This is a genomic window from Thiolinea disciformis DSM 14473, from assembly GCF_000371925.1.
Taxonomy (GTDB): Bacteria; Pseudomonadota; Gammaproteobacteria; order Thiotrichales; family Thiotrichaceae; genus Thiolinea; species Thiolinea disciformis.
The window spans coordinates 1-57,671 of record NZ_AQVE01000015.1 but is presented as its reverse complement, the minus strand read 5'-3'; the positions used below and the strand labels follow the sequence as shown (position 1 = coordinate 57,671).

The window sequence follows — 57,671 nt, the reverse complement described above, 5'->3', positions numbered from 1 at the left end:
TATTATGTGATGGTGATACGCCTTTGATTTTCGCTTACTCATTATTACCAGAAGCCGCTCTACACGGACGCTATGCTGAATTACGCGAATTAGGGAGCCGTCCTTTAGGGCATTGGCTATTCACTGAACCGGTTTTAAAACGCCATACAGTAGAAATTGCTGCTTTAGCAACACAAGAGAAATTATTTGATCAAGTGCGAGAAATAACTACGCTACCTACATTATTATGGGGAAGAAAGGCTTTATTCAGTGGCGCAGCTAAACCCTTACTGGTGAGTGAGTTTTTTCTACCTGCGTTGCAATTTAGAACCGAGTAAATGTTATGGATCAGGAAGAATATCAATTACGCACAGGTCTTATCCAACAAGCACGCTGGATGAATGCCAATGGTTTAAATCAAGGTACTTCCGGCAATATTTCGGTACGCTATCATGATAGCCTAATCATTACTCCATCAGCTCGTGCTTATGAAACCCTAGAACCTGAGCACTTAGCTAAAATCCATTTACAGCAAGGTTATGGCTCATGGCAAGGGTCATTTAAGCCTTCGAGCGAATGGCGTATTCACTTGGATATTTTAAAGAGCCGACCAGAAATTAATGCCGTCGTACACACTCACGCTAGTTTTGCGACTGCTTTATCCATGACACGCCGCCCTATTCCCCCGATTCACTACATGATTGCTCTATTCGGTGGGAAGGATATTCGCTGTGCCGATTATGCGACTTTTGGCACAGCGCAATTATCACAACTGGCGCTGGAAGCTTTACACGATCGTTTAGGATGCTTATTGGCCAATCATGGCATGATTGCTTTAGGCACAAGTTTGCCCAAAGCCATGTGGCTGGCTCAGGAATTGGAAACCTTAGCCAAACAGTATCTCTATGCCCTGCAATTTGGTGAACCAATCTTGCTTACTGATAGCGAAATCGAGGCAGCACGACAACAATTCTCAGGCTATGGCTTGCAAGAGTAAAAGCTCATGCCTTTACAGTGACAAGAGGCTCTTTTCCCTCTTGTGCTAGCTGCCAATTTTTTGAATCATCTTTGCGCTCACCGAATACTTTATAGACAACAACATAAAATATAGCTGTCAGAATTATAAAACCAACTAATGCTACTAATGGTTCTGGTGCCACAGTGACAAACATGGACGGAGACTCAATCGCTGATTTATCATAGTTTATAAAAACAAATAAGAATAGATTATTAGCTGAATGTGCACCCATTGCCAACTCAAGACCATTATCTCTTAGTGTTATTAAAGCAAAAATAAATCCCATAGTGAAATAAGTTAACGGCATGAGAATAAAATTAATCTTAACCTCGGGATTTTTTAAATGAAGAGCCATAAACAGTATCCCAGATGCTATTGCAACGATCAGTTTATTTTTGATTAATACCCCTACTCCTTGCAAAAGATAGCCTCGAAAAAGCAGCTCCTCAACAGAGGCTTGCAAGGGTGTCAATACTAGAACAAAAGGCAAGAACATTAGAAATGCTGATAGATTTAAATTGAACTTAAAATCAGTAGGATTAAATAAATAACTCCCAATACTCATAATAAGCATTAATGCAAAATAAACCCCTAAACCCTGAAAATAACGCCTCCAATTAATCCTCTTACTAGCGGTGATGAGAGTAACGAATTGCCTACAATGGAGAAACTTAACTACTAAATAAATTCCACCTAACATGCCTATGAACATACAACTAATCGCAATATAGCTCACTAAGGGGCTGATACCTTCGAAACGCGCTGTTGCTTCAATAAAGTTAGTATTGGGATCATTATCTGCCATTAAATGTATAGCTAAGGCAATGACGGGAATCCCACCGACTACCTGCCACATCACTCCAATAATCAAAATCCCTAATACATAGCGCCACCAATCGTTTTTACCTAACTTGGCTAGTTCCAGATGGTTCATGAATTGACGTTCCTGAAGTGGAAAATCGTTGAAGTATAGATGAGTCAGCCTGAAGCAAGACAATTCTGTAGATAATTGGCTAGAACATTAAAATATTTATGGAACGATCTCCCGCATTCCCGACTCATACACTAAACTAAGCTCATAGTAGCATGATAACACTATGAAGTTTTGCGAGAACTTTATACGCCCGTCCCGCCCAGAGAATAACGAACATGAGAGCTAAACCTTTTACCCAATGGTTATGGCCGGTATTGTTAAGTGTCAGTTTATTGACGGCTTGCCAATCCGACGACACCAGCACCGCCAAAGCCCAAGCCGCAGCAACGGCTGCCCCTAACCCTGCAGAAACTGCTAAAGTGATCGATCAATCGCGGCAATTATCCGAGATTCTCAGTCAACGCCCGAAAAGCATTACGGGGCGTAATGAGCCTTTGCTGCTTACGTTTCGTCAGCCTATTATTGAAGCCGCGCAACTCGGCAGCTCGGCAGATGCTTATATTAGCCTCAATCCTGCCGTCAAGGGCAAAGCCAGCTTCGACGCTTTAAGTAGCATTCGTTTCACGCCTGATGCACCACTCGCTTCCGCACAAGTTTATACCCTCACGCTCAAGCCCAAAGGGCTGTTGAATTTACCAAGCGATTTACAGCCGATTGATTTTGCTTTTAAAACACCCAGCTTAGAGTTAGATGTGCAAACGAAAGGCTTAGCACCGATGCCGAATGTGGCCAATCAAATGCAATTAGAAGGCGCGGTCTATACCTCCGATTTTGCACCGAATGAGCTAGTGGAAAAGTCTTTACAAGCACAAGTCCAAAATAAAACCCTAGCCGTGGTTTGGGATCATAATCCTAATGGTACAGAACATCGCTTCACGGTAGTCGGTATTCCACGGGAAACGTTTGCGACGGATTTAATGGTGAAATGGGACGGCAAGGCACTGAATGCGCAAGGCAAAACCGTTGCGGGCGAAAAAGTGGTCAAAGTCCCCAGCCAAAAAACCTTTAGCCTCACGCGTGTGCAAACCGAGCAAACTGAAACCGATGGCAAACCTCGCATCGCCATCACTTTTTCAGATGTATTAAGTCCTAGCCAAGATTTGAGTGGACTGGTTCAATTTGGCAGTGACAAGATTCGCACGCAGATCGAAGGCAACCGTTTATTAGTTTACCCCAGCGCAGATTTAGAACCGGGCGAATATAAACTGATTATTCAGGCGGGTATCCAAGCCTCTGAGATGGCCTTGGGCAAATTAACCGAGCGCTTTGAGCAAACGGTATCCTTAGAAGGGGCAAAGCCACAGGTACGTTTTGTCGGACGGGGTAGTTTATTACCTGACAATCAAACCTTGGAAATTCCGATTGAAACCCAAGCCGTGAATGCGGTGCAAATTAGTGCTTTTGAGATTTATCCGGAAAACATTCCGCAATTTTTACAAGTAAATGCACTGAATGATTCGAGTGAAACCCAGCGGGTGGGGCGTTATTTATGGCGCAAAACGATTCCTATTAGTAGCGCCAATCCCAATCAATGGAATCGTTTTACGTTAGATGCGACCCAACTGCTCAAAACAAAACCGGGGACTTTATACCGTTTAGAAATGGCGGTCGACCGTCGTCATTCGACTTATAAATGCCCCGCCGGAACCCCAGTACCGAGCACAAGCGATAAGCCGCTGGATAATTATGATCAGAATGAAGGGGGTAATGCGAGCGGCTGGGATGGTATTTCGGATTATTATGCTAATGCTTCTGAGGATGGTTCAAGCTATAGCTGGGAAGAACGCGGCAATCCCTGCCATGACAGCTATTACTATTACAATAGTGAAAAAGTCACTAGCGGCCATAATTTTATGGCGAGCAATTTGGGCTTAATGGCTAAACAAGAAGCGGATGGCACTTTACATATTATTTCCACCGATTTACGTTCCGCCACGCCAGCAAGCGGTGTGAACTTTGAGGTTCGCAATTATCAAGGCCGCAGTTTAGCGATAGGCACCAGTGATGCACAAGGCTTCGCTACATTACCCCTGACTGCAACGCCTTTCTTATTAGTCGCTAAACAAGGTGAAGATACTGGCTATTTAAAATTGAATGCCAATACTACCCTAGCAACCAGCCAATTTGATGTCGGCGGTGAGAGCTTGCAAAAAGGCGTGAAAGGCTATTTGTATGGTGAACGGGGCGTTTGGCGTCCGGGCGATGATATTTTTCTGACCTTTGTGCTGCAAGATCGTCTGAAAAGCTTACCACAGGCTCATCCTGTGACTGTGCAATTGATCGATCCTATGGGCAAGGTTAAGCAAGTTATCACTAATAAAGCCCCTGTTGGCCCGTTTTATACTTTTAAGCTACGTACTAACGAACACGATCAAACCGGCAATTGGCTAGTCAAAGCACGCTTAGGGGGAAGTACATTTGATAAAACACTCAAAATTGAAACGGTGCGCCCGAATCGTTTGAAAGTGGAACTGAATTATCCCACTGAAGTGCTGTATGGTTATAAAGACTTGCCACCTGCCACTTTATTTTCACAATGGTTACATGGCGGCACAGCCAGTAACTTGAAAGCTGATGTCAGTGTACGTTTACGCGAAAAGACGACCGAATTTAAACGCTATACCGATTACAGCTTTGACGATCCGACGCGCCGTTTAGACAGTGAAGACCAGCAATTAGTGGAAGGCCGTTTGGATGAAACAGGCAAATTAGAATTCAGCAAAAACTTCCAACCCAAGCAAGCGGCACCAGGGATGTTGAGTGCATGGTTTACGAGTCGCGTCCATGAAGAAGGTGGCGGCTTCAGTATTGCTAAACAGACGATGGATTATCACCCCTTCCAACATTATGTAGGCATCAAACTGCCAAAGGGTGACGCTGAGCGCAATATGTTGCTCACCGATCAGGATCACACGGTGGATATTGCGACGATTGATGCAGAGGGAAATGATGTCGCCTTATCTCAAATCCAAGTCACGCTGTATAAAATTGAGTGGAAATGGTGGTGGGATAAAACCGCTGACTCTTTAGCAGAATATGCGGATGCTAGCCACAGCAGCAAATTACAACAATCTATTATTAGTACCACCAATGGCCGTGGCACTTGGAAGTTCCAAATTAAATATCCCGACTGGGGACGTTATTTAATTCGGGCGTGCGATATGCAAGGTCAGCACTGCACCGGCAAAACCTTATATGTCGATTGGCCGGGCTGGGCGGGTCGTGCGCAAGAAGACAGTAGTGGTGCCGCGGCGATGTTACGTTTTGCGAGTGATAAAGCCACTTACCAAGTTGGTGAAACCGCACAAATTCAATTGCCGGAAGCAGATGCTGGTCGCGCCTTATTAACTGTCGAAAATAGCAGTCGCATTTTAGAACAGCGTTGGATTGAATTTGATGGTAAACGCGCCCAAGTGCCAGTGTCTATTACTGCTGACATGGCGCCGAATGCATATGTGAGCATCAGTTTATTACAGCCTCACAAAGATAAGAAAAATGACCGTCCGATTCGTTTGTACGGCATTATTCCTTTGACCGTCGAAAATCCGACCATGACCTTGCAGCCGGTCTTAAATCTGCCGGATGAATGGAAGCCTGAAAGTACCCAAACCTTTAGTGTAAGCGAACAATCGGGCAAAGCCATGAGTTATACTTTAGCCGTAGTCGATGAGGGCTTATTAGGTTTGACCCGTTTTGAAACACCTGATCTCAAAAAAGCTTTATTCCGCAAAGAAGCACTGGGCATTAAAACCTGGGATTTATTCGATGATGTGATTGGAGCTTATGGCGGCCAACTTGAACGCTTATTAGCATTGGGTGGGGGTGATGAAGCACAGATTGATGATGCCGCAGCCAAGCCCAAACGCTTCCCGCCCGTGGTACGCTTCTTGGGCGCTTTCCAATTAGCAGCCGGTGAAACCAAGCAACATACGGTCGATTTGCCTTCTTATTTAGGCTCAGTACGTGTCATGCTGATTGCAGCCCAAGATACCGCTTATGGTAAGGCGGAAAAATCAGTGTTTGTACGCCAACCTTTAATGATGTTGTCCTCGTTGCCTCGTACGTTAAAAATCAATGAAACCGTGAATGTCCCACTCACGGTATTTGCTGGAACATCTGAGGTTAAGGATGTGCAACTAAGCGCTGAGGTGGATAAAGCCTTTACTGGCAAGGTCGCGCCTGTCAGCGTGAACTTTGCGGGCCCTGGTGAAAAAGTAGCAACTATTCAACTCAAAGCAGGTGCTGTCCCTGCGCAAGGCAAATTAAAATTCACTGCTACCAGTGGTGCTTTCACGAGTAGCCATGAAGTGAATATTGATATTCAAGCGCCTAACTTGCCTAGCTCACGCAGTACACAAGCTGTGATTGAGCCAAAAGCGAACTGGAACCATACCCTAAAGCCACATGGTTTGGCGGGTAGTAATCAGAGCGTCTTAGAAGTCTCTGCCCTGCCTGGTATGAACCTTGAGCGCCATATGGATTATTTGGTGCAATACCCGCACGGTTGCTTGGAGCAAACCACTTCAGCCGCTTTCCCACAATTATTCTTATCGCCTTTATTGAAGCTGGACGAAAATCGTCAAAAAGCAGTAGAAAAGCATATTAAAGCAGCGATTCTGAAGCTGAATGACTACCAAGCTGCGAGTGGTAATTTGATGTATTGGCCGGGTTCGAATGAAGCACACGATTGGGCTAGCATTTATGCAGGTCATTTCCTCGTGGAAGCTCAAAAGCTCGGTTATAACGTGCCGATGGGGTTATTAACGGGTTGGTTGAATTATCAAATCAATCAGGCGCAACAATGGACCGCTGGAAGCTCGGGTGACACCTCAGCTGTTCAAGCCTATCGTTTGTATGTGTTGGCGGCGGCTGGCAAGCCTCAGATGGGGGCAATGAATCGTTTACGCGAATCTGGCAAAGCGAATGAACAAGCACGCTGGTTATTAGCGGCGGCTTATCGCCAAACAGGTCAGCAAGAAGCGGCGCAACAAATAACTGCCGGTTTAGCGCCCACAACAACGCTTAATCCAACCCCAGACTTAAATTTCAATCACCGTTTGGGGCAACTAGGTTTGCAATTAGAAACCTTGCTGACCTTGGGTAAGTTACAAGATGCCGAATCTTTAGTACAGCAGATTGCCCAAGAGCTGGGTAGCGACAAGGCAGCTAACTTTAATACGCATGATTTGGCATGGGCCTTGATGTCGGTTTCCCATTATCTTAAAGCACAAAATCAGCCGATTCAGGCGCAATTGACTGTGAACCAAGGTTCACCGCTTGCCTTGAATGCGGCGCAAAGCTTATTAAGTCAGCTCTTACCACCTAGCGATACTGCCTTGGCTATCAATGTTCGCAATGATACCGCTCATAAATTGTACGCCACTGTGACTACACGCGGTATTGCAGTGATGGGTAATGAACAAGCAGAAAACCTAGGTTTGGAATTACAAGCTAGCTTGAAAGATAAGACGGATCAAACGCTTTGGGACACACAAACTGCCACAGGTGCACCCTTGGCCTTAAAACAAGGTGATGACTATACCTTGACCGTGAATGTGAAAAATACCAGTGGCTATGACCTACGCCATATTGCCTTAAGTACTCTGCTACCGTCTGGTGTAGAAATTGTGCAAAGTGACACCCCTCAGTCCAAGTCTGAAGCAAAGCCTAATGCTAATGAGGGAGCTGACACTGAAGCAACTAGCACAACGACTGAAGCCTCTAGTGAAGAAAGTGAGGGTGAGAATGCGGCTGAAGGTGAAAGTGAAAATGCTGCGTCAACAGAAACTAGCACAGCTACCACTGAAACGGCCACGGAAAACACTAGCGAAACTGCCAACACCAACGTGACTAATGACTTGAGCAAACCAGCCCAAAAAGCAGGTTTGAGTTATCAAGATGTACGTGATGATCGGGTGTTGAGCTACTTTGATTTGAAAAAGGATGCCACGCAAAGCGTAACGATTAAAGTAAATGCGGCGTTTCTAGGTGAGTTCTACTTCCCTGCGATCAGTGCGGAAGCCATGTATGAACCTAGCAAACGCGCCCGCTCGATGGGAATGCCCTTGAGTATAGTCAAAACGCTTGCAACGCCCACACCTGCTCCAGCACCTGCAACACCGGAAATTGAGTTAACCAACTAAGCACGTCTTGGCTTCAGTCTAGTTTCTGACTAGACTGAAGCTTTTTCTAAGTGAGTAGGTCATGACTCAGATTCTTATTTGTCCGGGCATTTATAATTCTAGTGAACAGCATTGGCAAACCCTGTGGGAACAAGCCCATCCACAGTTTACTCGGGTGCAACAACGGGATTGGGATTATCCCTTATGTCAGGAATGGGTGAGTACGTTAGAGCAGGCGGTTCAACACGCCGGTAGTGATACCATCATTGTTGCGCATAGCCTAGGCTGTTTAAACGTGGTGCATTGGGCAGCACAAACCAAACTCGCGATAAAAGGGGCTTTATTGGTTGCAGTCCCTGACCCTCAAGGGGCTAATTTTCCAAACGATGCCAAAGGCTTCAACCCCTTACCCACTCAGGCCTTTTCTTTTCCAAGTATTATGGTCTATAGCACGAATGATCCTTATAGCACCCCCGAATTCACCCAAACGATGGCAAGCCATTGGGGCTGCCAACATTTAGTAAATCTCGGTGATAAAGGCCATATTAACGCCAGCAGTGGTCTAGGGACTTGGCCTGAAGGCTTGAGCCTATTGGATAAACTCTTAAACACCTGAATGCTTTACACCGTGGCTGCCGCTCGCATGGCTTGACTCGGCGCATAATTTAAGGTCACTACCTGCGGGCAGCGTTGACAAGCTGCCACCGCTTCTTGTTGCCACCAACGACACTGGCTACGAATGGCACAAGGCGCTAATTTTTTGACGACTACTGGCAAGAGTTGAACGACTTTCGATGCTAACTGACAAGAAGATTGTTGCTCATTAAAATGCTGGCATCCAGACTTGGCACAGGGGGCTGCAAAACGAAATACTTCTGTTGGATCAACGCTTCCCGCCATTGCCAAGATATCATTCGTAATGGGCTGTATTTTATCTAAATAGGCAAGCTCCGGCTTTTCCGGAGTTCCCCCCACTACGCCAAATAATACAGCTTCTGCTTCTTTGTGGTTGGCACTGGGACAAACTGTACTTACTTCAGTAGTCATAGCAACCTGCTTATTTGTCAGCCTATGTGTTAATCAGGTAAAACTGTTGTTTCACTAGCGCTTATGGGTGCCTCAGTGGCGACTAAGCCTGCTGTCACTGGGGGTGGTACACTTATTCCGCCTGCAACAATAGGGACTTGTTCAATGGGTTGTTGGGGTGGATTAACAGGTCTGCCACCGGCAATAAGAGGAGTGTTGCTAGGCTGGCCTTCACCATAAATCGAACGGAGCATTGAACTTACCAAGCGACTCATCGGTTGCATACTAAGATTCGTATTGTCTACAGAAAAACTCCTGGCTCTTAATGCGCGCGCTTGAGCTTGCTGAGCAAAACGCTGAATATCCTGAGAACTAATCGAGACCGGTTTAGCTTGAATACTGTTATTCATAGGGGCATGGCTCATTCGATTTATAATTAAGTACTAGATACACTACTATAACTGCTCACTGTCCTGCCGCTGCTGCGCTTTACGATAAAACTAGTCGTTTTGACGATAGAAAGCAAAAATTAGCTTTTACTAGCATCAATATTTTTAATAGACATGCTTTAACTTTAGCCTCTTCAAGAAAATATAGATACCTTATAATAAAATACGGAATTTATTATAGGTTTCAGCCGCTTTAAATTTTGTCAACGTGGGGTGAAATGTTAACCTTGGAATTCGCATGGCTTTATGGACTATGTGCAAAACCCACAGTTATCAGGAGGAGTGCCCCATGCCGGATATTTATATCGTTGCTTATGATGGCAGCGATGCGTCACGACGCACTGCACAGTTTGCTGCCGAACGCGCCAAACTCGCCCATGCCCACCTTCATCTTGTTTATGTCCTAGAGTGGTCACCCTATAGCTTTCTCACTCAAGAAGAGTTAGCCGAACGCCATCAACGTCGTACTCAAGAACTTGAGCGTGCCACGCAGTTTGTATTAACACCGATGGCACAAGAGCTTACCGCTGCGGGTTATACCGTAAGTGCAGAAGTGCGTTATGGTAATGTTGCCAAAACCATTCATGAAATTGCTGGAGAAAAAAACGCCAAAATTATTTATATCGCTAAATCCAATGACTCCGGTTTAGCCAGCCGCCTTTTAGGTAATGTGCCGGGCACTTTAATTCAAATAGCCAATATCCCTGTTGCTGTTGTCCCTTAACTACCGAAAAGGAAAATTTGCATGAAGCCGATCACGCTATTTCAAGCATTACTAACCCTCCTCACGCTAGTACTTTTACCGCTATCCGCCCAAGCCAGTATCGATGAAACCATTAATAACGCGGTGGCGCCGATAGCCAATGCGGTCTCTAGCGTTATTTTCTTTTCCGTTCCGCTAGGCGAAGCACAGCTACCTTTGATTGTGTTATGGCTAATTATTGCCGCTACGATATTCACGATTTACTTTGGTTTTATTCAATTTCGCGTCCCTGCATTAGCGATACGCCTTGTTCGTGGGGTCTATGATGATCCTAAACATGCGGGTGAAGTCAGCCACTTCCAAGCATTAGCAACGGCGGTTTCAGGTACGGTAGGTTTAGGTAATATTGCGGGCGTTGCCGTTGCTATTGCGATCGGTGGTCCAGGTGCGACTTTTTGGATGATTCTAGCCGGTTTATTGGGGATGGCTTCCAAATTCACCGAATGTACTTTAGGGGTCAAATACCGTAATGAATATCCTGATGGCAGCATCTCCGGCGGTCCCATGTATTACCTTTCCAAAGGTTTAGCCCTGCAAAATAAAGCTGCTTTAGGTAAATTCCTCGCCGTCTTTTTTGCCATTTGCTGTATTTTCGGGGCATTCGGTGGCGGCAATATGTTCCAAGCCAACCAAGCCTTTCAACAAGTGGTGGTGGTCACTGGTGGTCAAGCAAGCTTTTTAGCTGACAAAGGTTGGTTATTTGGTCTGGTGTTGGCGGTCTTAACCGGCGCAGTTATTATTGGCGGTATTCAATCGATTGCACGTGTGACTGAGAAATTAGTCCCGTTCATGGCCATTTGGTATTTAGGTACTGGCTTAATTATTATCTTGATGAATATCGACAAATTAGGTTGGGCATTTGGCGAGATCCTCAATGGTGCATTTACTGGTGCTGGTGCAACAGGTGGCATTATTGGTGCCTTGATTCAAGGTTTTAAACGTGCCGCTTTCTCAAACGAAGCCGGTGTTGGTTCTGCCTCTATTGCTCACTCAGCCGTTCGCACCTCAGAACCTGCTACTGAAGGCATTGTTTCTACCCTAGAGCCTTTTATTGATACCGTAGTGATTTGTACCATGACTGCATTAGTGATCATTATCACTGGCTCGCTCAGTAGTGGTGCTGGCTTAACTGGCGTGGAACTGACTTCACATGCTTTCGGTACAGCCTTCTCATGGTTTCCTTACTTATTATCTGTTGCTGTTTTGTTGTTTGCTTTCTCTACCATGATTAGTTGGTCTTATTATGGTTTAAAAGCATGGACTTATTTGCTGGGGGAGGGCAAAACCAAAGAGCTCATTTTCAAACTGATCTTTTTAGTGTTTGTAGTGCTTGGCTCTAGTATGAGTTTAGGCCCTGTGATCGACTTCTCAGATGCCATGATCTTTGCCATGAGTATCGCCAATATTATTGGCTTATATCTACTCATGCCGGTCGTGAAACAAGAAGTTAATCAATACCTCGCCAAAATCAAAACAGGCCAAATTAAGCGCATGAAATAACAGTGCTTCATATAAAAAAGCAGTGGCCCACCACTGCTTTTTATAAAAGCCAAAAGATTATCTCACCGCCACCGGATAAGAACCCAGCACTTGTACCAACTCCACATCTTCACGCAATACAGCCAAGGCCTTCGCGACGGCTTCATCTTCCTCATGCCCTAATACATCAAGGAAAAAGATATATTCCCAATTGGTATTACGTGAGGGGCGTGACTCAATGCGCGTCAGATCGACACCATTTTCTGCCAAAGGCTTCAAAATAGAGAATAAAGAACCCGGGCGATTCGGCGCCGAAATCATCAACGAGGTTTTATCTTTGCCACTGCGCCCTACTTTAGGCTGCCCGATCACGAGAAAGCGCGTGGTATTAGTCGCTTGATCTTCAATATTCTGTTGTACTAATTGCAACCCATAGATGTGAGCTGCTTGTTGGCTACCAATTGCCACCGAATCTTCATCTTCTTTGCACAAGCGTGCCGCTTCGGCATTACTACTGACGGCGATCCGTTGTGCATGTGGTAAATGACGATCCAACCAAGCACGGCATTGCGCCAAGGATTGCTGATGGGAATAAACCTTACTGACCAGTTTCCAGTTCGGATTATTGCTCATCAAGGTCTGATTAATACGCAACAAAATTTCGCCACAGATATGTAAAGACGACTGCATGAACATATCCAAGGTATGCGTAATAATACCTTCGGTGGAGTTTTCAATCGGTACGACACCATAACGTACCCGCTCAGCTTCGACTTCACGGAAAACTTGGGCAATGGACTCTACTGGCAAGGTACCAATTCCACTGCCGAAATGCTTATACGCAGCTTCTTGCGTAAACGTGCCAGCAGGGCCTAAATAAGCTACCCGCATGGATTCTTCCAATGCCAAACACGCCGAAATAATCTCACGGTAAAGGCGCGCTATTTGTTCATTGCGTAGAGGGCCGCGATTATTTTCCTGCATACGCAATAAGATTTGCGCCTCGCGTTCTGGTCGGTAAAACACCGCATTCGGATCTTCCGCCAATTTGGCTTGTGCAACTTCTTCGGCACAACGCGCACGCTCATTTAACAAAGCTAATACTTGATCATCCAGCGCATCAATCCGATCACGCAGTGCTTTTAAATCCATCTGCCCTTCCCCTGTTAGCCGTGTGCTTGTTCAAACTGTTGCATGAAACTGATCAAGGCATCGACGCCCGCCTCTGGCATAGCATTATAAATACTGGCACGCATTCCGCCCACCTGACGATGCCCTTTTAACGTCACTAAGCCCGCTTCCTCCGCCTGTTTTAAAAACACGGCATCCCATTGCGGATCGCGTAAAGTAAACGGAACGTTCATCCACGAACGGTATTGCTTGTCGACTGGATTCGCATAAAAATCGGACTGATCAATCGCTGCGTAAAGCTTTTCCGCTTTGCGCTCATTTAACACCGCCATCGCTTCCAGACCACCTTGCGCTAATAACCACTCAAACACTAAACCGGCAATATACCAAGCATACGTGGGCGGTGTGTTATACATCGAATCATTATCGGCATAGATTTGATAATTGAGAATATTGGGCGTTTTTGGATCGGCTTTGCCCAATAAATCCTCACGCACAATCGCAATCGTCAAACCTGCAGGGCCAATATTCTTCTGCGCTCCTGCATAAATCACCCCAAAGCGCGCTACATCAATCGGACGTGACAAAATATTCGATGACATATCGGCCACCAAGGTCACGTCACCTACCTCGGGAATAGCATCAAACTCTACACCGCGAATCGTTTCATTATCCACATAATGAAAATAGGCCGCATTGGGATTAACTTGCCATGTGGAACGTTCAGGAATCGTGGTGAAATTGCTGGAAATACTCGACGCCACGACATTCACATGGCCATAACGCCGTGCTTCTTCAATGGCACGCACTGACCAATCGCCCGTTTCCATATAGTCGGCTTGCTGCTTGCCTTGCAATAAATTGAGTGGAATCATCGCAAATTGCGCATGTGCACCACCCTGCAAGAATAACACTTTGTAATTATTAGGAATATTGAGCAATTTGCGTAAATCGGCCTCGGCTTTTTCGGCAATCGACATAAATGCTTTACCGCGATGACTCATTTCCATCACCGACACACCCGAACCTTGCCAATCGAGCATTTCAGCTTGGGCTTGTTGCAAAACACTGTGCGGTAAGACGGCAGGTCCGGGGCTAAAGTTATACACCTGTTTCATGGCGACGCGCGTTCCAATTTTGAAAGGCGCTTATATTCCCATATTGCGTGGGGGACTGGCAAACGCTTATCTAGTAAGCGAAATTAAACACCAAGATCTGCCTTCTATACTAAAACGCACTGTCTTCATCGCTATAACTAAATAGCCTAGGTTGAACAAGACTTTAATGGCTTCTAAGCTCAGCCGTTTTACACTACAGCACCCTCACCTGCCCCCGAAAAACAATCTCCCCCTTGGGCGTGGCTCCATTCAGATTATCCATTGGCTCCAAACTGATCGCGAACTCTGCGACCTGTGGCATCATTTTCCATGTCTTCATATCAATAGGCAGGCGCATTTCACCCTCCCGCGCTAAGGTTCCCATCCGCATCGGCGCTTGGGATTTATCTTTGGCAATACACCAGATCGTTGGCAGATAACCCTCAGCACCTGCAAAAGTCTCGCTCGGCATATCCAAGGCTAGTTGCATGGGTTCATATTGCACCATGGCTGTGACCATTTTATCGCTATGTAACGGCGATTTGAGGGTTGCCACATAAGTATGTTGACTGGGCTGAGACATCAATAAACCTGCAAACACCAGCGCCGCCAACGAGGCTAATACGGCTGCTAAAGGCCATGAAAACTTGGCTGTTATGCGCTGCCAAACGGAAGGCTTTGCAGCGTTTTGTTCTGCCTTAATATAACTTTCGATGCGCTGCCATATTTGCGAAGGCACTGGCTCCGGTGGAATAAACTCCCCCAAGGTCGCAAACTGGTGCTGATAAAAATCAGTGACCGTGCGTAGATAAAGGTGTTTAGCCAGCAAACTTTCAAAGCGCAGTCGTGCTCGACCCTGTAACGTACCCAAAGCATAAGACATGGCTAGATATTCAAAAATCTCAGGGTTTTGATAGCGCTTCATTGTAAACACCCCCGTAATTGTTCTAAACCACGTCGAATCCATGCTTTCACTGTTCCAAGCGGTGTAGTAGAAAGCTGCGCTAACTCCTCATGCGTATAGCCATAATAAAACGCTTGCATAATATATTGCCGCTGTTCGGGTTTGAGTAATGCTAGGCAGCGTTGCAACTGTTTTGCCTCATCACTGCACTGATATAACTTGTCAGGACTCAGCTCAGGAGAGGCAAACTCCAGAGTTTCATAATCCAAATCTTGATCAAACAGTTGTTGATCTTTGGCTTGCCGCAAAGCATCCAAGGCCTGATTACGCACCAGTGTCGTCATCCAAGTCATGGCGCTCGCTTTGCTAGCACTAAATTGTGCGGCATGTCGCCAAATTTTAATGAAGCCTTCTTGCAATACTTCTTCTGCCAAATTCGGCTCACGCACGAGGCGCTTACACAAGGCAAATAAACGCGGCGACGCCAGTTCATACAATTGCTGGAAGGCTTTCGTGTCACCTGTTGCGCTGAGTATCAACAATTCACTGAGTCGATCCATGTTATGCCCTTCGTGCGTAATACCTTGAATACGTGATTTCACCTAACTTGGATGCAACCTACCATTGAATCGCCTGAATTTAATTTCTTAAGTTTTTTGCATCCAAAATCAATCTATTGTGCGTATCTCTCATACCAACTGCAAACAGTTGGCGTCTTATCGGAATCGCATCGTTTACCTTCAAGGAGCTGATCATGAATACGCAAAAACCCATTATGGCTGCCGCGTTAGTCGCCTTAGGCATTGTCGCCGCTAGCACTTACTCGAATGCAGCCACCAACAATACTGAAAAATGTTCGGGCGTGGTAAAAGCCGGTATGAATGATTGTGCCGCCAATGGCCATGCTTGTGCGGGTATGGCTAAAACCAATAGTGCTAAAGGTGAGTGGATTACGGTCGCCAAAGGGACTTGCGCAAAATTGACGGGGGGCGTGGTCATCCGCTAAGCCGTGCTAGGTTTAGTGTATGCTGTTTTAACCACGCGATAAAAAGCTGCATCAAACTTGCATCCAAATCCGATTAAATAACGTATAAGCTCTAGCATCCCAGTGATTTGCAACAATGAGTAAGCGTTTAATAATTTTTCACCCACAAGGAGTTCACTGATGAATCTACAAAAATCTATTATGGCCAGCACCTTAATCGCATTAGGTATGGCCGCTAGCAGCATGGCAATGGCAGAAGACAAAAAAGCCGAAGTTGAAATGGAGAAGTGCAGCGGCATCGTCAAAGCGGGAATGAATGATTGTGGCGCGAATGGCCACTCCTGCGCTGGTCAAGCCAAAGAAGATAATGCCAAAGGTGAATGGATTAGCGTTCCCAGAGGCACTTGCGAAAAAATTACCGGCGGTGTGTTAGTAGAAGACAAGAAGTCTTAAAGTCCGCTCTCACGGGATAGTGTAACTGCTATCCCGTTCTAATTCGCTACGCATAGGAGCGCCCATGAAACCCAGCAACCACTTACTCGCTTTATGGATAGGCGATCATTTCTTATTAGAAATACTGCGCACACTGAGCTTATTGAGCTTTCGTTTTTATGTAGCATGGATATTTTTTACCTCTGGCTTAACCAAAATAAAAAGTTGGACCAGTACACTGTATTTATTTAAAGAAGAATACCAAGTACCCCTGTTGTCCAGTGAGTGGGCGGCTTATTTAGGGACAGCGGCTGAATTAATACTACCCCTCTTACTCGCCCTAGGTTTACTCACACGCCTAAGTGCGCTGGCTTTATTTATTTTTAATGTAGTGGCCGTCATTGCCTACCCTTATTTATGGACGATTGAAGGGGCAGGTGGATTTTGGCAACACGTTGTTTGGGGCAGTATGCTTTGGGTCGTGTTCCTATTTGGCCCCGATCGAATTTCCTTGGATGTATTATTGAGTAAGCCTGCATGGCTTAAAAAAATGGCTTAAGGTATGTCTAAAGCACGAATCCAAGCGTGTGGCATTGGCTTACGCGCCCAGCATATCGACCAAATTCTCGCAGAGAAACCAGCGATTCCATGGCTGGAAATTCTCACGGACAATCACCTGATCGCTGGTAGCGTACAGCAAGAGTATGTCATTGAGATTGCCGAATACTATCCACTGACTTTTCATGGTGTAGGCATGTCGCTAGGTTCGGTTGATCCTCTAAACCGCGATTACTTCCAGAAAATTAAAGCGCTAGCGGATCGAATCAATCCCGCTTGGATTTCAGATCATTTATGCTGGAGCTCCGTACAGGGTTTGGTGACTCACGACTTACTACCCCTACCCTACAACGAGGAAACGCTGCAACATCTCGCAAACCGCATTTTGCAAGCGCAGGATTTGCTCGAACGCCCCCTGATGATTGAAAACGTATCCAGTTATTTACAATACCAACACTCAGAGTTGAATGAGTGGGAGTTCTTAAGCGCGCTCACGGACTTAGCGGACTGCAAACTTTTGTTGGATGTGAATAATATTTATGTCAACGCTTACAACCATGACTTTGACGCATTCGAATACTTGCAGGCTATTCCGGTAGCACGCGTACAGGAAATTCATTTAGCCGGTTATGAGGATCGTGGTACGCATTTACTCGATACCCATGGCTATCCCGTGAGTGATCAGGTATGGCAATTATATGAAGCTGCACTTCAGCGTTTTGGCGCCGTACCTACTCTGATTGAATGGGATAACCATGTTCCGCCTTTAGAACGTTTGCTCGCCGAGGCAGCACACGCAAAACAGGTACAGGATCATGTACTTAGCTGAATTGCAAAGCCAGTTTGCCAATGCCTTGTTTGATGAGGATAAAATTTCGGCAACTGCTAAGGTGGTTAAGACGCAGGGCAGTCTAAGCGCAGAACAACGTGTGGGCATTTATCGCCATAGCGTACAAGGCATTTTGAGTGATTATCTTAGCTCGCTGTATCCGGTGACTAAACAATTAGTGGGCACTGATTTTTTTGAGCAAGTTACCGAGCGCTATATCGATCACACGCCCCCTACTAGCCCGCATTTAGCAGATTATGGCGATAGTTTTAGTCAGTATTTACTGACAATTCCCACTTTAGCCGATTGGCCATGGATAGCAGCACTTACAGAACTAGAATGGGCGCGGCAAAGGGCTTGGCATAGCATTAATCAAGCGAATACCGATTTTAGTCAAATTGCGCACTTAAGCGAGCAACAACAAACCATGTTGCGCTTTCAACTACCGCACTCCGCGCATCTATTAAGCTCGCCTTATGCCATTCATGCGATTTGGTTAGCTCATCAAGCAGAAGACCTCCCTGAAAAATGCGCGTTGGAAGCGGTCGAACTGCATAAGCCCTGTACTCTGCTCATTTATCGTAGCGGGCGACGTTTATATCAACAGCCCCTGAATCCCATGGAAGCTATTTTCGTGGAAACCCTTCAAGCACAAAAAACCTTTCCTGAATTAGCCGAGCAATTTCAGGATGACTTACCTACTCTCTTAACCCGAGCATTGGAACAACAGTGGATAGTCAGTTTTAGCGTCTAACAAATACCTTTACTCATTAAGGTTTTTCCCTGCACAAACCAGACTTGCTAGCATATATCCCGTTCCAAACGCTAAACTACTTGAACAAACCCCCTAATTGATCCTTTATCGACACTTATGAATCCCATACTGACTCGAAACACCCTAAAGCACCTACCTCACACCAGCCTTTTCATCATCACTGCTTTAATACTCAGCGCTTGTATCACACAACAGGCGACCAAGAACCCTAATACGGTCGAAGTGTATAAACACCGAGGCTCCAAGCAATGCGAAGGGGGCGGTTTGACACAGCTAGAGGTAGAGCAACAACTCAGCGCCCTCGGTGCAACTATTTATAAGAAGTCTTGTGCGACCGACGGTAAAACTTACCCAGCTTATTGTGGTAATGCGGATGGCAAGATTTATGTATTTACTATTGATAAGTCGGCTGCTGAAAAAGCGCGTGCCCAAGGTTTTGGTCTAAAAAATAATTTAGGATTGACGCCGAATATTGGCTGTACTATTTAAGTCTATTGAAAATGAAAAACCAGAGTTAATCCATAGAGATAACTCTGGTTCTTTTATGCAACTTAGACAGCTAAGCCTTTAGCCATACCAAGGTGCACCGTAACCTAAGCCTGCAATTCTGGATACTTCAGCCGTAATCATACTTAATGTTGTTGGCTGATGCCCCCAGTATGCACCACCACCCCAACCATAATGATTATTGGTTAATACCACAGAATCACCGATAGAGGGTGTACCAGAATAGTCATTGTCATAAACTTTACTGACTTGGTGTGAATTGCCCCAAGAGGTTTGATTAAATGCTGTACTCAAACGACCTTGCATATAAGGTGTTAAAGGTAACTCAGGGCTCATCGGTGGTTGTGTTCTATTTAGGCCCCATGCAGAGGCAGGTGCATATGGTGTAGTTGCATATGGAGAATAAGGCATAACCATAACTAATACTCCTTGTCTATTGTTTTAAACCATGTTTTTAGATGCCTAGCTAAAAACAACCCAAACACAGTTTAACTAAATTGGATTTTTTGTTAGCTGGATGAAGGTTTTTTGGTCAAAATATCCCGACAGATGGTGGCATAAAACTTACTACTTTAGGCTCAATTTCTTTATATATCAAAAACTTATATAATATAAAACATACTAATAAATTCAGCCAGTGATTTAAATTATTCATATTTATAGATATTTATAAATTTATGATTAGCTATCTATAAACATCGCAACAGAGTCTGAGCCAGAAACACTATATAGTAATCTTTATGAACGTAGTACAAGGCACCAATCATGAAGAGCTTCGGGTCCAACGTAGGCATTATTGTCTTAATGCTAAGTTGTAGTTATTGGTTCATTGGGGGAGTTTTTGCCATGGAAAAATCCGCACAACAACAAATAATGAGTGATCCTTATCAATGGTTAGAAGCCATTGAGGATGAAAAAGTCCTAAATTGGGTACGCGAACAAAATAAAGTGACTGAGCAGGCTCTCACTCAAACGCCACATTTTAAGCAGTTAAAAGCCGATTTATTAACAATTTACAACTCAAAAGAACGCATCCCTTTTATTAGCAAACTCGGCACTTTTTACTATAACTTTTGGCAGGACGATGAGCACCCGCAAGGCGTATGGCGGCGCACTAGCCTTGAGGAATACCGCAAGGCTAATCCCAAGTGGGAAACGGTATTAGACTTAGATGCCTTAAGTAAAGCGGAGCAAGTCACTTGGGTATGGGGTGGTAGTGATTGCTTACCACCAGACTATAAACGCTGCTTGATCGATTTGTCTAAAGGTGGTGCAGACGCCACCACGACTCGTGAATTTGATTTGGAACAAAAACGCTTTGTAGACAATGGATTTATACGCCCCGAAGCCAAAGGCTTGCTGGCTTGGAAAGATGCAGACACGGTTTATGTTGCAAGCGATTTCGGAGCCAATAGCCTGACGGAGTCGGGTTATCCACGCGTGGTACGCGAATGGAAGCGTGGCACCCCCATGACAGAAGCCAGCCTCGTTTATGAAGGCTCAAGTAAGGACTTAGGGGTTGGGGCTTATCGGAATCATCAGCCCGACTTTGAGCGTGATATTGTTTATCATAATTTGTCGTTTTATGAAGATGATGTCTATATACGTGAGGCTGATGGCAAACTCGTTAAACTAGACGCACCCAAAGATTCACATAAATATATTCAGCGCTCTTGGTTATTACTACAATTGCGTAGCGCTTATACCTATCAACAACAAAGCTATAGCGTCGGTAGCTTAATCGCCACACCTTTAGCCGATTTCATGGCGGGTAAAGCACACTTTCAAGTGCTGTTTACACCGACTACCCACAGTTCTTTAGAAAATATCACCTTTACTCGGGACTACGTTATTCTAACGGTGTTGGAGGATGTCAAAAATCATTTAAGAGCATTCAAGGCTGAAAACACGCAATGGCAAGAGCAAGACTTTGGTGTTGCACCCAACTTAGGCACAGTAAGCCTTGAGGCAGTTGATCCCGACTATAGCAATGACTATTTTATGACCGTGACCGACTATTTAACGCCTAGCAGTTTATATCAGGGAGCAGTCGGTAAAGCGCCGGAAAAACTAAAACAAACACCTAGTTTTTTTGAAACCAACGATTTAGCCATTAGCCAACACTTCGCCACCTCGAAAGACGGTACGCGTGTGCCCTACTTCCAAATTGCGCCGAAAAATCTAGTGTTGAATGCGACACATCCGACATTGCTGTATGGCTATGGCGGTTTTGAGGTTTCGTTAACCCCTGTTTATGATGCAACGGTCGGTAAAGCATGGCTCAATCAAGGCGGTATTTATGTGGTAGCGAATATTCGGGGTGGCGGTGAATATGGCCCAGCTTGGCACCAAGCCGCTGTGAAAGAAAAACGCTATAAAGCTTATGAAGATTTTGCAGCCATCGCTCAAGACCTAATCGCACGCAAAGTCACCAACCCTAAAAAGCTTGGTATCATTGGTGCTAGCAATGGCGGCCTTTTAATGGGCAATATGCTGATACATTATCCCGAATTATTTGGCGCTATTGTTAGTGAAGTGCCACTACTGGATATGCAACGCTATCCACTGTTATTAGCAGGAGCATCGTGGCTCGATGAATACGGCAATCCTGAAACGGATTGGTCACAACTCCACGCTTATTCCCCTTACCATCATGTCAAAGCTGAGCAAAAATACCCACCATTATTCCTCAAAACCTCCACGCGTGATGATCGTGTTCACCCTGCTCATGCGCGCAAAATGTTCGCCAAAATGAAAGATCAAGGTCATGCGGTTTGGTACTACGAGAATATAGAAGGTGGACATGAAGGTGCAGCAAACAAGGAACAAGCTGCCTTGATGGAAGCCTTGTCTTATGAGTTTTTATACCAGCATTTAATGAGCCAACCCTAAAATATAGTGAATTTTGATTAACAGACTACACATGGTTTTCTGTTAAAAATCAGCTGTGCTAGGTTTCGCACCAAAAGTGATATGTAGCCTATTAATCAAAATTCACTATACAATTGGAGCGAACACTATTAAACGCTAGGCAGCGCTAGGTTAGTAGTTCTGCCACTATGCGTTAACTCAAAGGCAGGCCCCGTGCTAAACGTGGCTTTTTAAAACGTAAGCCCATACTTTGCTTCGTCAATAAATCGCGTAGTGGTGCAATGCGATCTACCACCATTAAACCTAGGGCACGTGCATGGGCTAAGGGCGCAAAATCATTTGAAAACACCCGAACTAGGGTATCGGTATACGTGAGAACTTGGCGATAATCTTTATTGCGTTGGGATTGGTAAGTGTCTAATAAAATAGGATCACCTAAATCCTTAGCTGCTTTATGCTGTTCGGCTATTAATTCTGCCAATAAAGCCACATCCCGCAAAGCAAGATTCAAACCTTGGCCTGCAACAGGATGGAGGGTGTGGGAAGCATTACCGATTAAGACAGCACGTCCCGCCAATTCATGTTCGGATTTAATTAAACTTAAAGGATAAGCGGTGCGCTGCCCTACCCGCAAAAACTTCCCTTGCCGCCAGCCAAAAGCCTCTTGCAACTGCTGCAAAAAATCAGCTTCATTTAAAGCCAAAATCGCATCCGCCGCTGTTTTACGCTGTGTCCAGACCAACGAATAACGACCTTGGGTCATAGGTAATAACGCCAAGGGGCCATTAGGAGTGAAACGCTCGTAAGCTTGATTGAGATGCGGCTGCTCAGTGGTGACATTGGCAATCACTGCACTTTGCTCATAATCACGCTCATGCACCTTAATGCCTAACTTTTCCCGTAAGGCTGAACGACTACCATCGGCAATGACGACTAAACGTGCCGTGATGAATTCACTAGCCGCTTGCCGTTTTATATGCAAACTCACCTGATCCGCTTCTTGAGTGAGATCAATGACTTGGGCAGGAGCGATCAAGTCTAGCGAGCTTTGCGTTAAGGCCTGATGCAAAGCCTGCCCCAAAACACGGCTTTCCACGACATAACCTAAGGCAGGTACTTGTTCTTGGCTGGCGCTCAGGCGGGTTGCTCCTAAATGACCACGATCAGACACATGAATAGTTACAATAGGTTCAACACCCTGCTGGAGTGCGGGCCATAAACCCATGCCTTGGTAAATCAAGCTAGAACCATAGGAAAGTGCAATCGAACGATCATCATAACCGGGCTGGCTAGCTTGAGACCCAAAAGCGAAAGTCTCTACCAACGCGAATTTTAATCCCAAAGGACTTAAGGCCAGTGCCAAACTCGCACCCACCATGCCTCCACCTACAATTACCACATCATAAGGCGTATCCATCGCCAATCCTCTAGCCTGCCATTAAAGCCTCAATATCATGAATCTCTTTCACCACGCCACTGGTGAGAATTTCACAGCCATCGTGAGTCACTAACACGTCATCCTCGATACGAATACCGATATTCCACCATTTGGGGTCAACATTATCCGCAGGCGAGATGTAAAGTCCCGGCTCTACCGTCAACACCATGCCCGTCTCTAAGATGCGCCATTCCCCATTCATTTTATACTCACCCACATCATGCACATCTAAACCAAGCCAATGTCCGGTTTTATGCATATAAAATTGACGATAAGGTGCTTCGCTCGCCTTCTCACCGTCGGCAGGTGGGGGCGGATCTTTCATTAATTCCTCCACACTCCCTTGCAATAAACCTAACGCTACCAAACCTGATGTCAGGGCACGAACGGCTGCCTGATGCGGATCATCCCAAGTATTGCCCGGCTTTACCGCCGCAATGGCAGCCTTTTGCGCATCCAATACCACTTGATATAAAGCACGCTGCTCAGGGCTAAATTTACCACTCACTGGAAAGGTACGGGTAATATCACTGGCATAACCCTGATGTTCCCCTGCTGCATCAATCAAGAGCAAATCACCTGCCTTCAGTGGGCAATTGTTTTCCACATAATGCAAGATACAGCCATTCTCACCAGCACCGACGATAGAATTATAAGCGGGTACCATGCCATCTACGCGGAACTCCCGCACTAACTCCGCCTCAATTTGAAACTCATTCATCTGCGGACGGCAAATCTGCATCGCTTTGGTATGCGCACGGGCTGAAGTTTGAGCCGCATAGCGCATCATCGCGACCTCTTCCGGCGCTTTAAACAGGCGCATATCGTGCAAAATCACATCCAGCATTTTTAGCGTGGTCGGTGCAGGTATACCATTACGTACTTGGCGACGTAATACATTGATCCAGCTCATAACTTGCTGATCTAAGCCTTCATCCGTACCAAGCCGATAATGAATTTCTGAGCGACCACTGATTAAATTGGGTAGACGCTTATCTAATTCACCAATCACAAACGCTTGATCCGCACCATAATCAGCGACTACGCCTTCGACACCTGCACGTCGACCCGTCCACCGTTCCATCGCAGGGTCACGCGGCTGGCAAAATAATATAAACTCACCCTCTTCACGCTCTGGGATAAATACTGCGACCGCTTCTGGCTCATTAAATCCGGTCAAATACCAAAAATCGCTATCTTGGCGAAACGGAAAGTCTGCATCGCGATTGCGAATCAGTACAGCGGCTGACTTAACAATGGCCACGCCTTGCTTACCTAACTTATCCATGAGCACTCTGCGACGTGCTGCGTAAGTTTCTGGCGAAATGCTGGGTATTTGCTTATTCATTCTCATTCACCTTGGCGCGTCCGCGCACGGGTTGTAATTCTTCATTTATCAGTAACACGCCAACGCGTACAAATTCTACCAACTCAATAAAAGCATCTTCAGAGGCATCTTCATCATCGACATCCATCTCGCCCGCTGCCCCAATTTTCACGACATCCTCAACCCACTCCCGAGAGTCTTTAGGCAAATCCTGCAGGGTTTTCAAGCCGGATAAGGCTAAGCCATAAGCAAAACCCTGACACCATTTTTGTAACGCGGCGACTTGTTGCGCTAAGGGTTCATCTTCTTCTGGCAATAACAAATCAAACGCTAAGGCTTCGGTATTCAATTTATAGTGGGCATCAGCAAATACTTGCTCCACTAAATCATAAGCCTCATCATCACCCATTGCTTCCGCCGCTACTTGTTTGATCCATTTATCGAACGCGTAATGGCGATTGACGACTAAGACACCACAGGCTGCACCATGTAATTCAGCGGCAGAAAATTGTGCATCTAGTCGCATTAAAACATCTTCTAGTGTATAAAATTCTGGTAATCCTTGTTCCAAAGTATCCGCCTCCTAGGCTGAAACGTGTATTATGCGTGCAACGGCAAGATTTCGCATCTGCCACCTCCAACCCCCAATGACGTGATTGTGTATGGTTCTACAACAACACATTGATAATCTTGAACAGCGACTCGAACAACTCCTTAGTTTGACGGAAGGTTTGTTTACTGAGAACCGTGATCTACGCCAGCACTTACAACAGGCGCAGGCAGAGTGCACCCGCTTACAGCAAAACAATCAAGCCGCTAGCCAGCAGATAGAAGCGATTATTAACCAATTGAAACAACAATTTTCCGACTTCGACCAAGGCGACTAGACATGGATCAGCAAATTGTGCCGGTTAAAGTGCTCATTCTGAGCAAAGAATATACAGTTGCCTGCCCGAAAGGTCAGGAAAAAGCCTTGCTAGCATCTGCCCAACGCGTTGATGAAGAAATGCGCCGTATTCGCGACACCGGCAAAGTCTTAGGCAACGACCGTATCGCGGTAATGGTAGCGCTGAATTTAGCTAACGAATTATTATTAAAAACACAATCCAGCGCGCTACCAACCCCAAGCCCCATCAACGAAACTGATCCACAAACCCTTGAACGACTTCAAGGCATTCAAGCCAAGCTTGATTCTGCCTTAAAGCGTTTTACCGCAGTAAATACTTAACCAGCGATATAGCGTTGCAGCTCATTGATCATGTAACGCTGTTCTGCCATAACTTCTTTTACCACATCCCCAATGGAAACAATCCCCAGCAATTGCCCCGCACTGTCTACTACGGGCAAATGGCGTACACGCTTATCGGTCATCAATTCCATACAAGCATTAATGTTTTTATCAGGATTAACCGTCGTCAAGGTCGTTGACATGACCTCACTGATGGGGGTGTTGCGCGAGCTTTTTCCCTGCAAAATCACCTTACGTGCATAATCACGCTCGGTAAAAATCCCGCGTAATTGATCTTGCTCTAGCACCAAGACCGCACTGACATTACGCTCCGCCATTAGATTTAAAGCATCCAACACGGTCGCTGTGGTTTGAATCGTTGCTAACGATTGCTGTGCTTCATTGAGAAAGGTTTTAATGGTTTTCATACAGCACTCCTCCGTCATCAATCAGTGAAAGCATCGCCTAAGGCTTGGTACAACTATAGGCAAGTTTGGCTGGCTGTACCATGAAAATATAATAAGAATACATAGTTTCAAATAATGCCTGTATTAAACCGATTAAAGCTACTTCCCAGCGACGTATAAATAGTCTACTATTTTCCCCAAGGACGGATTTCTGGGTGGCTCGAGATGAGATGGATAAATCCTTGAGCCTATTAATTATCCCGGGAGCGACCCTTCAATTCTGTGTGCATGACTGCAAGACAGTAAGCCTTACGAATTGAGACTAGCACCCACTTGAACCTTTGGTTCAAGGTAGAAATTTCACACGACCGCTTGGTACCGTCCCTTTTTATTTTAAATCATTAGCATTAATTTTTAATCTTAATACCCTCCTGCTTTATTCTGGCACATGCTGCAAAATAAATAGCGCCATTTCATTAGCCGCGCCTAGATGTTTTACATACTCAAATCTTACTTGGGGATAATGTAGACTGCGCTCTTTCACTAAAGCGGGCACATCTTCGGCTACATGACGCCCTGCTGATAAGAAATAAGGCACTATCACAATCTCAGTCGCCCCCTGCGCCACACACGCATCAATGGCATCAGGGATAGACGGTTCGGCTAGCTCTAAAAATGCACTCTCCACTTTAGCAAAACGCTCACCTGCTTGTGCCTGAACACGTTGTGCCAGTTCCTGTACTTCTTGATTCGAAGCAGCACGGCGACTTCCATGTGCAATTAACACTAAACATTTCATTATATATCCACTCACTTTTACTCAAAAAACACTCCACTATGCGCTGAGAAGACGAGGAAAGACAATTCCCCTAACAGCTTATACAATTCGCCCACTAGACATCAGAAACCAACTAGGAGAAAGGTATGTCGATGGGCTATCTCATGATGGATTTAGAAGGCACTCAAGTTTCCGCAGAAGAGCGCGAATTATTACAACACCCTGCAACTGGCGGCTTGATTTTTTTTACCCGCAATTATCAAGAGGCTAAGCAATTAATTGATCTAGTCCAACAGGTGCGTGCGGCTGCTCCCAAAAAAACCTTGCTACTCGCAGTGGATCATGAAGGCGGTCGCGTACAACGCTTTCGATCCGAATTTACCGTGCTACCCGCCTTAGCCAAACTTGGCTTGCATTATCAGGATAACCCGACCACCAGCTTAGCACTGGCACAACGTCATGGCTGGTTGATGGCCGCAGAGCTACGCGCGGTGGGCATCGACTTTAGTTTCGCGCCCGTATTGGATACGGATTATGGCGTGAGTAAAGTGATCGGCGATCGTGCGTTTCACCAACAACCTGAGCTGATTGCAAAGCTTGCGACTGCTTATATTCAGGGAATGCGTGAAGCCGGTATGGCCTCCACCGGCAAACATTTCCCAGGTCATGGCTTCGTGACAGCGGATTCACATCATGCGGTACCCCGTGATAATCGCGATTTGGACATCATTCTTCAACAAGATATGCTGCCTTTTAAGCAGTTAATTCAGCAAGGTTTAGATGCAGTGATGCCTGCGCATGTGATTTATGAGCAAGTCGATGCCCAACCAGCCGGTTTTTCACGGGTTTGGTTGCAAACGATTTTGCGCGATCAATTAGGCTTTAAGGGGGTTATTTTCAGTGACGATTTGAGTATGGAAGGAGCCAGTGTCGTAGGTGGTTATGCAGAGCGCGCTGAAGCTGCGCTTGAGGCGGGCTGTGATATGGTATTAGCCTGTAATAAACGCACGGGCGTGATTGATATTCTGGATCGAGCGCGCCCTAAACTTGATCCTCATTCCACGAAACGTTTAGAACGCATGATCGGCAAACCTTTTATGTCGCGAGCCGCTTTATTGAACGAGAAGACTTGGCAACAAGCCGTTGACGCATTAAGCGCAATTGCTTAGCGCTTAGGTTGGAAAACTGCTACATTTTCGTCATGATGCTCAAGGAAATTTAAACGATGAATGATAATAAAATTGCTTTCGCCGTGATTGGTGGCACCGGTTTGACTGAGATCGAGGGCTTGGAGGTAATTCACCGCGAAGTAGTTCATACCCCCTATGGTGAACCGTCGGGTCAAGTGACCCATGGCGTGATTGGCGAAACACGGATTGCCTTTTTAGCACGTCATGGTTATACCCACACGATTCCGCCCCACAAAGTAAACTACCGCGCCAATTTATGGGCCTTAAAAAGTCTCGGTGTTGAAAATATTATTGCCATTGCTGCGGTGGGGGGCATTACACGCAAAATGGCTCCCAAAACCTTAGTGATTCCACACCAATTAATTGATTATACCTACGGTCGCCCTCACACCTTTTACGAGGAGGGTTTAACCTCAGTGACGCATATAGATTTTTCCAGCCCGTATACCGAAGTCTTGCGCAAAGCCTTATTAAAAGCCGGTGAAGAAGCAGGTTTAGACTTAATAAATGGTGCAACCTATGGGGTTACCCAAGGACCACGGTTAGAAACCGCTGCAGAAATTCAACGTATGGAACGCGATGGTTGTGATTTAGTGGGCATGACCGCTATGCCTGAAGCAGGATTAGCGCGCGAATTAGGCTTGAACTACGCAAGCTGTGCGGTGGTGGCGAATTGGGCGGCTGGCAAAAGTGACCGTGAAATTACCATGGATGAAATTGGCGAGCATTTATCCGTCGGTATGGCGCGCGTACGTAAATTATTAAAAGTGCTCCATTGCTAAATCCTAAGCTTAGCGCTGCACCGCTTGCCCAGAATCCATTTGAAGCCGAATGGATTCTGGAATTGAAACCCTCGCGATGGATCAGTGGCTTTTTACTACTCACACATAGTCTTGCCATTCTGACGCTGCTTCTATTGCCAATCGACCTTTGGATAAAGGTTATGGCGAGTTTTGGCTTGCTAAGCTCAGCTTTTTATTATGTCGCCAAACATCAGGCTTATTGGCCGCCATTGGCTGTCAGCGCTTTAAAATGGCGCGAATGGGGTGGCTGGGAGCTGTATACCTTAGACGGCAAGCGCCATGCCGTTCAATTACTACCCAATAGTTACAGTAGCGCCATGATAAGCATTTTGAATTTTAGAAGTTTAAAAGCTAGGCGATTTACGGTGGTATTAACACCCGATTTATTACCAACTGAAAAAGCGCGCCACCTGAAACGCCGTTTGAATATATTGCATTAAAAAAGCCTTTCACGCGGAAAGGCTTTTAGCCCATTACGAATGCCCTTATTTTGTATTCGAGGGCTAAACCCGTTAAGGTTAGAGGGATACCTGCATATCCAAATTAAGCCCAACCGAACGTTATAGGGATTGATAACGAACAAAGTTTAAGCTTAATCCCTGAAACGCATCAGCCTAAAAAACGTTGACTGCCACTGACTAACTACAGATGAGCACCCCATGCAAGCTTTGAGACCCTTTGACCTCCCGCTAGTTGGCAAAAATCTCATTCAAGCCAGTGCTGGAACCGGTAAAACTTGGACTATTTCGCTGCTTTATGTTCGTCTCATTGTCGAGCAATTCCTGACGGTGGAACAGATCCTAGTCGTAACCTATACCCGCGCTGCTACCGAAGAACTGCGCAGTCGAATCCGACTACGTCTTAAGGAAACATTAGCCGCTTATCTGCAACCTGAAGTAGCACAGAACGAATATGCCGATTTACTGCGCGCCTATCCTCCGGATACCCAACGTCTGCAATATTTACAACGTGCTTTATTAAGTTTCGATGAAGCCGCAGTCTTTACCATTCACGGCTTCTGCCAACGGGTTTTACAACGTCATGCTTTTGAGGTGGGCTTACCCTTTGAAAGTGAATTAGTCGATAGTGATGCCGATTTACAACTCAAGCTGGCTGATCAATTTTGGCAACAGCGTCTGGTCAAACCCAATGCTTTAGATGCCGTCATTTTACGACAACATTCCATCACACCGGATAGTTTGTTGCAGGATGTAGCTAAATTTATTGGCCGCCCCTATTTAGTTCCGATTCGCCCAGCCACCTTATACGAACAAGAATATCTCCAAGCCGAGCAAGTGTGCAAACAGCAACTGCAGCAATTGATTGCTACTTGGCAAAGCTCAGCCCAATCCATTTTAGACTGCCTGTTAGTGCCCGATCAGCTTACTAAAAAGACCTATAGTGTTGAACAATGCACACGCTATTGGACACAACTCGGAAGCTTTCTCAGTGGACATCACGTCGATAATATTGTCGAAACGCTTGGTAAATTAACGCCTGAAGCCCTAAAAAAAGGCACGAATAAGAAAAAAACGACGCCGGATCATATTTTCTTTCATCAAATCGCTGCCTACTTACCACATCTGGAAAAAGTTACGCAGCTACAACAAGCTTCATTAGACCAATTACGTTATGACTTTTTAATTTGGCTGCGCGAACAATTACCAGAGCGCAAACGGCAAGCTGGTATCTTAGCCTTTGATGATTTATTGCTTCAAGTTCAGCAGGCTTTGCAGACACGCCCACCGCTGGCAGAACAGTTGGCGCAAGCTTATCGGGTCGCGCTCATTGATGAGTTTCAGGATACTGATCCGGTACAGTTTGACGTTTTCGAGTCGATTTATCGTGATAGTGATGGGCAGGTGTATTACGTGGGAGATCCCAAGCAAGCGATTTATAGCTTCCGTGGTGCTGATATTTATACTTATCTAAAAGCGGCACAAGGCGTGGATGCCACCCAGCAATACACCCTAGCACGAAATTTCCGTTCTCAACCCCAACTCTTAGATGCTTTCAACTTGTTATATACCCCTTCTCAGGATCCATTTCGTAATGAACAACGTATTATTTATGAAACCGTCAGCTCAGGTGGCACGGTAATAGACCATTTACACTGCACGCCTCCTTTAGCCCCTTTGCGCCTTTGGGATTGGCAAGGTAATGAAGAAAAAACCACCCCTAACCAAGTCGCCGAACAAGTAGCCCGTGCTATTGCCAATGACATTGCGCGCTTACTACAAGAAAGCCAAGCCGGACGTGCTAGTTTGGGGAATCGCCCACTGAGTAGTGGGGATTTTGCAATTCTCGTGCGCAGTCATAACCAAGGGCGTTTAATGCGTGATGCTCTACAAGCTTGTGGCATTAGCAGTGCGCAAAAGTCCCCACTCAGCATTTTCGAAACCCATGAGGCTCATGAAATACGTTTAATCTTGGCGGCTATTGCCGAACCCAATCAAATTGCCAAGATACGACGCGCCTTAGTCACGGATATGCTCGGCGGCTCCTTAGATCGTTTGTTAGTATTAGATGCAGATCCGCTGCAATTTGACCGTGAATTAGAGGACTTCGCTTATTGGCATGATGTGTGGCTAAAACAAGGCTTTATGCCTATGTGGCGCAAGCTCTTAGATAAACGCGGCGTGCGTAAACGTTTATTAGCCTATGTGGATGGTGAGAGGCGTTTAACCAATATCTTGCACCTCGCTGAATTGATTCATACCCAAACCCGACGGGATTGGCGGGGAATACAAAATACCTTGCGCTGGTTAAAGCAACAAAGCAGCCTTAATAGTAGCGAAGAGCACCAACTGCGCTTAGAAAGTGATGAAAATCTCGTGCAAATCGTGACGATTCATAAAAGTAAAGGCTTGCAATATCCGATTGTGTATTGTCCATTTTTGTGGAAAGAATCAAGATCAACACTTAAAAGTCATTGGTTTGCTTGGCACAATGCGGCCGAGGGTCATAGTTGTTTGCAAGCTAGTGAAAACTTATTAGAACAGGCTAAAGCCAGCTATCAACAGGAACAAAACAGCGAAGATTTACGCTTATTATATGTAGCACTGACCCGCGCCCAGTATCACTGCACGCTGGTGGTTGCGAGTGGTGATATGTCACCCGCCTCTTACAAGTCTGCACTCAATTATTTGCTTTACGGGCATTTACCACACGCGACGGAATTATTAACGAATAAACATCCACAGCGCCAAACGGAGATGCAGCAAGTATTAAGAAATTTAGCGAAAAACTCGCAAGGCTCTATTAGCCATGACGTTTTAGTGGATAGTCGCGAGGTTTTGCGCTACGAACCATCACTTAAGCAAATCGCACTGTCTTGTCGAGCATTCAAGCATCACATCCCGCGGGGAGCAAAAATTGCTAGCTTCAGTAGCCTAAGCGCAGGACAACACGATGAGTATCCTGATTATGACGTGGTAGAGGGTTTGGAATTACCCAGTAAAACTAACACGCGCCAACAGGATTATAAGCAGTTTCCAGCGGGACGCCGTGCGGGTGTTTGTTTGCATCACCTATTGGAGCACTTAGATTTTACCCAACCGCTCCGCACACAAGGTGACATTATCGAGGCGGGGTTGGCGCAGGCTGGTTTTACTGCGGCTTGGCGTCCTTGCGTGGAGCAATTAATTGAACAAACCTTAACAACGCCGTTGCTAGCTGAGCAAAACTGGTGTTTACGTAATATTGCTAAAACCGATCGGCTGGATGAGTTAGAGTTCTATTTTTCAGTGACGCATTTCACCCTCAGCGATCTACAACAAGTACTGTTAGCATACTTGCCCGCTGATTGGTTAGCGATTCGTGCAGCGGTACAGCGACTTAAATCTACTGAGCTAGAAGGTTTTATCAAAGGTTATATTGATCTCGTGTTTCGTCATGAGGGTCGCTATTACCTCGTTGATTATAAATCGAATCTCCTCGGTGAAAATTATACTGACTATCATCCTGAAGGGATTATGCAGGCGATGGCTGAGGCACATTATTATTTACAGTATTTAATTTATTGTGTTGCGCTGCATCGCTATTTAAAACAGCGCTCAGCTGATTACACGTGGGAAACCCATGTTGGGGGAGTCTTTTACTTATTTTTGCGCGGCATGCATAAAACGCAGGCGCAACAAGGCATCTTTTTTGATAAACCCCAGCGCGGTCTGATTGAAGCTTTGGAGCGCTTACTAACGCGTAAAACTTAAAGCATTTTAGCGTGCATAAATAGGAATAAAGCGCTCTGGTTTAGCCGAGGGCTTCATCAACGGCGCCCAAGCATGACCGTAAATCACTTCATAAGTGGCAGGATAACGTCCATCGGGCTGTTTAAACTGCTCATAAGCTTGGTAAAACGCTTGCCAACGCTGCTTACCGGTTAAACCACGTGATCGCCCTACGGTGGCATTATTGGCGCCAATACCTTTTAAATCGGCTAATAAACCACGTACTTCGGCATACGTCAGGGTAATCACTTCACGATCCACAACCGGATCACGAAAACCAGCCCCTAACAGGGCATCACCGATATTATGCATATCCTCAAAACGGCTGGTATGGGCATAGCCATCAACTTGACGCCAACTATCGCGCAACTCGTGCAAAGTATCTGGGCCTAAGGTACTAAACATCAGCAAACCTTCTGGGCGTAACACTCGAGCACACTCAGCAAAAACTTGTGGTAAATGATTGCACCATTGCAACATTAAATTCGATAACACCATATCTATACTGTTATCTTGCAAAGGTAATGCGTTCGCATCAGCACAGACACCTGCTACCCGAGACTCTGCCACCAAGCGCTGACGGGTATAGTCCACCATGCTTGTCGCCAGATCTAAACTCACGATCTGGGTTAGCGCATAACGCTTTAACGCTTGCTCACTAATCAAACCTGTACCACAACCTAAATCCAGTAAACGCTCAGGTTGCATCCGAATATAATCTAAACGCTCCATTAGACGCGTGCCAATCTCGCGTTGAATGACAGCGGCTGCATCATAATGCTGTGCGGCACGGTCAAAACGTTGGCGCGCTAAAACACTGTCAGGACGTTGGGGATCTAGTTTCATGAGCAATGATTCATAATAAATTGATCAATTAAAGCAAGAAATTCATCAGGATGAGTGACAAAAGGCATATGCGCCGCTTTCTGCATCACGTGAATATGCTGATAACCTAAAGCACTCAGGCCTTGTGCTAAGCTTGCAGGAATCAGCTTATCCAAGCGCCCTAATAGCCATAAACTGGGCTGCTTGATCGGAAATGCGCGCCGATCTGCGGTATGCAAAATCTCCAAACCGACTTGCAACGCATCAGGGCTAGCAAGCAGGCTTAGAATCTGATCACGCAATTGATTCACAACTTGTGGATCATTACGCACGCCCATGAATTGGAGCGCGAAAAAACGCTTCACTGTTCCCGCATAATCACTTTGTAAATTCTCCGCAAAGCCTGTCAAAACCGACTCTGCTAAACCATAAGGCCACATAGGCGATGCGACAAAACAGGGCGTGCTAGTGACTAAAAGTAAGCCGCGCACCTGCTTGGGTAAATCATGTGCTAGCGCTTGCGCAATAATGCCGCCCAAAGACCAACCTATGATTAAAGCATCGTTCGGCAGCAAAGGTTTTAAATCTTCGACTACTTGCTCCAATGACTGCATGGGCATTTCAACACTCAATCCATGCCCCGGCAAATCAACCCAAGTTACCTGATAACGTTGTGTTAAAGCAGTACGGATGGGCTGCCAAGCATGATGGTTCATGCCCCAGCCATGCAGTACCACCAATGGCCTGCCTTGGCCTTCAGTCAATGTAAAAATCTGCGACAAGATTGATCCTTTCAAGCTATGATGACGACGCTATTGAGTACCCAACACGACAGGATTATTTCATGCTTTTTGCTTTAATCGTACTAGCTTACTTACTTGGCTCAATCTCCACTGCGATTATTACCTGCCAATTAATGGGCTTACCGGATCCACGCACGGATGGCTCGAAAAATCCGGGCGCTACCAATGTATTACGCATCGGTGGCAAAAAAGCGGCGATGATTACACTGATTGGAGATATGCTCAAGGGTTTAGTGCCTGTCTTAATCGGTCGCTGGCTAGGCTTTGAAGGCTTTGAATTATTTTTAATTGGCTTTGCCGCCTTCTTCGGCCATCTCTATCCCTTATATTATGGGTTTAAAGGTGGCAAAGGTGTGGCGACCGCTTTGGGTATTTATGCGGGTTTAAACCTATGGGCTGGGCTGATCGTCGCTGCAACATGGCTATTTGTCGCGAAGGTACTGAAAATTTCCTCATTGGCTGCCTTAGTCGCGACTGCTTTAGCACCATTTTATTTTTACGTTTTCACCCACGATGGGCGCTTATTTAGCGGCCTAATCGTAGTAACCTTACTGATCTTTTGGCGTCATCAATCCAATATTCGCAACTTATTAAATGGCAAAGAAAGCCTGATCAAAACGAAATCCTAATGGCTAACTTCCAAACACATATTACTTGGGCAGCAGCAGGCTCAGGCTTACTATCGATTTTATGTCTACAAGTCGGCTTCGTAGATTCGCGCGATGCCTTAAATTTGGCCTTGGTCGGGACGATTGGTGGTATTTTACCAGATGTCGACCTGCAACGTTCTCACCCCAGCAAGATACTTTTTTCACTGATTGGCATCTTTGTCGCCTTCATGTTGGTTTTTTCTATGGACAAAAGTATGTCCATTGCAGAGCTTTGGCTAGTCGGATTGGGTACGTTTGTCGGAATTCGTTACGTGTTTTGGCAGATATTTTATAACTACACCACGCACCGTGGCTCTATTCATACCTTAGTCGCAGCCTTGTTTGCTATGTTTTCAACCGCGGCCATTTGTTTTCATTGGCTAGATAAAAATGCCTTCACTTCTTGGCTGATTGGCTTTTTTCTACTACTGGGTTTTTTGTTACATTTAGTATTAGATGAAATCTATAGCGTTGATTTTATGAATTATAAGGTGAAACGTTCTTTCGGAACCGCCTTGAAAATATTAGATCCCAGCAAGCCGTATAAATCATTAATATTAGTCGGCACAACCCTCTTTGTTTGGTTTTTTACCCCTAGCTCTGTACAATTTTGGGACACTTTATTGAGTGTAGAAACCTATCGAATTATCGCGGCACGCTTTTTACCCTCCTAAAATCCGCTTTTCCGCTCATCTGCTTTACATAGCCTTTAGGTAGTCTTTTGTTATACTTTAGTTGTGTGCTGATGTTGAGACATCACCCAATCATAAAAATTATGTCAACAATTACTTAGTCAGGGTGTATCTATGCTTTCTAAAGTGTTATCGCACGTTCAATTATTCAAAAAACGTGACTATGTTTATGTAGCTGTAGCAGCTTCGATTATCGCGGGCGGTATTGCTTTAGCTAATACCCAAAGTAAATCACCATTACAAAATAGTATGGCTGCTTATGTAGTTTCTGTGGATGCAAAAGGCAAAGAAACTTTACAAGCAGCGACAGAAGTCGAACCCGGCCAAACCGTTGAGTACAAACTCACTTATCAAAATGTTAGTGATAAAGCACTGAAAGGTTTAGTAGTGACTGGGCCAGTGCCTGCAGCGACTCACTACATTGCTAAAAGCGCTCGTGCACAAGCAAAGGCGAATTTAGAAGTGAGTATTGATGGTGGCAAAACGTTTGAAAAAGAACCAGTCAAACGCATCGTTACCAATGAAGCTGGTAAAAAAGTAGAAACCATTATTTCTCCAGAAAAATACACTCACCTTCGCTGGGTGATGCAAGAGCCATTGGCTGCAAACACCACTAAACAATTTGCTTATCGTTCTTTAGTAAAATAAACGTATTTCCATACCCCTACAATAATAACTCATCTATTATAGAGCGTGTTTATAATGACTTATAATAAAAACAAACTCAGCCAACTGTGCGCTTCTGCATTGTTAGTGGGTGGCCTTGTAACCTATGTAGCTCCCGCTGTTGCTGCAACCGCCGCTGGCACACTGATCAAGAACTTAGCAACGGTCACGTATCAAGATGTGAACGGTAATAAATATACTGCTCAATCCAATGAAGCGGTTATTACGGTTAAGCAAGTTTACTCCGCTGAAATTGCTTCGGATAATACCAAAACGGCGTCGGCAGGCCAGATGGTTTATATCCAACATACCTTAACCAATACCGGTAATGGTTCTGATACCTATACACTTACCGTAGGTAATGACAATAGTATTGAGGCTGTGGGTAGGGGTATTGATGCAGCGAGCGCGCCTAAAATTTACCTAGACACCAATGGTAACGGCTTGGCTGATCCGGGCGAGCAACTGATTCCAAACAACGGCACGATTACGCTAGCCGCTGGCAAAAGTGCTGAATTAGTCATTGCAGTTCCTGTACCAAGTAGTGTTGCCGCTGGTAAACAATTGGGCGTTATCTTAAACGCTATTGCAGCAAGTAGCACGCCCGTCAATGACACTACCAGCAGCGATGGTCGTGACGCAAAAGAGGGTACTAACCAGACTTTAATCACTATCTCTGATCAAGCGGTATTAAACTATACAAAATCAGCAGTCTATAAAGCAGCTGACCCTCTAATCGTTGGCGATAAACCAAAAATTGTTTATACCTTAACTTTAACCAATACGGGTAATTTACCCGCTCTTGATGTCAATATCTATGATGCTTTCCCAGATCAAACAACTTATGTTAGTTCTAGTGCCTCAGGTCTATTAGCGTCTAATGGCGATATTCTGCCGACTATAACCCCCACTAACGAAAGCACCCTTGGTAAAGATGTTAATCGCAATGGCGATCAATCAGACCCTGTTACTATAGATGAAACAAAAATTGGCGAAGATCTCAATAACAGTGGAGGAGCTTTTGAGTCATCTGTAGCAGGTATCTTCGCACAGGACGCCAGTATCGCTCCTGGCCAAACCGTCAGCGTCACCTTCACGGTTGAGTATGATCCTGCCACCTTCAATAACAACACTATCCCTGGATCAGCTGGCGATATCGTCCGCAATAAAGCTTGGGTAGAAGCCGATTTAAATGGAGACGGTACACTAGATGACCCTATTCCATCCAATCCAACCCAAACAGTATTACCACAAGTCTATGCGCTTGATACCGCTGATACAGGGACAGCAGGCGAAGACGACGATACAACCTTAAATAATACACAATTAGTAGACAATGCACCCGCTGGTGGCGTCGTTGAGTTCTTAGTTGATGTGACCAACAATGGCTCTGGACCAGATACTTTAGAATTATCCGTAACTAATGGTACTGTAATTAATGGTATTCCTAACGCCCCTCTTTTCCCTGATGGTACAACTTTTACCATTTGGAATGCAGCGGGTACTGTACAATTAGTGGATACCAATGGGGAAACCGGTCCAGATACAGGCCTATTACCTGCTGGCGATACTCGTCAAGTCATGGTGAAAGCGGTTCTGCCGACTACCTATACCGCAAACCCTCTGGGTTATACAGCAACTTTGAAAGCAACTTCTGCGGGCGATCCATCCACGACCCCAGTCAGTGATAATACCACTTTGAAGTTAAATAGCATTGCATCGCCGGGGGCGGATATTAAAGATGCGGCGAGCACTGTCTCAACCGCAGGTATTAATAACGACGACCTAGGCGCAGCCCCTTACGCTATTAATAATGGTGCAGTAACAGCGACTACCGATGCGGGTTCACGTCCGCTCTTCAATGATGTTATGATTGGCAGCACAGTCAATATCCCATTCTATGTCGATAATGATTCGGGCGCGGCTGACTCCTTCCAATTCAGCATTGGTAGCTCTTGGAATGGTTCGACTTTGGGCGCTTTACCAACCGGTTGGACCGTAAAATTCTATAAAGCTGATGCCAGTGGCAATCCAATTGGTAGCGCTATTACAGGTACTGAATTATTACCAGGCGGTGCTTTTGATCGTGCTTATGTAGCAGTTGTTAAGTTACCCAGTGATCCTGCCCTTGCTTTAGCGGACTACGTTGCTGATAATGATGGTACTCCAGCAACACTAGAGACTTTAGATGCTAATGGCGATGGTGACGGTGACCAACCCTTATTCATCCGCATGGTATCTAATAACACCGGTGCTTCCGATATTATGTTGGATGCCATTGATGTTAGCTCTTTCCGCGATATTAGTTTAACACCTCCAGGGACTAACCAGATTCAGCCCGGTGGTTCTGTAAGTTATGACCATACCTTGGACAACACTGGTAATACCGAAGAAACCGTTGAGTTAAGCAGTAAAAATTCTAAAGGAACTGACAACTGGAATAACAATGTCATGGTTGATACAACCGGTGATGGCGTTCCTGATAAAACCTTAGCCCAGTTAATTCCAGGCACTGATACCATTAAAGGTTTTGATGCTTCTGGCGCGCCAGTGAGTGTTCCTGTTACTGATGAGGATGGTGACGGCCTCCCAGAGGTTACCTTACCGGCTGGCGTTTCTATCACTTTAACACCGACTGTATACTCACCGAGTGATGCTGCTCCGGGTAGTAGTGATACACTCACCGTTACTGCCACCAGCGTGGTTGTTACTCCTGGCCCTGGCCCTGGCCCTGGTACTGGCACTGTGACTGAAGACACTACTGGCCCTACTACAACAGTACAAGACGTAACCAGCATTTTAGGTTTAGGCCAAGTACGTCTCACCAAAACCGTTGCCTTAGATAATGGCTGTGATGGTATTGCTGATTCTGCCTTTGCAGTCAGCCTATCCGCTACCACTTCAGCAGTAGCTCCGGGTGAATGTGCTATGTGGCGCATTGAAGCCGAAAACCAAGGTACTAGCGATGCGAAAAACGTAATCATCCGCGATACCGTGACAGCCTATACCACCTACCTACCAGGTAGTTTGAAATATGGCTTGGGTAGTGGTGCAGCATTGGCGGTTCAATCTGATGCAGTTGACGCAGACACCAGTGATTATGACAAAGGTACAGTGACCTTCTATGTGGGTACAGGTGCTACCTCAAACACTGGTGGTACTTTGCAGCCCGGTGAAAAAGCAACCGTTCTATTTAGTGTTAAGGTTGACTAAACACTAAGGAAAACGTGAAACCCTAGGCTTCTCCCAGATTTTGGGGGAAGCTTTCTGACATAAAACATTTTCTAAAAAGTTGTTCTCGAAAGTACGCCAGCAACATAATTAAAAAATCAAGAATAATAATAACAGGAGAGGCATGCATGTTACGCAGGCTCACCACACTGGCACTCTTTGTTCTATTTCTCAGTGTGTTTACATATACACAAGCAGCGACCTTGGCAGGGGTAAAAATCACCAACCAAGCCAGCGCTACTTACCTTGATACCAAAACTGGTAATGTGGAGCAAATTTTATCCAATATTTCCAGTTTAGTCGTTGCTGTGCAAATTTCCCTCGACTTAAACCAAGATCAAACTCAACTATCCAGTGCCAACCAACTAGTTTATTTCCCACATACCTTCATCAATACGGGTAATGCTCCTGAGTATTTCAAACTTACTGCCAATAATGTTGAAGGTGATAATGGAGACTTAACTAATTTAAAAATTTATTTGGATGAAAACGGTGACGGGCAAGTTAACCCCGGCGAAGCGGAAATCAGCCAAACCGATTTATTAAAGCCTAATGAGCGTATTCAACTGATTGTGGTGGGTACTGTACCGACAACGGCTAAAGCAGGCGACCAATACACGATTAAAGTTATTGCCAATTCCATTAGTAAACCTACTATCACAGATACCAATACTGATACGATTTCCATCACTGAACAGGCAGTCATTCGCTTAACACGGCGTAGTGATGTTGACTGCTCGGTAAAACTGGACTTAAATAGTCATATTTATCAAGAAGTTTCCTTCACCAACCTTGGAAAAACTCAGCCTAATGAGCGCCTTATTCTAGTGGATGGAGTGAGACTATCCGGTGTCTTATTCGAAGAAACCCTTTCCCCTTATTTTAAACTTTTAAAAGAACCGGCTTTCTTCGTTTCTCCTGCACAGGGCATGTTATTAGTAGCTGATGCTTTAGGCAATTGGAAAGAATATAGTCAATGGGATGGGCTAACCTACATTAGTAAATTAGGTGTTCTAATGCCCGCTTACCAAATAAAACCCACTCAAAGTGGTAAATTTGGTTATACCTTAGCAGTACAAAAATTACCTGAACAAAGCCTAAGTATTAATTTTCAAACGGCATTAGATTCTAACGGTGATGGTCGTATTGACTTATACAGTAACTCAAACTGCCAAACACTCAATCTAAACGATCAAATCTCGAATCATGATGATCATGCAGTACGCGGTATTGTATTTGATTCCATCACCTTAAAGCCAGTGCCGAATACAAACGTACAATTAATTACATTAAGTGACAATACTAAAATCGCCGAATCGGTTTCTGATAGCAAAGGTACTTATACATTCAGTAATATTCAAAATGGGACTTATTACTTAACGACTCTAGCGCCAGACGCTTATATTTATCCATCTATTTATCCACCACAACAATTCACAACCTATCATGTAGGTGAACCCTCTTACGGTTTAGGCGGTTATATACCCCCTACAACACAAGCAAAATCGGCACAAGCAGGAGCTTTTACCTTTGATGATAAAAACTTTAATTATTCATACGATATTCCTATTGATCCAAAACAATCAGGAAATTTAATTGCTATTGAAAAACAAGCCTCTGCCGCTAATGCCAGCATTGGAGAGATGATTGCTTATACTATCAAAGGAAAAAATGTTTCAGGCCAAGAATTATATGCAGCACATTTGAAGGACTTATTACCATTAGGATTAAAATACATTCGTGGCACTGCCAAACTGAATGGCAAAGTATTAGATGATCCTCAAATAACTGCTAATGATAAAGGCGCGTATTTAGACTTTCGCTTAGGCGATACCTTTAGTAAGGGTGCTGATTATACCATCACTTATATTGCACAAGTCACAGCTCTAACCCAAACGGGCAAGCATGTTAATACGGCACAATTACAGGCCACGACTATTGCGGGTTTACCCATTAAGTCACCTAGTGCCTCCGCTGCCATTCAAGTAAAACAGACTGGAGTATTATCCGATCGCGCTATTATTTTCGGCCGTCTATCCTTAGAAAAAGGCTGCCCGATTGGCACACCAGAACAGCAAGAGCGTGGTTATCCTTTGGCAGGCGTACGTCTTTATATGGAAGATGGGACTTATGCAATCAGTGATGAAAATGGTCAATATAGTTTATATGGCCTAAAGCCGGGCGTACATGTTGTGAAAGTGGATGGGCATACCGTGCCCGAGGGCTTGGAATTTTTATTAAAAGATAATGCTCAAGCAGGCTCGCCAGATAGCCGTTTTGCCGATTTGATTCCGGGTGATTTTCATCGTGCCGATTTTATTGCAGGCTGCCCACCGGCCGGTCAAATCAAAACTGTGGAAGAATGTAAAGACACGGTGGTTGAGTCCCCGAAACAAGCTGCTGTGACCAGCAAACAGGTTGAACAATGTGACTATGCCACAGAAAGTAAAGCCGTTTCTAAATGGGTGACCCGCAGTGTACCCAATGCTGTTCAACCCATACATTTTGATTCTGGCAAAGCGATTATTCCACCTGAATATGTGGATAAGCTACGCACACTGTTACAGCTTACTCGCGATAAAAAAAATGTGCGTTTTATGATGGTGGGTCATACCGATAATCAACGTCTAAAACCCGCTACTAAGGCACAATTCGGCACTAACCAAGGTTTATCAGAGGCTCGCGCTAGAGAAGTCGCGGACACCGTGCTGCAACAATTGAATGTACCTTGTAATATCAGCACCGCTGGCCGAGGCGAGTTTCAGCCTATAGCTGGTAATAATACCCCTGAAGGAATGGCTAAGAATCGTCGGGTTGAGTTGATCATGATGTACGATGAAGAAGAAAAGAGCACCATTCAGACCACTTCGGCTGAGCCTATTTGTAAGATGGTTGATGTGCCTGTTGAGGAACAAACTGCCCCCGCTAAAACAAGCACAGCGACCGTACAAAAGACCTGTGTAACACGCACTGTGACAGAACCAAGCCCTGTCATGGAACGTTTATTGGCAAAACAAAAAATGCAAAGTCTTGGCTGGGGTAGCGAATTAGAAAGTTTAGACCCCGCTAATACCAATAATTTGCAAAATTTAGCACGCCTTGCAGACAAAAATGGCGATATTTCAAGCGGACTAATAGATGCACATCGTAAGCAATTAAAGACCTTGCAAAGTGATGTTGCTAAACAACAAGAGGCCGAGGCTGCTAAAGAACCTGAAATTCCTAATCCAAAAGAAAAAGTTAAGGAAATTACTGAGGATCAAGCCAAAACAGGCACTTGGTTATGGCCCATGAGTGATACCAGTTTAGACGGGCGCTTTATGGCTATTGTTCGTGCCGGTGTTGACCCTGTCTTAATTGTCAATGGTAAAGAGGTTGCCACCACTCAACTGGGTGAGCAAATCGTAAACAAACGCGAAAATGCTCAGATCATGGCGTGGTATGGTGTGGATCTTCAAGAAGGTGAAAATACCATTAAGATTGTTGCCAAGGATAACTTCGGTAATCAACGCACTTTAGCCGAAAAAACGGTTAAACGCCCTTCTGCTGGTGTTGCTATTAAGATGACTGTGGATGGCACTTTAACCGCAGACAGTGGCCGTTCCAGCGTTCCAGTAAAAATTGAAATTCTCGACAAAAATGGCTACCCCGCTAAAGGTAACTATTTTGTAACCTTAGAAACCAGCCAAGGCGACTGGGTAGAGCCAGATATTCAGGACAAAGTACCTGGTCACCAAGTCAAAGTTACCAATGGCCAACGTGTAGTTACATTGCGTAGCTCCAGTCAAAACGGCGAAGTGCGTTTACGTGCTACCGCAGGTGAGTTGCAAAGTGAAACGGATCTCGCGCAAGTAGCAGAATTGCGCCCTTTAGTAGCGGTTGGCTTATTAGATTTGCGGGCGCATCAAGGTTACGCCAGCTATGAAAGTTTAGGTTTACGTCAAACGAGCGATAATGCTGACGGCGTCGAAGTAGATGGTCGCGCTGCGATCTTTATGAAAGGTCATATCAAAGGCGACATGAATCTCACCTTTGCCTATGACAGCGAAAAGAGCAAAGAAGCCGAACTGCTACGCGATATTAATCCTAATGAATACTATCGTGTCTATGGCGACGCCTCCTTACGTGGTTTCGAAGCACAAAGTCGTAGCAAATTGTATGCACGTTTGGAGCGTGACCGTCATAGTCTGATGTGGGGTGATTATATTACCGACAATGGTAGTAATAGCGCTGACATTGCACGTACTTCACGGACATTAACAGGTTTGAATGGCATTTATGATGATGGCAAAACCAGTGTGCAATTATTTGCAGCACAACAGGATAATCTGCGTGGCGTAGAAGAAATTGCCGGTAATGGTACAGCCATGTTTTATAAGATTGAGGGGATGCCGATAGTACGCAATTCTGAAATTATCGATATTGTCACTCGCGATCGTCAGAACGCAGGTTTGATCATTAAAACTGACAAACTCGCGCGTTTTACTGATTACTCGATTGATGAGGTCACTGGCTATATCACCTTCCACCGTGAAATTCCCAGTCAAGATAGCCAAGGGAATCCGGTCAGTATTCGCATCAGCTACGATCATGTAGAAGATGGTGAAAACTATCTGGTCGCGGGTGTGCGTCTGATGCACAAGCTGAATGATGAAGTAAGTTTGGGTGCAAGCTATACCCGTGATGGGCACAGTAGCGAAGGTTATGACTTAGCAGGCGTTCATACTCAATATAAGACACCTACCGAGCAAGTCGACTTAGGCATTGCGCATATGGAACATGCTGATGCTAATAAAGCAGCGGGTAATGCCGTGCGTTTGCAAGCTAGCAAAACGTGGGACAATAAAGGTCGCACAGAATTTAGTGCAGCTCAAGCAGATGCTGGATTTACCAATAGTAGCGGGGGTGTCACTGCAGACCGCCGCGAATTGAAATTAAGCCATCAACAACCCGTTGGCAAAGATGTGGAAGTGAAAGGTGAGCTTGTTCATAGTGAATCACTAAGTACCGACCAACAGCGACAATCTGTTGAATTGAGTGCTTCAACACGGGTGGACGATTGGAGAATAAAAGGCGGTATGCGTCATATTCGTGCGAGCGATGGTACGAAAGACGAGGCTGTTAATACAGTGCTGGTCGGTGTAGAGCGCAATGTTGAAGTACTGGAACGCAAAGGTAGCGTTAAAGCGGAATATGAGCGTGAACTAGGGGGAACGCGCCAACGCACCACCTTAGGCGCAGAACTGGATGTTACTGATAAAACACGTGCCTATGTTCGCTATGAGGAATCAGATCGTCTAGCCAGTGGTACTTTAGCCGGTGCGGTCGATACTCAAACTAGCTTAGTGGCTGGCGTTAAATCTCAGGTATTGCCTTCGACAGAACTCTACTCTGAATATCGATTACAAGATGATATGAGTGGTCAGGATGTCGTGGCGGTTAGCGGTGCGCGGGCGACCTTAGATTTGCAGGACAAATTACAAATTACCCCTAGTCTTGAATTCATGAATTATTTGGAAGATTCTGAAAAACAGGATGCTGTTGCGGCTTCAATTGGGATTACGGATACCCGTGATCCGAATTCGAAGAAGATTGGGCGCTTTGACATTCGCCATACCGCCGATGAAGACCAATACGGTGTTAAGGGGACTTTTGCGCAGAAGTTTAATGACTCGACCACGCTGTTAATTCAAGACGAATTACGCTACCAAACCTATGATGATTCGAGTAAGGATGATACGGTCGAAAACAGCTTAATGTTTGCTGCTGCGATTCGTCCCATGGGTAATGAAAGTTATAATGGGCTATATGCTTATAAATTGGATACTAGCTCTAAAACTAACACGAATACCCACATCCTTTCTACGCATCAAAATTATCAGGTGAATGATGATTTAGCGGTATCGGGTCGTTTAGGTGCAAAACGTCAATATATTACTAAGGATGGCGCCGAGGAAACTACGAACGCGGTCATGGCAGATGCACGTGCCCTGTGGGATGTCACTGACAAATTAAGTGTTGATTTACATAGTGGCTTACTCAGCACAGAGGCAGCTAATGAAATGCAATATATGTTAGGTGCAGGCTTAGTATTTAACGTTATTGAAAATGTGCGAATAGGTGCGGGTTATAACTTTAATGGCTTCTTGGACAAAGACCTTGATCCGGAGGGTTACAATACCCAAGGCGCTTATCTAGGCTTGCAGATGAAAGTGGATGAAGATTTGTTTGAATGGTTAGACGGTAAGAAAAAATAAAAATAATAACCATCGCTAGGCTCGTTACCTCAGGCCCGAGCCTAGCTGACAACTCATCCCGATAATAACAATAAGGTGAATTGCTATGAGAAAGCTAACGACAGATAAAGGGAGTCTAGCACGACGTGGAGTGCTGCTCCTTCTGTTTAGTGCATTATTAATACCAACGGCTAGCTGGGCTTTGACAGCCGCTAATACCTTAATTCGTAACCAAGCCAGTGCAACCTTTAAAGATGAAACCGGTATTAGTTATAGCGTCACTTCTAATGTCGTCGAAACCTTAGTTCAACAAGTCGCTGGCTTGGAACTCACCCAAGATCAAACTAAATTGGGTAATGCTGATAATGCAGTAGAGTTTCCACACGTGGTTACCAATACTGGGAATGGCGATGATAGCTATCACCTCACCCCTGCTGAGGTAGCGGGTGATGATTTCGATTTTGTCTCCATTACTTTCTACCCTGATGCCAATCAAGATGGGCAAGCCGATGATCTCAACTCACCGATTACCCAAACACCGAACCTAAAAGCAGGCGAAAGCTTTGCTTTTGTGGCAATTGCCAAATTACCTGATGCCTCACTAGCGGCAAATGGCAGCACAGGAAAACTAACTATCACTGCCGCTAGCGCTTTCGAAGCCACTACCACCGTGCTTAATACCGATACGGTAAAGGTGACCGATCAAGCCATTATTGATGTCAAAAAGTCCATGAGTGCCACTTTGGGCGCTTCCGGTAGCGGCCCTTACACCGTAACCCTTAGTTATCGCAACACCAGCGCCATCGATGCGACGCAGTTGATGTTAATAGACAAGTTACCGAGTGGGATGACCTATGTACCCAATAGTGCACGCTGGAGTGGTACTGGTACGCAAACCTTAACGGATGCCAATATTGACCAACAAACCGATGTAGCGACTGGTAGCACAATTAGTTACTGCGCTTACGATAGCAGTTGTGTGGGCTTGCCTGACTCTAATTTAGATGCTGATACCGACTCAACCAATCAAGTCCTAGCGGGCATTACCAGCATCAATGCAGGTATCGCAGGGCAATTAAGCTTCAACGTTATGATTGATCCTAATCTACCCGCATCTTTTTTAAGCAATCTAGCGGAATATGCCCTAACTGACTTAAACGAGCACTACTATACCAACCCAGTAAAGTTTGAGGTAACGCCTCACTATCAAGTTGTCGCCAACGGTAGCTCCAGTAGTAGTGTCAACGGTACATCTGAGCCTATTATTATCAATACATCTGTGCAAGGCAGCAGCGTTACGTTTTATGACTATGTTTGGAATAATGGTAATACGACTGATAGCTTTGATTTAAGCTTACTGGGCAGTACCTTTCCAAATAATAATTTTCAATTATTACAAGCGGATGGCTTCACGCCTATTTTAGATACGAATGGTAATGGACTACCAGATACTGGCCTCCTCGCTCCTGGGGAATATTATATTGTTGCGATTAAGACAGTCTTACCCGCCAGTCTAGTGGGTAACAACTCAAATAATGGTTATCAAGTAAGCTTAAAAGCTAGTTCTATTCAAGATAGCAGTGTTACTGATACGGCCTTAAATACCCTCACCACGATTACTGCAAAAGCAGTCGATATCACCAATGATGAAGCGTTGGGTAGCAGTGGTGCTGAGCCGGGCAAAGGTATTGGCCCTGAAGCGGCTCCGGTAACAACCAATTCCGCAATGCCTGGAACGACCAGCGCTTTTTCACTGTATGTGAATAACACCAGTTCTAGTGCCGACAATTTTAATCTACAAGTCAGTACTGATAGCAGTTTCAATACCATCACTTTACCCGCGAACTGGGCAGTAACCTTTTCAAGTGCCGCAGATAATGATTTAAAAAATACTGGCAGTATCATGCCCAATACTGCAAAGGCGATTACGGCTACGGTGAGTATTCCCGCCAATGCAGCGCCTCAGACAGTTCAACTGTATTTCCGTGCCATTTCACCCAATACTGGGGTGTATGATATTAAGCATGATGCGGTGGCAGTAAGCGCTGTTACGGATATTGTGCTTTACCCAGACAATCGCGGACAAGTTTTACCCGGTGGCGTTATTATTTATACCCATTGGCTCACTAATCAGGGTAATGACACCAAGACCAATATTACGTTTCAACATAGCGATGACAAAGCCGATTGGACATCCGTGCTCTATGCAGATACCAATGGCGATGGTCTCTTAAGTGCGGGCGATGCGTTTTTGAGTACAGTACCCAGCTTGGCCGTAGATGAGTCGATCCTCATTTTTAATAAGGTCAATGCGGCTGCCACCATTCCAATGGGTCAAACGAATACGACGACGATTAAAGCCTTATGGGATGCAGGTGCCTCCACGACCCAAGTGATTGATGTCACTACAACCAATAATTCGGATGTAACTATTCTCAAAGAACAAGTCTTAGATTCAGACTGTAATGGTGTCCCGAATAGCGGCGCTAGCTTCTCAGCAGATAGCTTCCCCGCCGCCCCAAATCAATGCGTTATTTATCGACTCACGGCCACCAATACCGGTGCAGAACAGGTGCAAAACGTCAAAATTCAGGATGCAGCACCTGCCTACACCTCTTTTAATACAGCGGGCGGCTTACCACTCATGAGTCAAGGTAGTTTAGCTCAAGCCATTAGCCAAGGCGGAACAGGTATTATTATTGGCAACGTGGGAAGCTTAGCAGCTGGTGATACAGCGACCTTAACCTTTGGCGTTCGTATCCATTAATAAAATAATGCTCTTATGTATGGCTTATAAGAGCATTTTTTAAACACTATTAACCTTGGCGTCATTATTAATACGAAAGAATTAGTTTTACTTATTTAGTATTTGCTACAGGGCAATAATAAAAATTACTTAGGATAGCCATCATGCTCATCATTTGCACCCTATCGACTAGCTCCGCTGCTACTTCACTATTGATCCATCACTTTTAATCGAGGGGTATTCGCATGAGCCTATCAACGCCTAAGACACCTCATCGATTAAAGCCAATGCTACGCCATGGTGTGTTTTGTCTGTTTTTGTTGTTAAATATCGTTGCCTCTGCCGCTTGGGCGGTGGATTATGGTGATGCCCCATCTTCTTACGGGAATGCATCACATGCTACCCCCAGCACAACCTATTATATCGGCACTACTGCACCTGATAACGATAACACTGCGCCAACCGCTAGTTTCAATGGCCTTAATGATGATACCACCGATACAGATGATGAAGGTGGCATCACGATTCCTGCACTAAAACAAGGTGTATTAGCCGAAATTATTGTGCCAGTAAGAGGTTCTGGCGGCTACTTACAAGCGTGGATCGATTGGAATAGAGATGGAGATTTTGATGATATTGTTGATGGTCGTCCTGAACAAATTGCTACAAACTTCCAAGATGGCGCAATATCTGCCTCCTCCTCAGGCCCCATTAATGGAGACATAGACAAACAAGTTAATAACTCCATTACTTTTCAGGTCTTACCTCCCATCTCAGCAACAACCTTGACTACTTATGCACGTTTCCGTTGGTCAAACACACCTAATTTGGGTCCAAGCGATGTATCAGGCTCTGCCGGTGAGGTAGAAGATCACACGCTCACGATTCAACCCAATACTTTTCCAACTTACAATACAGGTAGTAATCGCAGTTGTAATGTGACACAAACCCGAGAAATGATAAGCAATGGTTCATTCAATACGGTGTCAGGAGCAGGCTGGACGAATTGGACGATATCCAGTGTTACTACTGGCTCTCAAGTATGGCGTAATGATCAACGTACTGGTTATGCTGTCACTTATATAGATCAGGGTAATACAACATTAACTCAATCTAATCTAACTGGATGGGGTTTTGGACCATCAACACAGGGAGGGGCTTTAGTCACTATTAATCTTTTTTGGGCGGAAGGCATTACTGGCCCTGAACTACTTTCACTGTCTAAATCAGCTCAGTTAGAGGTTCAAGTAGGAGGCGTTACTTATGCCACACTAACCACCAGCCCGAACTATATCAGCCCTTATACAGGCACTATCACTTATGCAAATGGAGCAACAGGTAATATTACCAGCCTTACTGCCCCCGGCTTAACTAACACCTATAGGCTTACTGGTGTACCTAGTACATGGATTATTGAACTTCCTAGTACAGTAGCTAATACAGCAGACCTTGCCCTAAAACTCATTGCGACGCCGACCAGCTTTTCTAGCCCTAGTAGTGTAGCAGTAGATGACCTGCTACTAGCTGATGTCTCTGCTCTAACTTGCGGGTCAGATTATTCCGATGCGCCAGCCAGTTATAATAGCACACCAGCCCCCTCGCACCGAGTCAGCTCTACTCTGTACTTAGGAACTACTCCGACCGATATAGAAACAACATCAATCCCAACACCCAATGCTGATGGCGACGATCTTAACAATACCGATGACGAAGATGGCATTACGCTCCCTAGTTTAATTCAAGGAAACAACGGAACGCTTAGTGCAAAAGTAACAGGGGCTGGCGGCTATTTACAGGGCTGGATTGATTGGAATGGCAACGGTACTTTTGACACAGGCGAACAAGTCGCAACTAATCTGCAAGACAATGGTACAGGGGATACCAATAGTACAACAGGGACTATTGACTTTATCGTTAATGTTCCAGTCACCGCAACCACCAATAAAACCTATGCCCGTTTCCGCTGGTCAACCACCGCCGGTCTCAATGCTACAGACCTCGGTATTAGTAATGGTGAGATAGAAGATTATGCCGTGACAGTGGCTCCCAAAATGCTAAGTACCGGAACCTGTGACAATAAATTCTATGGCGTTGGTAGTAATAGAACCGCTGTTTATGAAATTACCTCTATCGGAACGACCGCCAATAGCATGGCACATGCCTTACTGAATAATACAGCTGTCCCCGCTACCTTTGCCTTAGCCAAAGGTTTAAATAATTACCTCTATACAGTTCCTAATACGGTGATTAATACAGTAAACCAAACAACGCCCATTTATCGTTATGATCCTAGCAATCCCAGTGTTGCAGCAATTGATACCGGTCTGCGTCTACCCTACCCGGGAAAGACAGGACTATGGTGGCTGAGTGGTGGCACGGATCCACAAGGCAATATTTATTTCTTATTGAAAGACGGCTCTTACTTAGCCAAAGTCGATGCAGCAACGAATGTTGTCTCAACGGTTTGGTCGACCTGGCCTACGACAGGCATTAAAGGGGCGGCGGGGGAAAACTTTGGTCAACTTACTGCCAATGTGCCAAGCACCTACACGATTTACTATGATCTTACTTTTGAGTCTAATGGTAATGCCATTATTAGTGACGCTGATGGCCACTACCTCTGGCGGGTTCGCAATCTTTCAACGACACCAATAGCTGACTATATTGGTGTTATCAGTAATATCAGCAGTATTTCTGATCCTCAATGGCTTATTTCAGGCGGTATCACTCGGCTCTATGCTTCGGATGCTAATACTTCTAGTGGAACTTATTTTATTAATAGCAATACCATGGCTGCCACCAATGTAGGCGGTAGCACTTATAGCTATTTTGATTTTGCAAGCTGTAATTTTGCGACCTTACCGACTCAAGATTTTGGTGATGCTCCGGCAAGTTATGGCAGCCCCGCGCATATCGTCACAGCAGGCATGTATTTAGGGGCTAATGCTCCCGATGCAGAAACTAGCTCTGTTAGTCCCTTAGATGGAACTGGGGATAATGTGACGGGTGTAGATGATGAAACGGCTGTTACGCTTCCAAGCTTAACTCAAGGTCAAACAGCAAGCATTAGCGTCGCAGTCACTGGTAGCGGATACCTACAGGCTTGGATCGATTGGAATGGTAATGGCAGTTTTGATGCTGGTGAACAAATTGCCACTGATCTACAAGACAATGGGACAGGTGATACCAATGCAAGCAGTGGCATCATTGCCTTTACAGTAAGGCCGCCTAGCACAGCGGTCACAACAAAAACCTATGCTCGCTTCCGTTGGTCTAGCACCCAGAACTTAAATGCGACAACCGCGGCCAGCAATGGTGAGGTAGAAGACTATGCCTTAACCATAGCAGCAGGCGTTAAACTCTCAGGCATTGTATTTGAAGATGTTAATTATGGTGGTGGCGCAGGGCGCAGTCAGGCCACTGCGGCGGGTGTAGGCATTAATGGCGCCACGATAGAACTCTATAGTAGTGCTGGTGCCTTGGTTGCCACCACCACTACTGCCAACGATGGTACTAATAATGGTGCTTATACTTTCTCTAATCTTGATCTAGGTAACTATTACATTCGTGTCGTCAATGATACGGTAAATTCTAGCCGTACTGGCTCAAATGGAACCGAATTAGCCGTTCAAACCTTTCGCACTAATGGCACAACCGCAGTCACCAATGAAGTGGGAGGACATAATCCTGCTGTCGCTGATGGCGTAGCAAACACAGGCACAGAAACCCTCAATACTAGCACCTATAAACTCTCAGGTGGTGGCAATGTGCAGTCCCTTCAACCTATTACAGTGGCTAGTACAAGTATCACTGGCATTGATTTTGGTTTTAACTTTGACACCATTGTCAATACCAATGACACAGGACAAGGATCACTCCGTCAGTTCATCCTGAATAGCAATTTGTTGGGCAATACCGGTTTAGACCAAGCCGCCAATAGTGTATTTGATCCCCAAGCTGGGCATGAAACTTCAATCTTTATGATTCCTAGTTCCGATCCGAATATGGCCTCAGGGGTCGCCACGATTGCGGTGAGTAGCGATATGCCGACTATCACAGCAGCCGATACTCATTTCAATGGCTATACCCAAGCGGGTGCTACCCCTGGACCGATTGGATCACGGAGCTTAAAAGTAAGAATCACATCAAGTAATAGTAGGTATTTATTCAATCTCGGTAGTACCGCCAACAATACCGTGATTGCAGGTTTTAACTTGGATAACTTCCCCAATACTGCCCCTATCAGTAGTATTAATGGGGCTAGCAACTTGCACATTAAAGGTAACTATATGGGAACCTTAATTAATGGCAGTGCTGGTACGGGTGTTTCAGGGGTGATTGATGTTAATAACTCCGCTAATCTCACTGTCGGCGTGAAACTAGATAGCGGTGCTGCCATGAACAACGATGGGATGACCGATGCAGATGAAGGCAATCTGATCGGCAAGACCATTACCGCCATTAGCCTCTGGCATCAAGGTGGTCATGTGATTGCCGGTAACTGGATCGGTGTGGATGCTACTGGCTTAAGCGCTTTACCCAATACCCAATATGGCATTTACATGGGGAATGTTACCAGTGCACAAATTGGAGGAACTTCACCCTTACAACGCAATATTATTAGTGGTAGCCAAGTCGGTTTAGATATCACCGGCCGCACTAATACCACCGAACATAGTACCAATGTCACAGTATTAGGTAACTACGTGGGTGTCGGTAAGGATGGGGTCACCGCTATTCCCAATACTAATGCCGGTATTCTAGTGTTCGATGCTGATCAGGTGCAAATTGGTGATGGTACAGCCGCCGGTGCTAACGTAGTCTCTGGTAATACTAACTCAGGGATTGTGCTAAATGGCTACGATGCCACTAATAGTCCCACCACCAACGTGGTGATCAAAGGGAATTTGATTGGTGTGGCGGCGGATGGCAGCACCGCACGTGGTAATGGCCGTGCAGGTATTGCGATTGCGGGACAATCTAGTAGTAATGAAGTTAGTTACAACACCATTGCCCATAACACCGAAGATGGAGTAGAAATCGCCAATACCATGCCACTTTATAATGGTACAGGTACACCCATGAATAATAGTGTTTCCCATAACACACTCTTTAAGAATGGTGGCCTAGGTATTGATTTGGCGGGTAATGGCGTAACCTTAAATGATGCAAGTGATAGTGATACAGGCGCCAACAACCTACAGAACTTCCCCGTGTTTAAATCAATATACTTAGTCAGTGGGAATTTAACACTAATAGGCTGTGCGCCGACAGGTTCAACCATTGAACTATTTGAAGCAGACGTTTCGCCTACCAGCAGCTCTGGTGTGGTAGCCGGTGCGAATACCTTTGGAAAAACCCAAGATTATGGTGAGGGCGAGCGTTATTTAACCACTTTAATTGAAGGCATCGGTGAAGACAGTGCGACCGTAGCTATTACCTGCTCTGAATTGGTCGATGCGGATGGTAATAATGCTACTGATATGAGTCCTTTCCAATGGACTATCCCTGTACCTAACAATGTAGTCTTGGGTGACAAATTAACCGCTACTGCGACAGTTAGCACCTTGGGCACTTCTGAATTCTCTAGTGTTTCCGTAGTAGAAAACCAGACTAAAGATTATTCGGATGCGCCCGCCAGCTATGGCTCACCCAGCCATGTGGTGAATAGCAGTCTCTATCTCGGCGATTCCGCACCGGATACTGATAATTTTGCTCTCCATTCTTCCAACGCTGATGGTGATGATCAAAGCAATACGGATGATGAAGATAGCGTGACGATTCCACCTATGTGGGCGGGTGCTCAGACCCAACTCTCCGTCAAAGTGAATGGCGCCGGTGGCTATCTCCAAGCGTGGTTCGATTGGAATGGGAATGGAAACTTTAATGATGTGGGCGAGCAGGTAGCGCTTAATTTGCAAGATGCTACGGCTACCAGCACTAGCGATCTGAATCCAGCCGCAGGCACGATTGATTTTGTGGTGACTCCCCCTGCGACTGCAACACTCAACACAACCTATGCACGCTTCCGTTGGTCCACGACGCAAAACTTAACGGCGACCACTGCGGCCAACGATGGGGAAGTCGAAGATTATGCGGTGACCTTACAAACCCTACCCACCCAAGCGTGTACTAATAGTGCGTGGTATGCGACCGTGCCTAGTAGTGGTAGTGCTGTTAATCTGCATCAAATGAACTTTAGTGGCAGCGTGGTGTCGATTAGCCCAGTGCCACAACCTATTGGTACACCCACCACACCCTTGCAATATAACAATCTCGCCTATCGTGCAACCGATGGCTATTTCTATGGTATAGCACGGCAGGGCAATGGAACCAGCTCTTTTAACCCTACTCCCACCCTTGTCAAAATCGGTAGCAATGGCGCCCGCGCTCCGATTGGCTGGCCGGTAGGCTTAGATAATACCATCAACATGCCCAGCGCAACCTTTGGTTCAGATGGCTATTTATACACCAATAATGCTACAGGAACTGTTTATAAAATTGATGTGACGACCTCACCACCCAGTATTGTTCAACAAACGACGGCAACTACCCCCGTGGGTGGACCGCAAGATATTGTGCTTAGTGCCGACAATAAATGGGCTTATGGCTTTTATACGGTTGCAACCGGCGCCCAATTTGCTCGCTTAGATTTAACCCAAGCCAGTACAGCATGGGAATCGATTGGTGCTGTTCTGCCAGCAGAAAATGGCAAATCAGCACTGGGCGCTATCTTCCGTGACAGTACCGGTGCTATTTATGCAACACACAATGGCACGGGAAATATCTACCGTGTGATTATTTCAGGTGAAAATACGACGACGCCATTTGCTACCTTTACCCTCGTCGCAAGCCCTAGCAGTATCTACGCGCTTAATAATAATGATGGCGCTTTCTGCGCTAGCCAAGTATTCCCCATTACCTTGCCCAGTGACTATTCGGATGCACCTAGTAGCTATGGTACACCTAATCATGCTATCGCCACGGGTATGCACTTAGGCGCTATTGCGCCGGATGCTGATGCAGCGGCCATGCCTACTGCTAGTGCTAACGGGGATAATAACGCAGGCAGTGCGGATGAAGAGGGTGTAAGCCTACCTAGCGCTGTGTTGGCTGGACAAACGATCACTATTACCGCACAAGTCACCGGCAATCATGCTTATTTGCAAGCGTGGATCGACTGGAATGGCAATGGGAACTTTAACGATGCTGGTGAGCAAATTATCACTAATTTGCAAGATAATGGCTCCGGCGATACGGATAATACCCTAGGCACTATTAAAATGAGCCTAAGCGTTCCCAATGGTGCACCGCTCTCCACCTATGCGCGTTTCCGTTGGTCAAGCCAAGCTAATCTAACAGCTACCGGCTCTGCTATTGATGGGGAGGTAGAGGATTACCCAATAACGCGCGTCGAGTCTGACTATGCAGATGCACCCGCTAGCTATGGCTCGCCGTCTCATATCATTAACCATGCGATTTATTTAGGGAGTGTTGTACCCGATTCGGAGACAGGCCCTCAGCCTACACCGAGCGCTAACGGTGATGACGTAGCCAACAGCGCCGATGAGGATGGGTTAGCATCTGCACCCAGCTTGGTCAGCACTGCTACTTCCTTCAACTTGCCGGTCAACGTGACCAATACCACGGGTCAGAAAGCATGGCTTGTGGGCTGGATTGACTTGAATGGTAATGGCGGATTTGAGCCTAACGAAGCTGCCACTATTGCAGTCAGTTCTGGCGCAAACCAAAAAACAATCGCCCTTAACTGGTCAGGTTTAACCGGACTATCGGTGGGCACGACCTATCTGCGCCTACGCCTCACCACGGATACCAGCATTGCCACCGGTAGCGCCAGCACCAGCCAAGCCACCGGCAGTGCCACCGATGGCGAGGTCGAAGACTATGCTCTCACTATCACCAATGGCGGTTATACCGTTAGCGGGACGGTCTTCCACGACACCAATGTCAATGCCGCCAATGATAGCGAAGCGGGGCTTAAAGAGGTGACGGTCGTGCTGTACAATACCCTCGCCCATACCTGTGTGGCGACACGGACGAATGCCGACGGCCAGTATCGTTTTAATCAAGTCGCGAACGGCAGCTATCACCTCTATGAAGCCGGCAAAACGGTGATTAGTACGTCGATGGCCTGCCCACCCGCAGCGAATGATCCAGTCGGCTATACCTCCTCCACGCCGAATCAATTAGCGCTTACCGTGGCGAATGCTAATGTGGCCGGACAGGATTTTGGCGATGTCCAAGCCCCGAGCTTTACCTTGGATAACGAAAAAGCCATCCTCCCCAATAGCACCATTGCTTATCCGCATGGGTTCCGCACCCCCGTGGCGGGCGCCGTAGCCTTTAGTATCACCACCACCCAAGCCTCGCCCAGTGACTTGATTTGGGGACAGCAACTCCTCATCGATACCAACTGTGATGGGATGCTGAATACAGGCGATACCCCCTATACTACCCCGTTAGCCTTGAATGCCGGTGATAAAGTGTGCTTGCTGGTCAAAGTCACCGCGCCTTCGAATGCTTCGGCAGGCGCACTACTCGA

The 57,671-nt window shown here is 45.6% G+C and carries 41 protein-coding genes and 1 other RNA gene (1 of these 42 running past the window's edge); 27 read left to right on the top strand and 15 right to left on the bottom strand.

The features are described from left to right. Both A3IE_RS0112160 and A3IE_RS0112155 read left to right on the top strand, forming a co-directional pair. Nucleotides 1-317: the 3' portion of a chorismate--pyruvate lyase family protein gene (locus A3IE_RS0112160; RefSeq protein WP_020395895.1), read on the top strand. Its footprint begins 229 nt before the window's first position; only the last 317 of its 546 coding nucleotides appear in the window; its start codon lies off the left edge, out of view; the stop codon is at nucleotides 315-317. A gap of 5 nt (nucleotides 318-322) precedes the next feature. Next, complete coding sequence (locus tag A3IE_RS0112155; protein ID WP_020395894.1) at nucleotides 323-976, top strand: class II aldolase/adducin family protein; 654 nt, start codon at nucleotides 323-325, stop codon at nucleotides 974-976. A 4-nt stretch (nucleotides 977-980) separates the two neighbouring features. On the opposite strand, the gene A3IE_RS20590 is transcribed toward A3IE_RS0112155, so the two are convergent. Further along, nucleotides 981-1,931: a CPBP family intramembrane glutamic endopeptidase gene (locus tag A3IE_RS20590; RefSeq protein WP_020395893.1), complete on the bottom strand. Its 951-nt coding sequence runs from the start codon at nucleotides 1,929-1,931 to the stop codon at nucleotides 981-983. 215 nt (nucleotides 1,932-2,146) lie between these two features. Here A3IE_RS20590 and A3IE_RS0112145 point away from each other — a divergent pair, with 215 nt between their 5' ends. Together A3IE_RS0112145 and A3IE_RS0112140 are read left to right on the top strand one after the other, a co-directional pair. Next, nucleotides 2,147-8,074, top strand: a complete 5,928-nt coding sequence (locus tag A3IE_RS0112145; RefSeq protein ID WP_020395892.1) for an alpha-2-macroglobulin family protein — start codon at nucleotides 2,147-2,149, stop codon at nucleotides 8,072-8,074. 61 nt (nucleotides 8,075-8,135) lie between these two features. After that, nucleotides 8,136-8,669: an RBBP9/YdeN family alpha/beta hydrolase gene (locus A3IE_RS0112140; protein WP_020395891.1), complete on the top strand. Its 534-nt coding sequence runs from the start codon at nucleotides 8,136-8,138 to the stop codon at nucleotides 8,667-8,669. Between the two features lie 5 nt (nucleotides 8,670-8,674). On the opposite strand, the gene A3IE_RS0112135 is transcribed toward A3IE_RS0112140, so the two are convergent. Both A3IE_RS0112135 and A3IE_RS0112130 read right to left on the bottom strand, forming a co-directional pair. Continuing rightward, nucleotides 8,675-9,100 (bottom strand): hypothetical protein, encoded by a 426-nt coding sequence (locus A3IE_RS0112135; protein ID WP_020395890.1) that lies wholly within the window; start codon nucleotides 9,098-9,100, stop codon nucleotides 8,675-8,677. 29 nt (nucleotides 9,101-9,129) lie between these two features. After that, nucleotides 9,130-9,489: a hypothetical protein gene (locus A3IE_RS0112130; protein WP_020395889.1), complete on the bottom strand. Its 360-nt coding sequence runs from the start codon at nucleotides 9,487-9,489 to the stop codon at nucleotides 9,130-9,132. A gap of 328 nt (nucleotides 9,490-9,817) precedes the next feature. On the opposite strand from A3IE_RS0112130, the gene A3IE_RS0112125 reads away from it, so the two are divergent. Together A3IE_RS0112125 and A3IE_RS0112120 are read left to right on the top strand one after the other, a co-directional pair. Next, on the top strand, nucleotides 9,818-10,252 hold the full coding sequence (locus tag A3IE_RS0112125) for a universal stress protein (protein WP_020395888.1): 435 nt from the start codon (nucleotides 9,818-9,820) through the stop codon (nucleotides 10,250-10,252). A gap of 21 nt (nucleotides 10,253-10,273) precedes the next feature. Further along, a complete protein-coding gene (locus tag A3IE_RS0112120; protein WP_020395887.1) occupies nucleotides 10,274-11,791 on the top strand; it encodes an alanine/glycine:cation symporter family protein in 1,518 nt (505 codons plus the stop codon). Nucleotides 11,792-11,848: 57 nt separating this feature from the next. On the opposite strand, the gene pheA is transcribed toward A3IE_RS0112120, so the two are convergent. The 4 genes from pheA to A3IE_RS0112100 form a co-directional block, all read right to left on the bottom strand. Next, nucleotides 11,849-12,922: a prephenate dehydratase gene (gene pheA / locus A3IE_RS0112115; RefSeq protein ID WP_020395886.1), complete on the bottom strand. Its 1,074-nt coding sequence runs from the start codon at nucleotides 12,920-12,922 to the stop codon at nucleotides 11,849-11,851. A 14-nt stretch (nucleotides 12,923-12,936) separates the two neighbouring features. Next, nucleotides 12,937-14,019: a 3-phosphoserine/phosphohydroxythreonine transaminase gene (gene serC / locus A3IE_RS0112110; RefSeq protein WP_020395885.1), complete on the bottom strand. Its 1,083-nt coding sequence runs from the start codon at nucleotides 14,017-14,019 to the stop codon at nucleotides 12,937-12,939. 193 nt (nucleotides 14,020-14,212) lie between these two features. Next, the gene (locus A3IE_RS0112105; protein WP_020395884.1) at nucleotides 14,213-14,923 is read right to left on the bottom strand and encodes an anti-sigma factor domain-containing protein; all 711 of its coding nucleotides are present in this window, start codon (nucleotides 14,921-14,923) and stop codon (nucleotides 14,213-14,215) included. Then, a complete protein-coding gene (locus A3IE_RS0112100; protein ID WP_020395883.1) occupies nucleotides 14,920-15,504 on the bottom strand; it encodes a sigma-70 family RNA polymerase sigma factor in 585 nt (194 codons plus the stop codon). Before A3IE_RS0112100 ends, A3IE_RS0112105 begins: the two co-directional genes overlap by 4 nt. Nucleotides 15,505-15,656: 152 nt before the next feature. Between A3IE_RS0112100 and bufA1 the strand changes: the two genes are divergently transcribed. From bufA1 to A3IE_RS0112070, 6 genes are all read left to right on the top strand, one after another. Further along, complete coding sequence (bufA1, locus tag A3IE_RS0112095; protein ID WP_020395882.1) at nucleotides 15,657-15,908, top strand: BufA1 family periplasmic bufferin-type metallophore; 252 nt, start codon at nucleotides 15,657-15,659, stop codon at nucleotides 15,906-15,908. A gap of 159 nt (nucleotides 15,909-16,067) precedes the next feature. After that, entirely contained in the window at nucleotides 16,068-16,340 is a 273-nt protein-coding gene (locus A3IE_RS0112090; protein WP_020395881.1) for a BufA1 family periplasmic bufferin-type metallophore, read from the top strand. Between the two features lie 64 nt (nucleotides 16,341-16,404). Continuing rightward, nucleotides 16,405-16,878, top strand: coding sequence for a DoxX family protein (locus A3IE_RS0112085; protein WP_020395880.1), 474 nt, complete (start codon nucleotides 16,405-16,407; stop codon nucleotides 16,876-16,878). A gap of 3 nt (nucleotides 16,879-16,881) precedes the next feature. Then, nucleotides 16,882-17,706 carry an MNIO family bufferin maturase gene (gene bufB, locus A3IE_RS0112080; protein ID WP_020395879.1) on the top strand — a complete coding sequence of 275 codons (825 nt, stop codon included), beginning with the start codon at nucleotides 16,882-16,884 and terminating at the stop codon, nucleotides 17,704-17,706. Beyond that, on the top strand, nucleotides 17,693-18,460 hold the full coding sequence (locus A3IE_RS0112075; RefSeq protein ID WP_020395878.1) for an HvfC/BufC N-terminal domain-containing protein: 768 nt from the start codon (nucleotides 17,693-17,695) through the stop codon (nucleotides 18,458-18,460). Before bufB ends, A3IE_RS0112075 begins: the two co-directional genes overlap by 14 nt. A 117-nt stretch (nucleotides 18,461-18,577) precedes the next feature. Beyond that, nucleotides 18,578-18,970, top strand: a complete 393-nt coding sequence (locus A3IE_RS0112070; RefSeq protein ID WP_157832871.1) for a hypothetical protein — start codon at nucleotides 18,578-18,580, stop codon at nucleotides 18,968-18,970. Nucleotides 18,971-19,048: 78 nt separating this feature from the next. Here A3IE_RS0112070 and A3IE_RS0112065 read toward each other — a convergent pair whose 3' ends face one another. Further along, complete coding sequence (locus tag A3IE_RS0112065) at nucleotides 19,049-19,399, bottom strand: hypothetical protein (RefSeq protein WP_169333060.1); 351 nt, start codon at nucleotides 19,397-19,399, stop codon at nucleotides 19,049-19,051. Between the two features lie 354 nt (nucleotides 19,400-19,753). On the opposite strand from A3IE_RS0112065, the gene A3IE_RS0112060 reads away from it, so the two are divergent. Beyond that, nucleotides 19,754-21,880, top strand: coding sequence for a prolyl oligopeptidase family serine peptidase (locus tag A3IE_RS0112060; RefSeq protein WP_020395875.1), 2,127 nt, complete (start codon nucleotides 19,754-19,756; stop codon nucleotides 21,878-21,880). A 172-nt stretch (nucleotides 21,881-22,052) separates the two neighbouring features. Here A3IE_RS0112060 and ubiH read toward each other — a convergent pair whose 3' ends face one another. From ubiH to A3IE_RS20585, 3 genes are read right to left on the bottom strand one after another with little or no spacing between them, the layout of a single operon-like run. Further along, nucleotides 22,053-23,276 carry a 2-octaprenyl-6-methoxyphenyl hydroxylase gene (gene ubiH, locus A3IE_RS0112055; RefSeq protein ID WP_020395874.1) on the bottom strand — a complete coding sequence of 408 codons (1,224 nt, stop codon included), beginning with the start codon at nucleotides 23,274-23,276 and terminating at the stop codon, nucleotides 22,053-22,055. A 10-nt stretch (nucleotides 23,277-23,286) separates the two neighbouring features. Next, nucleotides 23,287-24,645 (bottom strand): Xaa-Pro aminopeptidase, encoded by a 1,359-nt coding sequence (gene pepP, locus A3IE_RS0112050; protein WP_020395873.1) that lies wholly within the window; start codon nucleotides 24,643-24,645, stop codon nucleotides 23,287-23,289. Beyond that, on the bottom strand, nucleotides 24,638-25,195 hold the full coding sequence (locus tag A3IE_RS20585; RefSeq protein WP_020395872.1) for a UPF0149 family protein: 558 nt from the start codon (nucleotides 25,193-25,195) through the stop codon (nucleotides 24,638-24,640). Before A3IE_RS20585 ends, pepP begins: the two co-directional genes overlap by 8 nt. A 91-nt stretch (nucleotides 25,196-25,286) precedes the next feature. Here A3IE_RS20585 and A3IE_RS0112040 point away from each other — a divergent pair, with 91 nt between their 5' ends. Together A3IE_RS0112040 and A3IE_RS0112035 are read left to right on the top strand one after the other, a co-directional pair. After that, nucleotides 25,287-25,511: a hypothetical protein gene (locus A3IE_RS0112040; RefSeq protein WP_020395871.1), complete on the top strand. Its 225-nt coding sequence runs from the start codon at nucleotides 25,287-25,289 to the stop codon at nucleotides 25,509-25,511. Between the two features lie 2 nt (nucleotides 25,512-25,513). After that, nucleotides 25,514-25,852, top strand: a complete 339-nt coding sequence (locus tag A3IE_RS0112035) for a cell division protein ZapA (protein ID WP_020395870.1) — start codon at nucleotides 25,514-25,516, stop codon at nucleotides 25,850-25,852. On the opposite strand, the gene A3IE_RS0112030 is transcribed toward A3IE_RS0112035, so the two are convergent. Beyond that, nucleotides 25,849-26,280: a CBS domain-containing protein gene (locus tag A3IE_RS0112030; protein WP_020395869.1), complete on the bottom strand. Its 432-nt coding sequence runs from the start codon at nucleotides 26,278-26,280 to the stop codon at nucleotides 25,849-25,851. The two genes, A3IE_RS0112035 and A3IE_RS0112030, sit on opposite strands and share 4 nt — an antisense overlap. Before the next feature lie 184 nt (nucleotides 26,281-26,464). Between A3IE_RS0112030 and ssrS the strand changes: the two genes are divergently transcribed. After that, nucleotides 26,465-26,642: non-coding RNA, 6S RNA (gene ssrS / locus A3IE_RS22510), on the top strand. Nucleotides 26,643-26,695: 53 nt separating this feature from the next. Here ssrS and A3IE_RS0112025 read toward each other — a convergent pair. After that, the gene (locus tag A3IE_RS0112025) at nucleotides 26,696-27,058 is read right to left on the bottom strand and encodes a sirohydrochlorin chelatase (RefSeq protein WP_020395868.1); all 363 of its coding nucleotides are present in this window, start codon (nucleotides 27,056-27,058) and stop codon (nucleotides 26,696-26,698) included. Between the two features lie 125 nt (nucleotides 27,059-27,183). Here A3IE_RS0112025 and nagZ point away from each other — a divergent pair, with 125 nt between their 5' ends. From nagZ to recB, 4 genes are all read left to right on the top strand, one after another. Next, the gene (gene nagZ / locus A3IE_RS0112020) at nucleotides 27,184-28,206 is read left to right on the top strand and encodes a beta-N-acetylhexosaminidase (RefSeq protein WP_020395867.1); all 1,023 of its coding nucleotides are present in this window, start codon (nucleotides 27,184-27,186) and stop codon (nucleotides 28,204-28,206) included. 56 nt (nucleotides 28,207-28,262) lie between these two features. Next, nucleotides 28,263-29,009, top strand: a complete 747-nt coding sequence (locus tag A3IE_RS0112015) for an S-methyl-5'-thioinosine phosphorylase (protein ID WP_020395866.1) — start codon at nucleotides 28,263-28,265, stop codon at nucleotides 29,007-29,009. Then, entirely contained in the window at nucleotides 29,003-29,470 is a 468-nt protein-coding gene (locus A3IE_RS23325; protein WP_342661880.1) for a protein YgfX, read from the top strand. Before A3IE_RS0112015 ends, A3IE_RS23325 begins: the two co-directional genes overlap by 7 nt. 219 nt (nucleotides 29,471-29,689) lie before the next feature. Then, the gene (gene recB, locus A3IE_RS0112005; protein WP_020395864.1) at nucleotides 29,690-33,241 is read left to right on the top strand and encodes an exodeoxyribonuclease V subunit beta; all 3,552 of its coding nucleotides are present in this window, start codon (nucleotides 29,690-29,692) and stop codon (nucleotides 33,239-33,241) included. A gap of 6 nt (nucleotides 33,242-33,247) precedes the next feature. Here recB and bioC read toward each other — a convergent pair whose 3' ends face one another. Together bioC and bioH are read right to left on the bottom strand one after the other, a co-directional pair. After that, nucleotides 33,248-34,105, bottom strand: a complete 858-nt coding sequence (gene bioC / locus A3IE_RS0112000) for a malonyl-ACP O-methyltransferase BioC (protein ID WP_020395863.1) — start codon at nucleotides 34,103-34,105, stop codon at nucleotides 33,248-33,250. After that, the gene (gene bioH, locus A3IE_RS0111995; protein ID WP_020395862.1) at nucleotides 34,102-34,866 is read right to left on the bottom strand and encodes a pimeloyl-ACP methyl ester esterase BioH; all 765 of its coding nucleotides are present in this window, start codon (nucleotides 34,864-34,866) and stop codon (nucleotides 34,102-34,104) included. Before bioH ends, bioC begins: the two co-directional genes overlap by 4 nt. Nucleotides 34,867-34,928: 62 nt before the next feature. Between bioH and plsY the strand changes: the two genes are divergently transcribed. The 7 genes from plsY to A3IE_RS20570 form a co-directional block, all read left to right on the top strand. After that, on the top strand, nucleotides 34,929-35,516 hold the full coding sequence (gene plsY / locus A3IE_RS0111990; protein ID WP_020395861.1) for a glycerol-3-phosphate 1-O-acyltransferase PlsY: 588 nt from the start codon (nucleotides 34,929-34,931) through the stop codon (nucleotides 35,514-35,516). Further along, on the top strand, nucleotides 35,516-36,211 hold the full coding sequence (locus tag A3IE_RS0111985) for a metal-dependent hydrolase (RefSeq protein ID WP_020395860.1): 696 nt from the start codon (nucleotides 35,516-35,518) through the stop codon (nucleotides 36,209-36,211). Before plsY ends, A3IE_RS0111985 begins: the two co-directional genes overlap by 1 nt. Before the next feature lie 132 nt (nucleotides 36,212-36,343). After that, entirely contained in the window at nucleotides 36,344-36,877 is a 534-nt protein-coding gene (locus A3IE_RS0111980; protein WP_020395859.1) for a DUF11 domain-containing protein, read from the top strand. A gap of 54 nt (nucleotides 36,878-36,931) precedes the next feature. After that, a complete protein-coding gene (locus tag A3IE_RS20580) occupies nucleotides 36,932-40,108 on the top strand; it encodes a DUF11 domain-containing protein (protein ID WP_020395858.1) in 3,177 nt (1,058 codons plus the stop codon). Nucleotides 40,109-40,254: 146 nt separating this feature from the next. Further along, complete coding sequence (locus A3IE_RS22110; RefSeq protein ID WP_020395857.1) at nucleotides 40,255-46,383, top strand: OmpA family protein; 6,129 nt, start codon at nucleotides 40,255-40,257, stop codon at nucleotides 46,381-46,383. An 85-nt stretch (nucleotides 46,384-46,468) separates the two neighbouring features. After that, complete coding sequence (locus tag A3IE_RS0111965; protein WP_020395856.1) at nucleotides 46,469-49,129, top strand: DUF11 domain-containing protein; 2,661 nt, start codon at nucleotides 46,469-46,471, stop codon at nucleotides 49,127-49,129. Between the two features lie 224 nt (nucleotides 49,130-49,353). Next, on the top strand, nucleotides 49,354-57,671 hold an 8,318-nt coding region (locus A3IE_RS20570; protein ID WP_211206827.1), incomplete at its 3' end, for a GEVED domain-containing protein.

Bases quoted from the DNA above. Each gene is read 5' to 3' on its own strand.
- A3IE_RS0111965 (WP_020395856.1), top strand. From the start codon at position 46,469: ATGAGAAAGCTAACGACAGATAAAGGGAGTCTAGCACGACGTGGAGTG.
- bufB (WP_020395879.1), top strand. From the start codon at position 16,882: ATGTCTAAAGCACGAATCCAAGCGTGTGGCATTGGCTTACGCGCCCAG.
- recB (WP_020395864.1), top strand. From the start codon at position 29,690: ATGCAAGCTTTGAGACCCTTTGACCTCCCGCTAGTTGGCAAAAATCTC.
- bioC (WP_020395863.1), bottom strand. From the start codon at position 34,105: ATGAAACTAGATCCCCAACGTCCTGACAGTGTTTTAGCGCGCCAACGT.
- A3IE_RS22110 (WP_020395857.1), top strand. From the start codon at position 40,255: ATGTTACGCAGGCTCACCACACTGGCACTCTTTGTTCTATTTCTCAGT.
- A3IE_RS0112025 (WP_020395868.1), bottom strand. From the start codon at position 27,058: ATGAAATGTTTAGTGTTAATTGCACATGGAAGTCGCCGTGCTGCTTCG.
- pepP (WP_020395873.1), bottom strand. From the start codon at position 24,645: ATGAATAAGCAAATACCCAGCATTTCGCCAGAAACTTACGCAGCACGT.
- A3IE_RS0111985 (WP_020395860.1), top strand. From the start codon at position 35,516: ATGGCTAACTTCCAAACACATATTACTTGGGCAGCAGCAGGCTCAGGC.
- A3IE_RS0112060 (WP_020395875.1), top strand. From the start codon at position 19,754: ATGAAGAGCTTCGGGTCCAACGTAGGCATTATTGTCTTAATGCTAAGT.
- A3IE_RS0112040 (WP_020395871.1), top strand. From the start codon at position 25,287: ATGGTTCTACAACAACACATTGATAATCTTGAACAGCGACTCGAACAA.
- A3IE_RS0112035 (WP_020395870.1), top strand. From the start codon at position 25,514: ATGGATCAGCAAATTGTGCCGGTTAAAGTGCTCATTCTGAGCAAAGAA.
- A3IE_RS0112085 (WP_020395880.1), top strand. From the start codon at position 16,405: ATGAAACCCAGCAACCACTTACTCGCTTTATGGATAGGCGATCATTTC.
- A3IE_RS0112030 (WP_020395869.1), bottom strand. From the start codon at position 26,280: ATGAAAACCATTAAAACCTTTCTCAATGAAGCACAGCAATCGTTAGCA.
- A3IE_RS20590 (WP_020395893.1), bottom strand. From the start codon at position 1,931: ATGAACCATCTGGAACTAGCCAAGTTAGGTAAAAACGATTGGTGGCGC.
- A3IE_RS0112155 (WP_020395894.1), top strand. From the start codon at position 323: ATGGATCAGGAAGAATATCAATTACGCACAGGTCTTATCCAACAAGCA.
- A3IE_RS0112125 (WP_020395888.1), top strand. From the start codon at position 9,818: ATGCCGGATATTTATATCGTTGCTTATGATGGCAGCGATGCGTCACGA.
- A3IE_RS0112090 (WP_020395881.1), top strand. From the start codon at position 16,068: ATGAATCTACAAAAATCTATTATGGCCAGCACCTTAATCGCATTAGGT.
- plsY (WP_020395861.1), top strand. From the start codon at position 34,929: ATGCTTTTTGCTTTAATCGTACTAGCTTACTTACTTGGCTCAATCTCC.
- A3IE_RS0112075 (WP_020395878.1), top strand. From the start codon at position 17,693: ATGTACTTAGCTGAATTGCAAAGCCAGTTTGCCAATGCCTTGTTTGAT.
- A3IE_RS0112105 (WP_020395884.1), bottom strand. From the start codon at position 14,923: ATGAAGCGCTATCAAAACCCTGAGATTTTTGAATATCTAGCCATGTCT.
- pheA (WP_020395886.1), bottom strand. From the start codon at position 12,922: ATGGATTTAAAAGCACTGCGTGATCGGATTGATGCGCTGGATGATCAA.
- A3IE_RS0111980 (WP_020395859.1), top strand. From the start codon at position 36,344: ATGCTTTCTAAAGTGTTATCGCACGTTCAATTATTCAAAAAACGTGAC.
- A3IE_RS0112130 (WP_020395889.1), bottom strand. From the start codon at position 9,489: ATGAATAACAGTATTCAAGCTAAACCGGTCTCGATTAGTTCTCAGGAT.
- A3IE_RS0112145 (WP_020395892.1), top strand. From the start codon at position 2,147: ATGAGAGCTAAACCTTTTACCCAATGGTTATGGCCGGTATTGTTAAGT.
- serC (WP_020395885.1), bottom strand. From the start codon at position 14,019: ATGAAACAGGTGTATAACTTTAGCCCCGGACCTGCCGTCTTACCGCAC.
- nagZ (WP_020395867.1), top strand. From the start codon at position 27,184: ATGTCGATGGGCTATCTCATGATGGATTTAGAAGGCACTCAAGTTTCC.
- A3IE_RS0112135 (WP_020395890.1), bottom strand. From the start codon at position 9,100: ATGACTACTGAAGTAAGTACAGTTTGTCCCAGTGCCAACCACAAAGAA.
- A3IE_RS0112140 (WP_020395891.1), top strand. From the start codon at position 8,136: ATGACTCAGATTCTTATTTGTCCGGGCATTTATAATTCTAGTGAACAG.
- bufA1 (WP_020395882.1), top strand. From the start codon at position 15,657: ATGAATACGCAAAAACCCATTATGGCTGCCGCGTTAGTCGCCTTAGGC.
- A3IE_RS0112070 (WP_157832871.1), top strand. From the start codon at position 18,578: ATGAATCCCATACTGACTCGAAACACCCTAAAGCACCTACCTCACACC.
- A3IE_RS20580 (WP_020395858.1), top strand. From the start codon at position 36,932: ATGACTTATAATAAAAACAAACTCAGCCAACTGTGCGCTTCTGCATTG.
- ubiH (WP_020395874.1), bottom strand. From the start codon at position 23,276: ATGGATACGCCTTATGATGTGGTAATTGTAGGTGGAGGCATGGTGGGT.
- A3IE_RS0112015 (WP_020395866.1), top strand. From the start codon at position 28,263: ATGAATGATAATAAAATTGCTTTCGCCGTGATTGGTGGCACCGGTTTG.
- A3IE_RS0112065 (WP_169333060.1), bottom strand. From the start codon at position 19,399: ATGCCTTATTCTCCATATGCAACTACACCATATGCACCTGCCTCTGCA.
- A3IE_RS0112120 (WP_020395887.1), top strand. From the start codon at position 10,274: ATGAAGCCGATCACGCTATTTCAAGCATTACTAACCCTCCTCACGCTA.